The 55,440-nt window shown below is 71.9% G+C and carries 54 protein-coding genes and 1 pseudogene (2 of these 55 cut by a window edge); 29 read left to right on the top strand and 26 right to left on the bottom strand.

The window, feature by feature from the left end; genetic code table 11:
* Positions 1 to 379 carry the end of an MFS transporter gene (locus L1857_RS00835; protein WP_249467341.1) on the top strand. The gene continues 1,898 nt to the left of window position 1, outside the view, so the window shows 379 of its 2,277 coding nt (coding positions 1,899–2,277); the start codon falls outside the window, past its left edge; its stop codon occupies positions 377 to 379.
* A gap of 247 nt (positions 380 to 626) precedes the next feature.
* Here L1857_RS00835 and L1857_RS00840 read toward each other — a convergent pair whose 3' ends face one another.
* Positions 627 to 1,826, bottom strand: a complete 1,200-nt coding sequence (locus tag L1857_RS00840) for an IS110 family RNA-guided transposase (protein WP_249464268.1) — start codon at positions 1,824 to 1,826, stop codon at positions 627 to 629.
* Between the two features lie 444 nt (positions 1,827 to 2,270).
* Here L1857_RS00840 and clpB point away from each other — a divergent pair, with 444 nt between their 5' ends.
* From clpB to L1857_RS00855, 3 genes are read left to right on the top strand one after another with little or no spacing between them, the layout of a single operon-like run.
* Positions 2,271 to 4,874, top strand: a complete 2,604-nt coding sequence (clpB, locus tag L1857_RS00845; RefSeq protein WP_116114708.1) for an ATP-dependent chaperone ClpB — start codon at positions 2,271 to 2,273, stop codon at positions 4,872 to 4,874.
* 60 nt (positions 4,875 to 4,934) lie between these two features.
* A complete protein-coding gene (locus L1857_RS00850) occupies positions 4,935 to 5,663 on the top strand; it encodes a type III secretion system chaperone family protein (RefSeq protein ID WP_094006479.1) in 729 nt (242 codons plus the stop codon).
* Positions 5,660 to 6,424: an SDR family NAD(P)-dependent oxidoreductase gene (locus tag L1857_RS00855; RefSeq protein ID WP_116114710.1), complete on the top strand. Its 765-nt coding sequence runs from the start codon at positions 5,660 to 5,662 to the stop codon at positions 6,422 to 6,424. The genes L1857_RS00850 and L1857_RS00855 overlap by 4 nt, the downstream gene beginning before the upstream one ends.
* 4 nt (positions 6,425 to 6,428) lie before the next feature.
* Here the strand turns inward: L1857_RS00855 and L1857_RS00860 are convergent, their stop codons facing one another.
* Together L1857_RS00860 and L1857_RS00865 are read right to left on the bottom strand one after the other, a co-directional pair.
* Positions 6,429 to 7,091 carry a DUF4097 family beta strand repeat-containing protein gene (locus L1857_RS00860; RefSeq protein WP_094006481.1) on the bottom strand — a complete coding sequence of 221 codons (663 nt, stop codon included), beginning with the start codon at positions 7,089 to 7,091 and terminating at the stop codon, positions 6,429 to 6,431.
* A 99-nt stretch (positions 7,092 to 7,190) separates the two neighbouring features.
* Positions 7,191 to 7,712: a DinB family protein gene (locus L1857_RS00865; protein WP_094006482.1), complete on the bottom strand. Its 522-nt coding sequence runs from the start codon at positions 7,710 to 7,712 to the stop codon at positions 7,191 to 7,193.
* Positions 7,713 to 7,796: 84 nt separating this feature from the next.
* On the opposite strand from L1857_RS00865, the gene L1857_RS00870 reads away from it, so the two are divergent.
* Positions 7,797 to 8,750: a helix-turn-helix transcriptional regulator gene (locus L1857_RS00870; RefSeq protein WP_094006483.1), complete on the top strand. Its 954-nt coding sequence runs from the start codon at positions 7,797 to 7,799 to the stop codon at positions 8,748 to 8,750.
* Between the two features lie 91 nt (positions 8,751 to 8,841).
* Positions 8,842 to 9,050 (top strand): annotated as a pseudogene (locus L1857_RS00875) (TetR/AcrR family transcriptional regulator); the annotation flags it as partial.
* Positions 9,051 to 9,437: 387 nt separating this feature from the next.
* On the opposite strand, the gene L1857_RS00880 reads toward L1857_RS00875, so the two are convergent.
* The gene (locus L1857_RS00880; RefSeq protein ID WP_116114714.1) at positions 9,438 to 10,673 is read right to left on the bottom strand and encodes an FAD-dependent oxidoreductase; all 1,236 of its coding nucleotides are present in this window, start codon (positions 10,671 to 10,673) and stop codon (positions 9,438 to 9,440) included.
* The gene (locus L1857_RS00885) at positions 10,670 to 11,878 is read right to left on the bottom strand and encodes an MFS transporter (protein ID WP_240323433.1); all 1,209 of its coding nucleotides are present in this window, start codon (positions 11,876 to 11,878) and stop codon (positions 10,670 to 10,672) included. The genes L1857_RS00880 and L1857_RS00885 overlap by 4 nt, the downstream gene beginning before the upstream one ends.
* A 126-nt stretch (positions 11,879 to 12,004) precedes the next feature.
* Between L1857_RS00885 and L1857_RS00890 the strand changes: the two genes are divergently transcribed.
* The 5 genes from L1857_RS00890 to L1857_RS00910 all read left to right on the top strand — a co-directional run bounded on the left by L1857_RS00890 (position 12,005) and on the right by L1857_RS00910 (position 15,794).
* Positions 12,005 to 12,874, top strand: coding sequence for a LysR family transcriptional regulator (locus tag L1857_RS00890; RefSeq protein ID WP_094006486.1), 870 nt, complete (start codon positions 12,005 to 12,007; stop codon positions 12,872 to 12,874).
* Between the two features lie 644 nt (positions 12,875 to 13,518).
* On the top strand, positions 13,519 to 14,079 hold the full coding sequence (gene pyrE, locus L1857_RS00895) for an orotate phosphoribosyltransferase (RefSeq protein ID WP_116114718.1): 561 nt from the start codon (positions 13,519 to 13,521) through the stop codon (positions 14,077 to 14,079).
* A 123-nt stretch (positions 14,080 to 14,202) separates the two neighbouring features.
* The gene (locus L1857_RS00900; RefSeq protein ID WP_094006527.1) at positions 14,203 to 14,586 is read left to right on the top strand and encodes a DUF2784 domain-containing protein; all 384 of its coding nucleotides are present in this window, start codon (positions 14,203 to 14,205) and stop codon (positions 14,584 to 14,586) included.
* A gap of 15 nt (positions 14,587 to 14,601) precedes the next feature.
* On the top strand, positions 14,602 to 15,147 hold the full coding sequence (locus tag L1857_RS00905) for a hypothetical protein (protein WP_116114720.1): 546 nt from the start codon (positions 14,602 to 14,604) through the stop codon (positions 15,145 to 15,147).
* Entirely contained in the window at positions 15,144 to 15,794 is a 651-nt protein-coding gene (locus tag L1857_RS00910) for a TrmH family RNA methyltransferase (protein WP_094006490.1), read from the top strand. Before L1857_RS00905 ends, L1857_RS00910 begins: the two co-directional genes overlap by 4 nt.
* Here L1857_RS00910 and L1857_RS00915 read toward each other — a convergent pair.
* On the bottom strand, positions 15,760 to 17,934 hold the full coding sequence (locus L1857_RS00915; RefSeq protein WP_116114722.1) for a molybdopterin-dependent oxidoreductase: 2,175 nt from the start codon (positions 17,932 to 17,934) through the stop codon (positions 15,760 to 15,762). The genes L1857_RS00910 and L1857_RS00915 overlap by 35 nt on opposite strands.
* 56 nt (positions 17,935 to 17,990) lie before the next feature.
* Here L1857_RS00915 and L1857_RS00920 point away from each other — a divergent pair, with 56 nt between their 5' ends.
* A complete protein-coding gene (locus tag L1857_RS00920) occupies positions 17,991 to 18,980 on the top strand; it encodes a glycoside hydrolase family 76 protein (protein WP_249464271.1) in 990 nt (329 codons plus the stop codon).
* 196 nt (positions 18,981 to 19,176) lie between these two features.
* Here the strand turns inward: L1857_RS00920 and L1857_RS00925 are convergent, their stop codons facing one another.
* Entirely contained in the window at positions 19,177 to 20,187 is a 1,011-nt protein-coding gene (locus tag L1857_RS00925) for a LacI family DNA-binding transcriptional regulator (protein ID WP_116114726.1), read from the bottom strand.
* A 118-nt stretch (positions 20,188 to 20,305) separates the two neighbouring features.
* Here L1857_RS00925 and L1857_RS00930 point away from each other — a divergent pair, with 118 nt between their 5' ends.
* The 7 genes from L1857_RS00930 to L1857_RS00960 all read left to right on the top strand — a co-directional run bounded on the left by L1857_RS00930 (position 20,306) and on the right by L1857_RS00960 (position 25,863).
* Positions 20,306 to 21,310 carry a substrate-binding domain-containing protein gene (locus L1857_RS00930; protein ID WP_162831249.1) on the top strand — a complete coding sequence of 335 codons (1,005 nt, stop codon included), beginning with the start codon at positions 20,306 to 20,308 and terminating at the stop codon, positions 21,308 to 21,310.
* Positions 21,307 to 22,290, top strand: a complete 984-nt coding sequence (locus L1857_RS00935; protein WP_094006495.1) for an ABC transporter permease — start codon at positions 21,307 to 21,309, stop codon at positions 22,288 to 22,290. Before L1857_RS00930 ends, L1857_RS00935 begins: the two co-directional genes overlap by 4 nt.
* Entirely contained in the window at positions 22,287 to 23,093 is an 807-nt protein-coding gene (locus tag L1857_RS00940; RefSeq protein ID WP_094006496.1) for an ATP-binding cassette domain-containing protein, read from the top strand. The genes L1857_RS00935 and L1857_RS00940 overlap by 4 nt, the downstream gene beginning before the upstream one ends.
* Positions 23,090 to 23,944, top strand: coding sequence for a PfkB family carbohydrate kinase (locus L1857_RS00945; protein WP_249464274.1), 855 nt, complete (start codon positions 23,090 to 23,092; stop codon positions 23,942 to 23,944). The genes L1857_RS00940 and L1857_RS00945 overlap by 4 nt, the downstream gene beginning before the upstream one ends.
* Positions 23,941 to 24,588, top strand: coding sequence for a nucleoside/nucleotide kinase family protein (locus L1857_RS00950; RefSeq protein ID WP_116114732.1), 648 nt, complete (start codon positions 23,941 to 23,943; stop codon positions 24,586 to 24,588). Before L1857_RS00945 ends, L1857_RS00950 begins: the two co-directional genes overlap by 4 nt.
* On the top strand, positions 24,585 to 25,331 hold the full coding sequence (locus tag L1857_RS00955; protein ID WP_116114734.1) for an SDR family oxidoreductase: 747 nt from the start codon (positions 24,585 to 24,587) through the stop codon (positions 25,329 to 25,331). Before L1857_RS00950 ends, L1857_RS00955 begins: the two co-directional genes overlap by 4 nt.
* A 118-nt stretch (positions 25,332 to 25,449) precedes the next feature.
* Entirely contained in the window at positions 25,450 to 25,863 is a 414-nt protein-coding gene (locus tag L1857_RS00960) for a VOC family protein (protein WP_094006500.1), read from the top strand.
* Between the two features lie 13 nt (positions 25,864 to 25,876).
* Here the strand turns inward: L1857_RS00960 and L1857_RS00965 are convergent, their stop codons facing one another.
* From L1857_RS00965 to L1857_RS00975, 3 genes are all read right to left on the bottom strand, one after another.
* A complete protein-coding gene (locus L1857_RS00965) occupies positions 25,877 to 26,833 on the bottom strand; it encodes an IS481 family transposase (RefSeq protein ID WP_094009241.1) in 957 nt (318 codons plus the stop codon).
* Positions 26,834 to 26,937: 104 nt separating this feature from the next.
* On the bottom strand, positions 26,938 to 27,186 hold the full coding sequence (locus L1857_RS00970; RefSeq protein WP_116114652.1) for a hypothetical protein: 249 nt from the start codon (positions 27,184 to 27,186) through the stop codon (positions 26,938 to 26,940).
* A 195-nt stretch (positions 27,187 to 27,381) separates the two neighbouring features.
* Positions 27,382 to 28,317: a helix-turn-helix transcriptional regulator gene (locus L1857_RS00975; RefSeq protein ID WP_249464277.1), complete on the bottom strand. Its 936-nt coding sequence runs from the start codon at positions 28,315 to 28,317 to the stop codon at positions 27,382 to 27,384.
* A 79-nt stretch (positions 28,318 to 28,396) separates the two neighbouring features.
* Between L1857_RS00975 and L1857_RS00980 the strand changes: the two genes are divergently transcribed.
* Together L1857_RS00980 and L1857_RS00985 are read left to right on the top strand one after the other, a co-directional pair.
* The gene (locus L1857_RS00980; protein ID WP_094006503.1) at positions 28,397 to 28,792 is read left to right on the top strand and encodes a VOC family protein; all 396 of its coding nucleotides are present in this window, start codon (positions 28,397 to 28,399) and stop codon (positions 28,790 to 28,792) included.
* Complete coding sequence (locus L1857_RS00985; protein ID WP_094006504.1) at positions 28,789 to 29,136, top strand: YdeI/OmpD-associated family protein; 348 nt, start codon at positions 28,789 to 28,791, stop codon at positions 29,134 to 29,136. The genes L1857_RS00980 and L1857_RS00985 overlap by 4 nt, the downstream gene beginning before the upstream one ends.
* On the opposite strand, the gene L1857_RS00990 is transcribed toward L1857_RS00985, so the two are convergent.
* The 4 genes from L1857_RS00990 to L1857_RS01005 all read right to left on the bottom strand — a co-directional run bounded on the left by L1857_RS00990 (position 29,133) and on the right by L1857_RS01005 (position 33,896).
* Positions 29,133 to 29,813: a DedA family protein gene (locus L1857_RS00990; protein ID WP_094006528.1), complete on the bottom strand. Its 681-nt coding sequence runs from the start codon at positions 29,811 to 29,813 to the stop codon at positions 29,133 to 29,135. The genes L1857_RS00985 and L1857_RS00990 overlap by 4 nt on opposite strands.
* Before the next feature lie 113 nt (positions 29,814 to 29,926).
* On the bottom strand, positions 29,927 to 30,748 hold the full coding sequence (locus tag L1857_RS00995) for a YceI family protein (protein WP_116114656.1): 822 nt from the start codon (positions 30,746 to 30,748) through the stop codon (positions 29,927 to 29,929).
* Positions 30,745 to 33,375 (bottom strand): MFS transporter, encoded by a 2,631-nt coding sequence (locus L1857_RS01000; protein ID WP_116114658.1) that lies wholly within the window; start codon positions 33,373 to 33,375, stop codon positions 30,745 to 30,747. Before L1857_RS01000 ends, L1857_RS00995 begins: the two co-directional genes overlap by 4 nt.
* Positions 33,372 to 33,896, bottom strand: coding sequence for a MarR family winged helix-turn-helix transcriptional regulator (locus tag L1857_RS01005; RefSeq protein WP_094006507.1), 525 nt, complete (start codon positions 33,894 to 33,896; stop codon positions 33,372 to 33,374). Before L1857_RS01005 ends, L1857_RS01000 begins: the two co-directional genes overlap by 4 nt.
* 214 nt (positions 33,897 to 34,110) lie before the next feature.
* On the opposite strand from L1857_RS01005, the gene L1857_RS01010 reads away from it, so the two are divergent.
* Positions 34,111 to 35,502, top strand: coding sequence for an FAD-binding oxidoreductase (locus L1857_RS01010; protein WP_094006508.1), 1,392 nt, complete (start codon positions 34,111 to 34,113; stop codon positions 35,500 to 35,502).
* A 54-nt stretch (positions 35,503 to 35,556) separates the two neighbouring features.
* Here the strand turns inward: L1857_RS01010 and L1857_RS01015 are convergent, their stop codons facing one another.
* Positions 35,557 to 36,267, bottom strand: a complete 711-nt coding sequence (locus tag L1857_RS01015; protein WP_094006509.1) for a DedA family protein — start codon at positions 36,265 to 36,267, stop codon at positions 35,557 to 35,559.
* 43 nt (positions 36,268 to 36,310) lie between these two features.
* Positions 36,311 to 36,610 carry a hypothetical protein gene (locus L1857_RS01020; protein WP_094006529.1) on the bottom strand — a complete coding sequence of 100 codons (300 nt, stop codon included), beginning with the start codon at positions 36,608 to 36,610 and terminating at the stop codon, positions 36,311 to 36,313.
* A 324-nt stretch (positions 36,611 to 36,934) separates the two neighbouring features.
* Between L1857_RS01020 and L1857_RS01025 the strand changes: the two genes are divergently transcribed.
* Entirely contained in the window at positions 36,935 to 37,639 is a 705-nt protein-coding gene (locus tag L1857_RS01025) for an SAVMC3_10250 family protein (protein WP_116114661.1), read from the top strand.
* Here L1857_RS01025 and nagA read toward each other — a convergent pair whose 3' ends face one another.
* Positions 37,640 to 38,764, bottom strand: a complete 1,125-nt coding sequence (gene nagA, locus L1857_RS01030) for an N-acetylglucosamine-6-phosphate deacetylase (RefSeq protein ID WP_116114673.1) — start codon at positions 38,762 to 38,764, stop codon at positions 37,640 to 37,642.
* 40 nt (positions 38,765 to 38,804) lie between these two features.
* Positions 38,805 to 39,377, bottom strand: coding sequence for a SigE family RNA polymerase sigma factor (locus tag L1857_RS01035; RefSeq protein ID WP_116114675.1), 573 nt, complete (start codon positions 39,375 to 39,377; stop codon positions 38,805 to 38,807).
* 119 nt (positions 39,378 to 39,496) lie between these two features.
* Here L1857_RS01035 and L1857_RS01040 point away from each other — a divergent pair, with 119 nt between their 5' ends.
* Positions 39,497 to 39,772 (top strand): YciI family protein, encoded by a 276-nt coding sequence (locus L1857_RS01040; protein ID WP_094006511.1) that lies wholly within the window; start codon positions 39,497 to 39,499, stop codon positions 39,770 to 39,772.
* Here L1857_RS01040 and L1857_RS01045 read toward each other — a convergent pair.
* The 3 genes from L1857_RS01045 to L1857_RS01055 form a co-directional block, all read right to left on the bottom strand.
* Positions 39,766 to 40,218, bottom strand: coding sequence for a pyridoxamine 5'-phosphate oxidase family protein (locus tag L1857_RS01045; RefSeq protein WP_094006512.1), 453 nt, complete (start codon positions 40,216 to 40,218; stop codon positions 39,766 to 39,768). The two genes, L1857_RS01040 and L1857_RS01045, sit on opposite strands and share 7 nt — an antisense overlap.
* Positions 40,219 to 40,228: 10 nt before the next feature.
* On the bottom strand, positions 40,229 to 41,107 hold the full coding sequence (locus tag L1857_RS01050) for an SDR family oxidoreductase (RefSeq protein WP_116114663.1): 879 nt from the start codon (positions 41,105 to 41,107) through the stop codon (positions 40,229 to 40,231).
* 1,276 nt (positions 41,108 to 42,383) lie between these two features.
* On the bottom strand, positions 42,384 to 43,307 hold the full coding sequence (locus L1857_RS01055; RefSeq protein ID WP_116114665.1) for an aldo/keto reductase: 924 nt from the start codon (positions 43,305 to 43,307) through the stop codon (positions 42,384 to 42,386).
* Between the two features lie 50 nt (positions 43,308 to 43,357).
* Here L1857_RS01055 and L1857_RS01060 point away from each other — a divergent pair, with 50 nt between their 5' ends.
* Both L1857_RS01060 and fbaA read left to right on the top strand, forming a co-directional pair.
* Positions 43,358 to 44,185: an LLM class F420-dependent oxidoreductase gene (locus L1857_RS01060; protein ID WP_094006515.1), complete on the top strand. Its 828-nt coding sequence runs from the start codon at positions 43,358 to 43,360 to the stop codon at positions 44,183 to 44,185.
* 157 nt (positions 44,186 to 44,342) lie between these two features.
* Positions 44,343 to 45,374 carry a class II fructose-bisphosphate aldolase gene (gene fbaA, locus L1857_RS01065; protein ID WP_094006516.1) on the top strand — a complete coding sequence of 344 codons (1,032 nt, stop codon included), beginning with the start codon at positions 44,343 to 44,345 and terminating at the stop codon, positions 45,372 to 45,374.
* Here the strand turns inward: fbaA and L1857_RS01070 are convergent.
* On the bottom strand, positions 45,367 to 46,539 hold the full coding sequence (locus tag L1857_RS01070) for a hypothetical protein (protein ID WP_094006517.1): 1,173 nt from the start codon (positions 46,537 to 46,539) through the stop codon (positions 45,367 to 45,369). The genes fbaA and L1857_RS01070 overlap by 8 nt on opposite strands.
* Positions 46,540 to 46,761: 222 nt before the next feature.
* On the opposite strand from L1857_RS01070, the gene L1857_RS01075 reads away from it, so the two are divergent.
* Entirely contained in the window at positions 46,762 to 47,169 is a 408-nt protein-coding gene (locus tag L1857_RS01075; RefSeq protein WP_094006518.1) for a DUF3151 domain-containing protein, read from the top strand.
* Positions 47,170 to 47,180: 11 nt separating this feature from the next.
* Here the strand turns inward: L1857_RS01075 and L1857_RS01080 are convergent, their stop codons facing one another.
* Complete coding sequence (locus L1857_RS01080) at positions 47,181 to 48,398, bottom strand: lipase family protein (RefSeq protein ID WP_249464281.1); 1,218 nt, start codon at positions 48,396 to 48,398, stop codon at positions 47,181 to 47,183.
* Between the two features lie 72 nt (positions 48,399 to 48,470).
* Here L1857_RS01080 and L1857_RS01085 point away from each other — a divergent pair, with 72 nt between their 5' ends.
* Positions 48,471 to 49,115 carry a TetR/AcrR family transcriptional regulator gene (locus L1857_RS01085; protein ID WP_162831247.1) on the top strand — a complete coding sequence of 215 codons (645 nt, stop codon included), beginning with the start codon at positions 48,471 to 48,473 and terminating at the stop codon, positions 49,113 to 49,115.
* Between the two features lie 57 nt (positions 49,116 to 49,172).
* Positions 49,173 to 51,026, top strand: a complete 1,854-nt coding sequence (locus L1857_RS01090) for an FAD/NAD(P)-binding protein (RefSeq protein ID WP_116114671.1) — start codon at positions 49,173 to 49,175, stop codon at positions 51,024 to 51,026.
* A 1,145-nt stretch (positions 51,027 to 52,171) separates the two neighbouring features.
* Here L1857_RS01090 and L1857_RS01095 read toward each other — a convergent pair.
* The 3 genes in view from L1857_RS01095 to L1857_RS01105 are tightly spaced (each overlapping or abutting the next) and all read right to left on the bottom strand, a layout consistent with a single transcriptional unit that may run on beyond the window.
* Positions 52,172 to 53,749 carry a dipeptide ABC transporter ATP-binding protein gene (locus tag L1857_RS01095; protein ID WP_094006532.1) on the bottom strand — a complete coding sequence of 526 codons (1,578 nt, stop codon included), beginning with the start codon at positions 53,747 to 53,749 and terminating at the stop codon, positions 52,172 to 52,174.
* Positions 53,742 to 54,572, bottom strand: a complete 831-nt coding sequence (locus L1857_RS01100) for an ABC transporter permease (RefSeq protein WP_240323458.1) — start codon at positions 54,570 to 54,572, stop codon at positions 53,742 to 53,744. The genes L1857_RS01095 and L1857_RS01100 overlap by 8 nt, the downstream gene beginning before the upstream one ends.
* A protein-coding gene (locus tag L1857_RS01105; RefSeq protein ID WP_249464284.1) for an ABC transporter permease crosses the window boundary here: on the bottom strand, positions 54,565 to 55,440 show its 3' portion. 72 nt of this gene lie beyond the right edge of the window; 876 of the gene's 948 nt are visible here — the last part of the coding sequence; its start codon lies off the right edge, out of view; the stop codon is at positions 54,565 to 54,567. The genes L1857_RS01100 and L1857_RS01105 overlap by 8 nt, the downstream gene beginning before the upstream one ends.

Consider the following 55,440-nt stretch of genomic DNA (forward strand, 5'->3'; position numbering starts at 1 on the left):
CGACGACGTGCCCGGCGGCGCGTACACGCTGACGGTCACGGCCGCCGGTCACCAGCCGGCCGCGGTGCCGCTGACGACCACCGAGGGCGAGGAGGCCACGCAGGACGTCGAACTCGGGCTCACCGCCCGGCTCGGCGGGGTGGTCCGGGCCGGCCGCTTCGACCGGCCGGTCGCCGAGGCCCAGGTGACGCTGCTCGACGAGCACGGCGAGGTGGTCGCGATGACGCTGACCGACGAGGCGGGCCGGTACACCTTCACCGACCTCCCCGCGGGCGACTACACGATCGTGACCAGCGGTTACGCCCCGGTGGCCACGCCGCTGGAGGTCGTCGCCGGCACCCCGCTGTCCCGTGACGTGGAGCTGACGCACCCGCGCTGAGCCCGCAAGACCCGCGAAGACCGCCTCAATCCCCCGGGAGGCGGTCTTCGTGCTTTTCGGGTCGCGGCGTAGAGCGGGGTGCGCACGTCGTACGTGGTGGCCAGCCAACCGCCGAGGAAGGCCCCGAGCGGGGCGGCGCACATGGCCGGCATCCGGGAGGTGGCGGCGACCCGGCCCGTGAGGTGAGCCAGGCCGGCGCCCCCTTCGGCCGGGCGGCCCGAGGCGGGGGGGTGTCCCTATGTGATTGTCAAGCCGCGGCGGGGGCGGGGTCGGGGTGGCGGTAGTGGGTGCCGTTGCGGAGCATGGCGTAGAGGACGTCGCAGCGGCGTCGGGCGAGGCAGATGAGGGCGGCGTTGTGTTTCTTGCCTTCGTCGCGTTTGCGCTGGTAGTAGGCCCTGCTGGTGGGGTCGTGCAGGGCGGCGAAGGCGGCGAGGAAGAAGGCGCGTTTGAGTTTGCGGTTGCCGTTGCGGGTGGGGTGTTCGCCTTTGATGCTGGTGCCGGAGCTGCGGGTGACGGGGGCGATGCCGGCGTAGGCGGCCAGATGCGCCGAGGACTTGAAGGCGGAGGCGTCGCCGACCTCGAGCAGGATGCGGGCGGCGGTCCTGACCCCGATGCCGGGCATCGAGGTCAGGACCCCGGCAAGAGGGTGAGCATCAAGTATGTCCTCCACCTCGGTGGCGACCTGGTTGCGTTGCTGAAGCACGGTTTTCAGGCTGTCGGCGAGTCGGGGCAGGACGGTGTCGGCTGCGGCCGTTCCCGGGACGGTGACGGTCTGCTCGCCCAACGCGGTCCAGATGTCGGCGACGAGTTTCTCGCCCAGGCGGGGCGCGTGAGTCGCTGCGATGGCGGTGACCTTGCGGCGTCCGGCTTTGCGGATGCCTGTCGGGCCGCCGCAGCGGGACAGGATCTCCAGCACCGCTGGGTGCGTGATGCGGGGACCCAGGACACGTTCCAGCGTGGGATGGATGCCGGTGAGCAGGCCGCGGATCCGGTTGCCCAGCCGGGTGGCCTCACCGGCCAGATCGTCGTCGAACCCGACCAGGACCTCCAGCTCGGCCAGGGCCTCGTCACCGGTGTCGACCGGGCGCAGCGTGTGGGGCAGGCTGCGGGCGGCGTCGGCGATGATGAACGCGTCCCGGGCGTCGGTCTTGGCATTGCCCGGGTAGAGATCGGCAATACGCCGCATCGCCAGACCGGGCAGGTAGGCCACCTGATGCCCGCAGGCGCGGGCGACCGCGACCGGCAGTGCCCCGATCGTGGCTGGTTGATCGACGACGACCAGCAGCGGCCCGTGAACGGCGAGCTTGTCGAACAACGCCCGCAGCTTGGGTTCGGTGTTGGGCAGCGGCCCATCGTGCAGCCGTTTCCCGGTGGGGTCCAGAGCGACGGCGTGATGGTCGCCCTTGCCGACATCCAGGCCGAGGAACACGCCATAACTGATGGTCATGCACAGTGTCTTTCATCCGTCGCGGGTGGTCGCCGGTCAGGGCATCGATGGCCGGCACCCACGTTACGACGAGACCTACCCCAAGGGTGGCCGTGTCCCTATTCAGCGGTCCCCCGATGCCACCAGGCCCGGCGACACCACCCCCCGGATCATGACCTCGACTGGGGGCATCAGTCATACCGAACCTGGCGACCACAGCTCCTTGATCAGGAACCACGAAAAAGGTAACGGGGACAGCGCGAAGACGAGTGACGCGTCCGGCAGCGACGGGTCGGGCAGTTCGCCGAGCTGGGCGCGACCGGCTCGCAAGGACCATCAGGCATGCCTCGACCATTCGGCAAGAGAAAATCCGGGTTGAGCGGAACACGCTCAACTTTGTTGACGTTGTAGATGTCGAGGGACCTGGAGGAAGGTCTCCGGCAGGCATGCGACATGGAGTGTGGGATGGACGCTTTCAACCCGACGACGAAGACCCAGCAGGCGATCTCGTCGGCGGCGCAGGCGGCGACCGTGGCGGGCAACCCCAGCGTCACCGCCGCACACCTGCTCGGCGCGCTGCTGGCGCAGGGCGACGGGCTGGCCGGTCCCCTGCTGACGGCGGTGGGCGCCGATCCGCGGCAGGTGCACAAGGAGCTGGAGCCGATCACGCAGGGGCTGCCCTCGGCGACCGGCGCGACCGTGTCCACACCGCAGTTCGACCCGCCGGCGGTCAAGTCGCTCACGCACGCCCAGAAGCTCGCGACCGAACTCGGCGACGAGTACGTCTCCACCGAGCACCTGATGGTGGGCCTCGCCGCGGAGGGCGGTCAGGTGGCCGACCTGCTGAAGCGGCACGGCGCCACCCCGGACGCGCTGCGTGAGGCGTTCACCAAGGTGCGCGGCTCGGCCCGCGTCACCAGCCCCGACCCCGAGGGCACGTTCAAGGCGCTCGAAAAGTACGGCGTCGACCTGACCGACCGCGCGCGCAAGGGCGAGCTGGACCCGGTGATCGGCCGCGACGCGGAGATCCGCCGGGTGGTCCAGGTGCTGTCCCGGCGCACCAAGAACAACCCCGTCCTCATCGGCGAGCCGGGCGTCGGCAAGACCGCGATCGTCGAGGGCCTGGCCCAGCGGATCGTGGCCGGTGACGTGCCGGAGTCGTTGCGCGGCAAGCGGGTCGTGGCGCTGGACCTGGGTTCGATGGTCGCCGGCGCGAAGTACCGCGGTGAGTTCGAGGAGCGGCTCAAGGCCGTGCTGAAGGAGATCACCGAGTCGGCCGGACAGGTCATCACCTTCATCGACGAGCTGCACACCATCGTCGGCGCGGGCGCGACCGGCGAGAGCGCCATGGACGCCGGCAACATGATCAAGCCGATGCTCGCCCGCGGTGAGCTGCGCATGGTCGGCGCCACCACGCTCGACGAGTACCGCCAGCACATCGAGAAGGACGCCGCCCTGGAGCGGCGCTTCCAGCAGGTGCTGGTCGGCGAGCCGTCGGTGGAGGACACCATCGGCATCCTGCGTGGCCTCAAGGAGCGCTACGAGGTGCACCACGGTGTCCGCATCACCGACGCCGCGCTGGTGTCGGCCGCGACGCTGTCCGACCGCTACATCACCGCGCGGTTCCTCCCGGACAAGGCGATCGACCTGGTGGACGAGGCCGCCTCCCGGCTGCGCATGGAGATCGACTCCCGGCCCGTCGAGATCGACGAGGTCGAGCGCGCCGTGCGGCGCCTGGAGATCGAGGAGATGGCGCTGTCCAAGGAGGAGGACCCGGCCTCGATCGAGCGGCTGGCCGCGCTGCGCGCCGAGCTGGCCGAGAAGCGCGAGGAGCTGTCGGCGCTCACCGCCCGCTGGCAGAACGAGAAGGGCTCGATCGAGAAGGTCCGCGAGCTGAAGGAGCAGCTGGAACAGCTGCGCGGCGAGGCCGACCGGGCCGAGCGCGACGCCGACCTGGGCCGGGCCGCCGAGCTGCGCTACGGCAAGATCCCGGCGCTGGAGAAGGAGCTGGAGGCGGCGCAGCGCAACACCGCGAACAGCTCGTCCGCGGCCGATGTCATGCTCAAGGAAGAGGTCGGCAGCGACGACGTGGCCGACGTGGTGAGCGCGTGGACCGGCATCCCGGCCGGCCGCCTGCTGGAGGGCGAGACCGGCAAGCTGCTCCGGATGGAGGAGGAGCTGGGCAGGCGGGTCGTCGGCCAGCGCGAGGCCGTGACGGCGGTGGCGGACGCGGTGCGCCGCACGCGCGCCGGGGTCGCCGACCCGGACCGGCCGACCGGTTCGTTCCTGTTCCTCGGCCCGACCGGCGTCGGCAAGACCGAGCTGGCCAAGGCGCTGGCGGAGTTCCTGTTCGACGACGAGCGCGCGATGACCCGCATCGACATGAGCGAGTACAGCGAGAAGCACAGCGTCGCGCGGCTGGTCGGCGCTCCCCCGGGGTACGTCGGCTACGACCAGGGCGGCCAGCTGACCGAGGCCGTCCGGCGGCGGCCGTACTCGGTGGTGCTGCTGGACGAGGTCGAGAAGGCGCACCCGGACGTGTTCGACGTGCTGCTGCAGGTGCTCGACGACGGGCGGCTGACCGACGGCCAGGGCCGCACGGTCGACTTCCGCAACGCGATCCTGATCCTGACCTCGAACCTCGGTTCGCAGGCGATCGCGGACGCCGCGCTCGACGAGCGCCAGCGGCGGGACGCGGTGCTGTCCACGGTGCAGCGGCACTTCAAGCCGGAGTTCCTGAACCGGCTGGACGACATCGTGGTGTTCCACTCGCTCGACACCGAGCAGCTGACGTCCATTGTGGACATCCAGGTGGCGAAGCTGGCGGCGCGGCTGGCCCAGCGCCGGCTGACGCTGGAGGTCACCCCGGGCGCCCGCGACTGGCTCGCGCTGAACGGGTTCGACCCGATCTACGGCGCCCGGCCGCTGCGCCGGCTGGTGCAGTCGGCGATCGGCGACCAGCTGGCGAAGAAGCTGCTGGCCGGTGAGGTCCGAGACGGCGACGCGGTGCGGGTGGACGTGCCCGACCTGGACTCCGGGGACACGCTCGTGGTCACCCGGGTGGACTAACGGGTTGCGACACGGGCCGCTGACCTTGGTTCAGCGGCCCGGCGCGCTACCCTCACCCTCGTGGGTATTCCGGCGTGGGTCTGGTTCGTCATCGCCGCCGTCGCACTGGTGGCAGGGCTGCTGCTGCTCGCCGTGGACCGGACCAGGGAAGGCTCCCGCAACCGGGAGCGGATGCGCTGGTCCGACCTGCGCGGATGGCAGTTCGTGGAGGAGGACGAGCGGCTCGTCCGGCAGTGGTCCGGCGGCGCGCTCGGGTACTTCCGCGCCGAGACGGCGGTCAACGTCGTCGTCGGCTCGACCTTCACCGCCGACGGCCGCCGCCCGGTGTTCGTGTTCGACATCGAGGCCGACGGCCAGATCCCGGCGGTCGTGGTCGCCGTGCGCTGCAACCGCGTGCACCCGGTGCTCGTCGAGCTGTGGCTGGCGAGCGTGCCGTTCCAGCGCGCGGACATGCCGGAGCTGCTCGGCCCGGTGGGCCAGCGCTACGCGTTCGCGGACGACCCCGAGGGCGCCCGCGCGGTCATCACCCAGGAACTCGTGGACGCCGCCGACGCGCTCGGCGGGGACGTCGGCGTGGCGTGGCTGGAGAACGAGTGGGTGCTCGCCAGCGTCGCGCCGCAGGCCGGGCCGTCCCGCCTGGAGCGCCTGCTGCGCGACCTCGGCGAGATCGCCGACATCGTGGACCCGTTCGACGAGGAGTACGACGCCGGCGCGACCCGGCACTGGCAGCCCGGCCAGTCCGAGCAGCCGGGCCTGAGCACGCCGCCACCGGCCGGGCCGGCCCAGTGAGCACCGCGCTCGTCACCGGCGCGACCGCCGGGATCGGCGCCGCGTTCGCGCGCCGGCTCGCCGAGGAGGATTACGACCTGGTCCTCGTCGCCCGCAACGCGCAGCGGCTGGAAGCGCTTGCCGGTGAGCTGTCGCAGCGGCACCGGATCAAGGCGGTGGCGTTGCCCGCCGACCTCGCCACGGTGGACGGCCGGGCGGCGGTCGAGGCGCGGCTGGCCGCGGAGCCGGTCGACCTGCTGGTCAACAACGCCGGGTTCGGCCTGGCCGGGGAGTTCTGGACCGCGCCGGTCGACGAGCTGCAGGCGCAGCTGGACGTGAACGTGACCGCCGTGCTGCGCCTGACGCGCGCGGCCCTGCCCGGGATGATCGAGCGGGGCCGCGGCGACATCATCAACGTCTCCAGCGTGGCCGGTTTCTTCTCCGGCCGCGGCTCGACGTACACGGCGAGCAAGAACTGGGTCACGTCCTTCACCGAGGGCATCGCCGCGGCGCTGCCGCCTGGCATCCGGATGACCGCGCTGTGCCCCGGCTTCACCGAAACCGAGTTCCACGAGCGCGCCGGGCTGGAGAAGCCGGGGCCGAAGGCGTTCTGGCTCTCCGCGGACCGGGTGGTCGCCGAGGGCCTGGCGGACCTGCGCCGCGGCAAGGTCATCTCCATCCCGTCCCCGCAGTACAAGGCGGTCGTGGCGATCGGCGGTCTGTTGCCCCGCGGCCTGCTGCGTCGGATCAGCAGCCTGGTCGCGGGGCGCGACCGCACCTGAGGAGTCACAGGCTGCGGGCGCTGATGTCGCCGTAGGCCGTGGTCGCGTGGATGGTGAGCCCGGCGTCGCCGGTGTTCCGCAGCGCGTTGTGGATGCGGCCGTAGTCGGTTCCCGCGTCCAGCGTGGCGGACACCCCGGCGGCGGCACCGATCGACAGGTCGCCGGCCTGGGCGCGGAGCACGATCTCGCCGCGCTCGGCCTCGGCGATGCGGATGTCGCCCTTGCCGGTGCTGATCCGCGCGGAACCGGTGAGGCGGCCGACCGTGACGTCGCCGGCCTGCGTGGTGACGCGGACGCTCGTCGCCTCGTCGAGTTCGACCTCGCCGTGCGCGCCCTCGACGGTGACCGCGCCCAGCTGCCCGACGCCGCGCACCTCCGCGCTGGCCGCCGTCGCCTCGACGGCGGACCCGGCCGGCAGCTGGACCGTCACCTCGACGAAGCCGGAGCTGCCGAGGACCTGGTTCCCGGCCGGGGCCTCGACCCGCAGCACGCCGTCGGCGTAGGCCACCGTGGTCTGCTCCGCGGCCTTCACGTCGCGCCGCTTCGAGGCGTCCGCCGGCCGGACCTCGACCGCGGTGTCGGCCCGGTCGGCGGCCACGAACCGGATGCTCCCGGCGGGGATGTCGACGACGGCGGAGATCGGGGCGGGGGTGTCGAAGTTCTGCATCGTGCTCTCCTGTGCTCGTTGTTCTCGCTGTTGAGGACAACTTTCGCCGGAGGCGCTGACACCGGCCCGCCACCGCGCTGACGCCGCCGCTGACACCCGTCAGCCCATGCTCTTCTGGCCGTCCAGGGACTCGCGGATGATGTCGGCGTGGCCCGCGTGCTGGGCGGTCTCGGCGATGATGTGCATCAGCACCCGGCGCGCGGACCACGCCTCGTCGGTGAACCACGGGGCCTTCGGCAGCTCCTGCACCGCGTCCAGGTCCACGGTCGCGACCAGCTCGTCCGTGCGGCGCGCGACCGCTTCGTACTCGGCGATCACGCCGGCCAGCGTCTCGTCCGGCAGCAGCTTGAACTCGTTCTCCCGCTGCGCGAAGTCCGCCTCGGTCATCTCCTCGAAGTTCGGCATCGCGGAGGCGCCCTCGACGATGAAGGTCGCCCAGTTCCGCTCGACCGAGGTCACGTGCTTGATCAGCCCGCCAAGGCACAGCTCGCTCTTCGTGGTCCGCTGCCGGGCCTGGTCGTCGGTGAGGCCACGGGTGGTGAAGGTCAGGAAGAAGCGGTGCTTGGCCAGCATCGCCAGCAGGTCCGCGCGCTCGCCGGTGACGGTCTCGGTGGAGGTCATTTTCAAGTCCCTTCGTCGTCGTTGAGACCAAGGTAAAAGGCAAAGCGGCCACTTCCTGGCCGCAATTGCGGGAGAATCGGGAACATGGCGAACACGAGCTCGCGGACGCTGCGGTTGCTGTCCCTGCTGCAGACCCACCGGTACTGGCCGGGCGGTGAACTGGCCGACCGGCTGGGCGTCTCGCCGCGGACGCTGCGGCGGGACATCGACCGCCTGCGCGAGCTGGGCTATCCGGTGGAGGCCCAGCGCGGCGTCGACGGCGGGTACCAGCTCGCCGCGGGCGCGTCGCTGCCGCCGCTCGTAGTCGACGACGAAGAGGCGGTCGCGCTGACCGTCGGGCTGCAGACGGCCGCGCAGAGTTCGGTCGAGGGCATCGCGGAGTCGTCGGTGCGGGTGCTGGCGAAGGTGGTGCAGGTGATGCCGGCGCGGCTGCGCCGCCGGGTCGACGCGTTGCGGGCGATGACCGTGCCCGCCGTGTGGTCCGGCGCGGCGGCGCCCCGGATCGACCCGGTCCTGCTCACCACGATCGCCCTGGCCTGCCGGGACAACGAACGGATCCGCTTCGCCTACACGGACGCCGCGGGCCGCGAGTCGGCGCGGGAGGTCGAGCCGCTGCGGCTGGTCCCGCTGGGGCGCCAGTGGTACCTGGTCGCCTACGACCTGACCCGGCACGCGTGGCGCAACTTCCGCATCGACCGGCTCAGCGAGCCGACGGGCACCGGCGCCCGGTTCCGGCCGCGCGAGCTGCCCGCCGCCGACGCCGCCGAGTTCGTCCGCAGCTCACTCGGCGCGCTGCCGCAGCCGTACGAGGTGGAGGTGCTCGTCGACGTTCCGGCGGCCGTGGCGCGGGAGCGGATCGGCCGGTGGGCGACGGTCGAGGAGGTCGACGCCGGCCGGTGCCGGGTGCGGATGACGACGGCGTCCCTGGACTGGCCGGCGCTGGCACTGGGCTCACTGGGCGCCGACTTCCGGGTCGTCGAACCGGCCGAACTGCGTGACCAGCTGCGGGAGTGGGCCGGGCGGTTCAGCCGGGCCTGATTGCCGCGCGTGCCCGAACACCGCCAGCGTGGCGGCCAGGAACACGACCTGCATCACTGCTCCCGCATGCCGACGCGTGACGACGGCCAGGATGACGAGGGGCTCCTACCACCACGGCGACCTCCGGCGCGCGATCCTGGACACGGCGGCCGAAACGATCGGCGAGCCCGGCGCGGCGGCGCTGAGCCTGCGCAACGTGGCACGCCGGCCGGGGCGTCGCACGCGGCGCCGGCCCACCACTTCCGCGACAAGGCGGGCATGGTGACCGCGCTGGCGACGGAGCACGGTTTCGCGACGCTCTGGCTCAGCGGCGCGATGCCGCAAGAGGTGACCGGAGACCTTGACGCGTCCGCCCGAACGGGGGCGCAGATGCTCGCGCCGGGCAGGCCGGTAGGTGGTGCTGCGCGGACGGCATTACCGGGCGAGCGCGACACGCGGGCCGGCGGAACTACCCTCGCCGCACGGCCCCACGGCGAATCCGCGAGCACCCGCGCCCGAGGCGACCGGCGCCGCAGCCCGGCAACCGGGCGCCGCTGCGCGGACTTCCGCGCAGGCTGCACCGGCACAGCAGGGGGCCGGGCCGAGTCGCCCCTGGCGCATCGCCTCGCGCCCACGCGCCCCGCCGCCGCAGCCCGGCAACCGGGGCGCCGCTGCGTGAGGGTGGGCAGCGGTCGCGCCCCGGGCGACTCAGTCCGGTAGCCGCGCGCCCTGCCGCTGCAGCTCCTCGCGTACCGCGGGAGCGCTTACCTCGCCGCGAGCGCTGAGCGCCGCCGCGACGCCCGCCGCGTGGCCGGTTGCGAAGGCGGTCCCCATGGCGCGCAGCGACGCGCCCGCGCCGCGGTCGCCGTCCACCGTGCGGCCGGCGCAGAACAGGTTCGGCGTGTTCCGGCTCCACAGGACGCCGAGCGGGATGCCGTAGTAGCCGGGCTCGCCGATGAACCGCCACTCCGACGGCACTCCCACGCCCGGGTGGTACTCGATCGGCCAGGCGCCGACCGCCACCGCGTCGTCCACCGGGCCCGGCGAGAGCACGTCCTTCTCGGTCAGCTGGGTCCGGCCGACCAGGTGCCGCGACTCGCGCGTGCCCAGTTCCGGGCCGGTGCTGACGATGTAGGCGTCCGCGCAGCCGGGCAGCGTCCGGATCACCCGCAGGTACGCGGCGGCCTGCCGGCGGGCGCTGCGTTCGGCCCGGCTCGTGTCGGCGGCGTCGCGGGCGTCGTAGCCCTCGTCGGCGAGGTAGGTGATCACGTCGCCGGACACCGGCATCCGCGCGATCAACCCGCCTTCCGCGGTCAGGCCGGGCACACCCCGCGCCTTCGCCGCCCGGACCGCCTCGCGCACGGCCTCGCGGGTGACCTGCGCCTCCGCCGGGATGCCGCCGAACCGCACGCCCAGCGTGCCGTTCTGCACCCAGCCGTCGTTGCCGTACCGCACCTCCGCACCGGCGTGCTGCGCCAGGTCGGCCTCCCCGGTGGCGTCCACGAACACCGAAGCCGTGTACTCGTGCACGCCGGAGTGGTCGGCCACCCGCACCGCGTGCACCCGATCGTCCACTCTGGACGCGCCGAGCAGGTGCGAGTGCAGCAGCACGTCCACCCCGGCGGCGTCGCACAGGTCGTCGGCGACCCGTTTCACCGCCTCGGGATCGAACACCACGGCCACCGCGGTGAACCGCGTCGGCTCGCTCACCGCCCCCAGCTCGCGCAGCCCGTCGAGCACTTCCCCGGCGACACCGAACACCACCTGTTCGCGGTCGTCGCGGGTGAACAAACCGCAGTAGGTCACCACGTTCCGCAGCGTCGCCGCCCCGCCGAGACAGGGGCCGCGCTCGATCAGCAGCGTCCGGGCCCCGGCCCGCCGGGCGCCGACCGCCGCAGCGATCCCGGCCGACCCGCCCCCGGCGACGATCACGTCGTACTTCACACGGTCTCCTTCTCGCGATCAGGCGCCGTCCGCTGTTCCCGGACGCCGAGCATCAGCAGCGCTCCCACGAGCGGGCCCGCCGCCAGCGTGGCGAACGCCGCGAAGAACGAATGGGTCGCCTGGAACACCGCGCCCAGCACCACCGGCACCACCGTGCTGCCCAGCTGCCAGAACGCGTTGGTCGCGCCCGCCGCCGAACCGGCCAGGCCCACCCCGGCGATGCGCGGGATCATCGCGACCATCAGCGGGCTGTAGACGTAGGCCGCGACGCCCAGGAACGGCGCCACCCACAGGAACCCGGACAGGCTGTCGCGGGTGCCGAACACCAGCAGCGCCACCACGAACGCGCCCAGCACGACCACGGTGAGCGCCTTCCGCCTGCCACCGAGCAGGTCGGAGACGAACCCGATGCACGGTTTCGCGGCGATCGCGGTGATCCCGAAGATCGCGACCACCCCGCCCGCCTGCACCCCGCTCAGGCCGATGCCCTTGACCATCAGGGCGTTGGACCAGGTGATGAACCCGTAGGTGCCCCACAGCCCGCCGAACCCGGCCACCCCGAGCAGCCACAGGTCGCGCGAGCGGGCCAGCGGGCGCAGGTCCGGCACCGCGCGCTCGGTGGTGTCTTCCTTCCGCGTGCGCACCAGCAGCAGGCACAGCACCGCGATCACCATCGACGCGCCGCCGAAGACGTGGTAGGAGGTCTGCCACCCGGCGGATACGAGCAGGCGCGGCACGACCGCGTTGGCGATCACGGTGCCCAGCGAGGTCGCCGTCATGAACACGCCCATCGCGAACCCGCGGTCCTTCGGCGTGAACCACTGCGCGATCAGCTTCACACCGGCGGAGTAGTCGCAGCCGGCGAAGATCCCGACCGCGGCCTGGAAGGCGATGCCGACCGGGACCGAGTCGGTCTCGCCGAACAGGATCATGAACCCGCCGGCGAGGAACAGCGACGCGCCCATCACGACGCGCGCGCCCAGCCAGTCGGTGAGCACGCCGCCTGCCGCGTTCGAGATGACGTAACCGACGTAGTAACCGGTGGCGAAGACGCCCAGCCCGGCGAGCGAGACCCCCAGGTGCTCGCCCACCGCCACCGACGCCGGTCCCCACGTCGACCGGTCCACCGACGTCATGGTGAACGCGGCCCAGGACAGCACCAGCACCACCCAGCGGTACGGGTCCCGGCCGGGAGTTCGACTCATCGTTGAGCGTCCCTTCTCCTTCGATGTCCTGCCTGAGAGGCAGGAAGTAGTACACGTGCCTTGACACGTGCCTGTCCAATGCCGGTTAATCAGGCCGGTCATGCCTATCAGGCAGGGGAGGGACGCGTGGAGCTGCGGCACCTGCGGTACTTCGTCGCCGTCGCGGCGGAGGGCTCGCTCACCCGGGCGGCGGAACGGCTGCACCTCACCCAGCCGTCGCTGAGCCGTCAGATCCGGCAGCTCGAACGGGACATCGGGGCGCCGCTGCTGGAGCGCGGCGCGACCGGCACGACGCTCACCCCGGCCGGTGTCGCGCTGCACTCGCACGCGGTGCTCCTGCTGCGCCTGGCCGACGCCACCCGGGAAACCACGCACGCGGCCGCGCGCCGGACGCGGGAGGTCGTGGAGATCGGGATCCCGCCCGGGCTGTCCGCGGACTGGCTGCTGGCGACGCTGGCCGCGCTCGATTCGGCGGTGCCGCACGCCGCGGTCACGCTCACCGAGGCGAGCAGCACCGACCAGCTCCGAATGGTCCGCGAGGGCCGGCTCGACCTGGGGCTGGTGCACGAGCAGCCGGTCGGCAGCCTGCGCGGCGCGCGGTTGTTCGACCAGCCGTTCGGGGTCGCCGTCCGGCCCGGCCACCCGCTCGCCGACGGTGCCGCGTGCCGCCTGCGCGACCTGGACGGGATGCGGATCCTCGCCCACGGCAGGCAGCAGGTGCCGGTCGCGCACGACCGCCTGGTGGTCGCGGCCCACGACGCGGGGGTGGTGCCGCTGTGGCAGTTCGCGCAGTTCTCCGAGCACGCGCGGGCCTGCGCCGAGGCGACGAAGTCCGACGCCGTCCTGCTGACCGAGCACTCCGCAACGCGCCTGCTGCCCGGCTGGCCGTGGCGGCCGGTGGTGGAACCGGCGCTGGAGCTGGTGACGTGGCTGGTGTGGCAGCCGTCGACGCGAACGGTGGTGGACGAGGTGGCGCGGACGATCAGCTCCCGCTGAGGGCGAGCACGCCCTGCCCGCTGACACGCGTGACCGCCCCGCTGCGGTTCGGGTGGACGGCCATGCGCTCCGCGATCCGGCCCGCGTCGCAGGTGGGCGGGATCTTCAGGCGGCAGTGAGCCCGCTGCCGGAACCGGCGTTGCCACTCCAGACGTGCACCGCGCCGAACCGGCGGATCAAGGCCGCGCACCGCGCCTTGCGGGCCTCCCGCGTCCAGCGCTGGGCTGACGTAGATGCGCCTGGCCACCGGACGGCTGGTCGTGCTACCAGGCGGACGTGCCCGTGCGCATCGTGACCGGGATCGCGTCCGTGAGGGCGGACTCCGCCAGAACCGCGCCCGTGTCGCCGGTCGGCAGCGCGTACCAGGACTCGCGCGTGGGCATCGGCTGCGGCGGCTCGTTGCGGCTGCATCGGCGCATCGGGCCGAGGCCCGCGTCCGCGAACTCCAGGGGTCGTCGTGGGTGACCAGGTCCTCCGGTGCCGCCCGGCCGTGCCCGGTCACGCGGCCTCCCGCGGGGCGTCGCGGGAGGCGGCACCGGGCGTCGGCTGCCCGCCACCAGGTCGCGCAGCTCGTTGATCTCCGTGGCCGCGCGTTGACCGTCGAGGGCGCGGGGGTGTCGTGGTCGTGTGTAAGACTTCCCGTCGTGGCGAACCCCGGGTTGGATCAGGCAGCGAAGTTCGAACTGGCACGTCTCATCACCGAGCTGTCGGTGGTGCGCGGCAAGGTGACGCTGGCCTCCGGCAAGGAGGCCGACTACTACATCGACCTGCGGCGGGCCACGCTGCACCACGCGGCGGCCCCGCTCATCGGCCGGCTCATGCGGCAGCTCACCGCGGACTGGGACTACGTGGCCGTGGGCGGGCTCACGCTCGGCGCGGACCCGGTCGCGACCGCGATGCTGCACTCGGCGTCGGCGGACGGGAAGGTGCTCGACGCGTTCGTGGTGCGCAAGGCCACCAAGTCGCACGGCATGCAGCGCCGCATCGAGGGCATCGAGGTCGCCGGTCAGCGGGTGCTCGCGGTGGAGGACACCTCGACCACCGGCGGCAGCGTGCTGACCGCCGTCGAGGCGCTCAACGAAGCCGGTGCGACCGTGGTCGGCGTGGCGACGGTCGTCGACCGCGGCACCGGTGCGCGCGAGGCGATCGAGAAGGAAGGCCTCGCCTACCGGTATCTGCTCGACCTCGACGACCTCGGCCTGTAGCCGATTCACGCCGCCCCCTAGGGGTAATCCCCGAAGTGATCTCCGGAATTCGAGTCGACATTCCTGGCGTGATCAGGAGTAATCTCGATACCAGGGGGATCGCGGGAAGGGGGCGGCGTGACGATCGCGGGAGTTCTGGCCGACATAACGGTCGGAGTGCACATTTTGGCCCTGCTTTACATCGGCCTCGGCGGGTTTCTCGCGTGGCGTTGGCCACGCAGTGTTTTCGTGCACGTGTTTTTCGCCATCTGGGGCGTGCTGGTCAACGTCTTCCCGATCCCGTGCCCGCTGACCGCGCTGGAGGACTACTTCCGCGGCCTGCAGGGGCTGGGCCCGCTCCCCGGCGGGTTCAACGCCTACTACCTCTACGACACGGTGTTCCCGCGCTCGATGCTGCCGGCGGTCGCCGTGGTCGCGCTGGCGCTGGTGGCCTTCTCCTACGCGGGCGCCTACCTGCGCTGGAAGCACCGTGAGCACCCGGCCACGCACGCCATGCCGCAGGCCTAGGACACAATCACCGGTGTGGTCATCGTCCTGATCCTGCTCGGCATCGTGCTCTGCGGCCTGGTCGCCGGGCTGGTCGTGCGCCCGCGGGTGCGTGCCGCGCAGGACGCGTTCGCCGAGGGGGTGCAAGCACTTGCCGCGCGCACCGGCTGGCGGCCCGACGACTCACCGGTGCCGCCGCTGCAGGCGACGTTCGTCACCCTCAACGACGTGCTCGGGTCCGGCAACCACCACGGCATCGCGGTGAACCTGCAGCTGGGCGGGAACTGCCGTGGCGCGCCGGTGCGGGTCCTCCAGTTGCGTTACCGCACCGAACACCTCTCGACCACGCGCGCCGCCACCATGATCCTCGTGCCACGGCCGGTGCCCGGGCCGTCGCTCACCGTACGAGCCCAGAACGCCGCCGCCCACCTCCCACCCGACGTCGCACAGCGGCTCACCACGCAGACCCTGTTCTTCACCGCCGAGCACCTCGCGGCGGTGTTCCCCGGCGAGATGACCCAGCAGGACCTCACGATCGCGACCGCGGACCTGCTCGCCGACCTCAGCGAGCACGTCCGATGAGCGACGAGACCGGCCCGACCGAGTGGACCGCCCGGGAACCGGTGGGCGTCGGCCCGTGGGAGGGCGAGTGGCCCGCCGACGAGCGCTACGACCCGGACCTGCTGGCCGAGGGCGACCGCCGCAACGTCGTGGACGCCTACCGGTACTGGCGGCGCGAGGCGATCGTCGCCGACATCGACCGGCGGCGGCACCCGTTCCACGTCGCGATCGAGAACTTCCAGCACGACCACAACATCGGCACCGTGGTGCGCACCGCGAACGCCTTCGCCGCGGCGGCCGTGCACATCGTCGGGCGGCGGCGCTGGAACCGGCGCGGCGCGATGGTCACCGACCGGTACCAGCACCTCGAGCACCACCCGGACGTGCCGTCACTGGTCGCCTACGCGGCCGAGCGCGGCCTGGCGATCGTCGCCGTGGACAACACGCCCGGCTCGCAGCGCGTGGAAACCGCCGAGCTGCCGCGGGACTGCGTGCTGCTGTTCGGACAGGAGGGCCCCGGCCTGTCCGCGGAGGCGCACGACGCGGCGGCGATGGTCGTGTCGATCGCGCAGTTCGGGTCCACCCGCTCGATCAACGCCGGGGTCGCCGCCGGCATCGTGATGCACGCCTGGATCAGACAGCACGCGGACCTGTCGGCGGCCTGGTAGGCGTCACCTCGACCGGGATCCCGTTCAGCACGGCGGTTCCGGACAGCGCGTCCAGCAGCGTCTCGTCGGCCACCAGGTTGCTGTTGACGCCCGCGTGCGCCGCGGCGACCGCGGTCTGCGTGCCCGGCCCGCCGTGACCCCAGCCGTGCGGGATGCTGACCACGCCCGGCCGGATCTCCTCGGTGACCTCCACCGGCACCTCGATCTCGCCGGCTGTCGAACTGACCAGCGCCGGTTCGCCGTCGGCCAGCCCGAGCCGAGCCGCGTCCGCCGGGTGGACCTGCACGGTGCACCGGTTCTTCCCGCGCACCAACGGTTCCAGGTTGTGCATCCACGAGTTGTTCGACGACAGTTGCCGCCGTCCGATGAGCACCAGCTCGCCGTCCGGCACGTGCGCGAGTTCCGCGGCCAGGCGCGGCACGTCGGCGGTGATGGCCTCCGGCGCCAGCTCGATCTTCCCGCTCGCGGTGGACAGGACCTCCGGCACCCGCGGCCGCAGCGGCCCGAGGTCGACGCCGTGCGGGGCGGCTTCCAGGTCGGCCAGGGTCAGGTCGTACGGCCCGGCGCGCAGCATCAGGTCGATCAGGCGCTCCGGGCCGCGGCGGCCGGCGGCCGGTTCGAGACCGGACCGCTGGGCCAGTTGTGCCGCCACGAACGCGTCCAGCGCTTCGATGTCCGGGTTCGGGCCCTGCCCGGTGACGATGGACGTGAGCCGCAGCATGGTCACCCACTCCGGCGGCAGGTCGCCGGGCATCGCGGGCGGCGTCCAGTTCGCCACGTTGCGCACGGCCAGCTGGTACAGCGCGACGTCGTAGTGCGGGCGCTCCAGCGGGGTGGGCCCGGGCAGGATGACGTCGGCGTGCCGGGTCGTCTCGTTGCGGTAGATGTCCAGCGACACCATGAAGTCCAGCCGCGCCAGCGATTCCGCGAGCCGCCCGGCGTTCGGGGTGCTCAGGCACGGGTTGCCGCTGACCGTGATCAGGGCGCGGACCTGACCGTCGCCCGGGGTGAGGATCTCGTCGGCCAGGGTCGCGACCGGGACCTCGCCGAGCACCTCGGGCAGCCCGCGCACCCGGGTGCGCCAGCGGCCGTGCCGGAACGGGCGGCGCTTGCCCGGCGCGCTGTTCGCCTGTCCGGCGGCGGCGAGCGGGAACATCACGCCGCCGGGGCGGTCGAGGTTGCCGGTGAGGACGTTGAGCACGTCGACGAGCCAGCTGGTGAGGGTGCCGAACGCCTGCGTGGTGGTTCCGATACGACCGTAAACCGCCGCGGACTCGGCGGCGGCCAGTTCGCGGGCCATCCGGCGGATGTCGCCGGCGGGGATGCCGGTGACCGGGGCGACCGCCTCGGGCGGGAAGTCGCGGGCCAGCTCGGCGACGTCCGCGACGCCGGTGACGTGCTCGGCGAGGTGGCCAAGGCTCACGCGGTCCTCCGCGAACAGCACGTTGACCAGCGCGAACAGCAGGAGCGCATCGGTGCCGGGGCGGATCGCGTGGTGCTCGTCGGCGACCTGGGCGGTGCGGGTCCGGCGCGGGTCGACCACGACCACCTTGCCACCGCGCTCCCGGATCGCCTTGAGCCGCCCGCGCATGTCGGGCGCGGTCATCAGGCTGCCGTTGGAAACCAGCGGGTTCGCGCCGAGCATCAGCAGGTGCTGGGTGCGGTCGACGTCCGGCACCGGGATCGTCATGCCGTCGCCGAACAGGTAGCCGCTGGAGTAGTGCTTGGGCAGCTGGTCGACGCTGCCCGCGGTGTAGAAGTTCCTGGTGCCCAGCGCCTTGAAGAAGACGCGGCCGTAGAGCGCGGTGGACAGGTTGTGCACGCTCGGGTTGCCCGCGTAGACGGCGACGGCGTCGCGGCCGTACGTTTCGATGATCGGCAGCAGGCGGGTGTCGATCTCGGCGAACGCCTCATCCCAGGAGACCGGGACGTGCTTGCCGTCGCGTTTGACGAGCGGGGTGCGCAGGCGGTCCGGGTCGTGGTGCAGCGCGCCCAGCGACGCGCCCTTGGGGCAGATGAAGCCGTGGGAGAAGACGTCCTCGGCGTCCCCGCGCACCTCGGTGACCTGGCCGCCGTCGAACGTGACGGTCAGACCGCAGGTGGCTTCGCACAGCGGACACGTGACATGCGCCGTCGTCATCCTCTGATCGTCGACGGAACCCTGCGATGTGTCGAGGGCCAATCCATGATGGGTTCATGCACAGCGACTGGGCCGCCGCCGCGGAACGGGCGATCGTCACCCGGCACCTGCGCCGGGTCTGGGGCCTGCCGGGCACGTTGCTCGCCCGGAGCGGCTGGCCGGCGACCCTCGACCAGCGGCTGCACCGGCACTGGAACTACTGGTGGCAGGCGCACTTCCTGGACTGCCTGACCGACGCGCAGCTGCGTGACCCGACGCCGGCGCGCGAGGCGGCGATCGACCGGTTCGTGTCGTCGATGCGGTTGCGGAACCGGGGCAGCTGGCGCAACGACTACTACGACGACCTGGCCTGGCTGGGGCTCGCGTTGCAGCGCACCGGCCGGGACGTGAGCTTCTTCCTCGGCGAGCTGCGGTCCGGGTGGACCACGGAGGGCGGCGGCGGCATCTGGTGGCGGCGCGGCGACCGGTTCAAGAACGCGCCGTCGAACGGCCCGGCGGCGATCCTGTTCGCCAGGGCCGGTGACGTGGCACGGGCCCGCGAACTGCTGGACTGGATGGAGAAGACGCTCGTCGACCCCGATTCCGGCCTGGTGTGGGACGGGTTGCGGGTGGACAGTGCCGACCTGGTCCAGGAGATCTACACGTACTGCCAGGGGGTTTTCCTCGGCGCCTGCCTGGAGATGTCCGAAGTGGACCGTGCGGCGCGGACGATCCGGGCGGTGGCCGCGAACTGCGCGCCGGGCGGGGTGCTGCGCGGCCAGGGCGGCGGCGACGGCGGCCTCTTCGCGGGAATCCTGGCGCGGTACCTGGCGCTCGCCGTGCACCGGATGCCGCCGGGCCCGGAGACGGATGCCGCGCGCGACCTGGTGCTGGCCTCCGCGGAAGCCGCGTGGACCGGAGCCGCCGACGCCTACGGCGGCCCGCTGTTCAGTCCGGAGTGGAGCGAGCCGGCCCCGACCCCGCCGCTGCCGCAACGCCATCCGTCACGCGACCTCTCGGTGCAGCTGGGCGCGTGGATGCTCCTGGAGGCCGCAGCCACGCTCTAGCAACGGCACCGAACGCAGAACTCGCGCGACCGAACGTGGGACTCGCAGGCAGGAACGTGGGACTCGCAGGCAGGAACGTGGGACTCGCGCCCCCGAACGCAGAACTCGCCAACCGCGCGAGTCCCACGCTCCGGCGCGCGAGTCCCACGCTCCGGTGCGTGAGTTCTGCGTTCCCGTGTGTGAGGTCGGCGCCGCGTTACGGGGCGCAGCCGCAGGAGGCGCGGTGCATCAGGCGCGGCGGTAGCCGGATCGTCTCGTGTGGGCGGTCCGGGTCCTTGATCCGCGCCAGCAGCAACCGCACCGCGCGGCGGCCGATCTCCTCGATCGGCTGGGCCATCGTGGTCAGCGGTGGCTCCACCAGGTCCGACCACTCGACGTCGTCGAAGCCGGCCAGCGCCAGGTCCGCCCCGACCCGCAACCCGCGGCGGCGGACCTCGTGCAGCACGCCGACCATCATCGAGTCGTTCGCCACCACCAGCGCCGTCGGCCGGTCCGGCAGGGACAGCAGCTTCGCCGTCGCCGCCGCGCCGCCCTCGCGCGAGGAGTGCCCGGACACCACCAGCTCCGGGTTCCACGACAACCCGCCGCGCCCGAGCCCGAGCCGGTACCCCAGCGTCCGCTCCTCCGACGTGGCCAGCCCGGGCATCCCGCCGACGAACCCGATCCGCCGGTGCCCGAGCGAGGCCAGGTGCTCGGTCAGCGCCGAGGTCGACTGGATGTTCTCCGAGCCCACCTGGTCGACGTCGGTCCGCATGGTCAGCCGGTCGATCAGCACGGTCGGCAGCCCGAGCGACACCAGCTCGCTGATCACGCGGCCGTCCCCGGCGGCCGGGGTCAGCAGCATGCCCTCGACCCGCCGGGACCGCAGCGTCCGGACCGTCTCCTGCTCGGTCTTCACGGTGTCGTGGGTGTCGGCGAGCAGCACCGTGTACCCGGCCGCGGCGGCCTCCCGCTCGATCGCCTGCATCAGGACCGCGAAGTACGGGTTGGCCAGCAGCGAGATCGCGACCCCGATCTGCCGGGTGCCGCCGGTGACCAGCGAGCGGGCGATCGCGTCGCCGGTGTACCCGGTCTCCTCGATGGCGCGCAGCACCGCGGCCTTGGTCTCCGGGGCCACCGCACGCGTCCCGTTCACCACGTGTGAGACGGTGGTGATCGAGACGCCGGCCAGGTCGGCGACGTCCTTCTGGGTGGGCCTGGACGGCATCAGAGTTCTCCAACGAGCACGGGCGATCCGCAAGCGTTTGCGCAAACGCTTGCCGGAGTAGTGTATGCCCTCCTACCGTCCCCGTCGGCAAACGATCAGCCTCGATGGGGAGGGCAGCGTGAGACACCGGAGTCTCCTGTGCCTCGTCACGGCCGGCTTGCTGGCCGTCAGCGGGTGCACCGTCGAACGCCACTGGGGTGGCAGTTCCGCCCCGGCTGGCAGCGGGCAAGCCAAGGTCGGCCTGGTGACGAAGACCGAAACGAACCCGTACTTCGTGGAGCTGCGCAACGCCGCAAGCGCCGCCGCGCGGGCCCAAGGCGCCGAGTTCATGGCGCTGGCCGGCCAGTTCGACGGCGACAACGACGGCCAGGTCCGGGCCATCGAGAACATGGTCCAGCAGGGCGTCACCACCATCCTGATCACCCCGAACTCCTCGACCGGCGTGCTCGCCGCGATCGAGCGGGCGCGTCAGGCCGGCGTCATGGTGATCGCGCTGGACACCGCGACCGAGCCGGCCAGCGCGGTCGACGCCACCTACGCGACGGACAACGTCGCGGCCGGCCGCCAGCAGGGCGCCTACGTCAAGGCCGCGCTCGGCCCCGCCGCGCCGAAGGTGATCATGATCGACGGCACCGCGGGCAGCACCGTGGACACCTACCGGCACAACGGGTTCCTCGAGGGCATCGGTCTCAAGGACGGTGATCCGGCGATCGTGGGACGGGACAACGCCAACGGCGACCAGTCCATCGCCCAGCAGAAGATGGAGAACCTGCTCCAGCGCACCACGGACATCAACGCCGTCTACACGATGAACGAGCCGACCGCGCGCGGTGCGTACGCCGCGCTGCAGGCCCGCGGCCTGCGGATCCTGATGGGGTCGATCGACGGCGGCTGCCAGGGCGTGCAGAACGTGCGCGACGGCCTGTACGCGGCGACGGTCATGCAGTTCCCGCGCAAGATGGCCGAGGAGGGCGTCACCGCCGCCGTGCGGTACGCGCGGACCGGGCAGAAGCCGAGCGGGTTCATCGACACCGGCTCGGTCGTGATCACCGACCGCCCGATGCCCGGTGTGCCCAGTCAGGACACCACGTGGGGCCTGCAGAACTGCTGGGGGACGAAATGACGGCATCCACTGTGGACAGGCGCGAATCGCTCGGCGAGTTCTTCCTGCGCGCCCCGGCGATCGGTCCCGCGCTCGCGCTGGTCGTCGCGGTCGTGGTGTTCTCGGTGTCCACCAGCACGTTCCTGGAACTGGACAACCTGTCGCTGGTGGTCGAGCAGTCGCTCGTGGTCGGCACGCTCGCGCTCGGCCAGACGCTGATCATCCTCACCGCCGGCATCGACCTGTCGAACGCGGCGGCGATGGTCCTGGCGACCCTGCTGATGGCGAAACTACTGGTCGGCGGGGTGCCCGGGATCTTCGCGCTCATCCTCGGCGTGCTGGTCGCCACGGTGCTCGGACTGGTCACCGGCTCGCTGGTGACGCGGGTCAAGCTGCCGCCGTTCATCGTCACCTTGGGCCTGTTCACCATGCTCACCGCGGCGGCCAAGCTGGTCGCCGACGGCCAGGCGGTGCCGATCGCGCCGGACTCGCTGCTCGCGTGGCTGGGCACCCGGCGCTACCTGTTCGGTGGCATCCCGGTCACCTACGGCATGACGCTCGCGCTGGTGATGTACCTCGTGCTCTGGTACGCGCTGACCAGGACCGCGTGGGGCAAGCACGTCTACGCGGTCGGCAACGCGCCGGAAGCCGCGCGGCTGAGCGGCATCAAGGTCAACCGGACGATCGTGTCGGTGTACCTGGTCGCCGGGCTGATCTTCGGCATCGCCGCGTGGCAGGCGCTGGGCCGGGTGCCCAACGCCGACCCGAACGCCTACCAGCTCGGCAACCTCGACTCGATCACCGCGGTCGTGCTCGGCGGCACCAGCCTGTTCGGCGGTCGCGGATCGGTGTTCGGGACGATGATGGGTGCGTTGATCGTGACGGTGCTGCGCTCCGGGCTGACCCAGCTCGGCGTCGACTCGCTCTACCAGGACGTCGCCACCGGTGCGCTGGTGATCGCCGCGGTGGCCGTGGACCGGCTGGCCAGGAGGCAGAAATGACCCCGACCCTGTCAGCGCGTGGCCTGGTCAAGCGGTACGGCCGCGTGACCGCCATCGACGGCGCGGACTTCGACCTCGAACCGGGCGAGGTGCTCGCCGTGGTCGGCGACAACGGCGCCGGCAAGTCGAGCCTGATCAAGGCGTTGTCCGGGGCGCTGGTGCCGGACGCGGGCGAGATCTTCGTGGACGGTGAGCCGGTGCACTTCCGCACGCCGCTGGACGCCCGCCGCTGCGGCATCGAGACCGTCTACCAGGACCTCGCGCTCGCGCCGGCGCAGGACATCGCGACCAACATGTTCCTGGGCCGGGAGATCCGCCGCGGCGGCGTGCTCGGGCTGGTCCGCAAGCTGGACACGGCGAAGATGCGCGCCGAGGCCCAGCGGGTGCTCGACGAGCTGGACATCAAGATCAAGTCGATCACGCAGCCGGTCGAGACGCTCTCCGGTGGTCAGCGGCAGGGCGTGGCGGTGGCGCGGGCGGCGGCGTTCGGCACCAAGGCCGTGATCATGGACGAGCCGACGGCCGCGCTCGGCGTGGCCGAGTCGTCGAAGGTGCTCCAGCTGATCGACCGGATCCGGCAGCGCGGCCTGCCGGTCGTGCTGATCAGCCACAACATGCCGCACGTGTTCGAGATCGCGGACCGCATCCACGTGCACCGGCTGGGCAAGCGGGTCGGGGTGGTGTCGCCGAAGACGACCAGCATGAACCAGGTGGTCGGGCTGATCACGGGCGCGCTGCGGGTCGGGGCGGACGGCCGGGTGGAGGAAGTCGAGTCGGCGGTCCGGACGGGGTTGTCGGCGTGACCGTCCTGCTCGCGGGGCTGTGCACGGTCGATCTCGTGCAGCGGGTGGCGGAGCTGCCGTCGCCCGGCGAGAAGGTGCAGTCGTCGAGCGTCGCGGTGGCCGCGGGCGGACCGGCGACGAACGCCGCCGTGACGGTCGCGGCCCTCGGCGCGGAGGCCGTCCTGGTGACGGCACTGGGCAGGCACCCGCTGGCCGGACTGGCCCGCGCCGACCTGGCCGCGCACGGCGTGCGGGTCGTCGACACCGCCCCCGAGCAGGACGAACCACCTGCGGTGAGCGCCGTCGCGGTCCGCGACCGGGACGGCGAACGGACCGTCGTCTCCCGCAACGCCGGGACGGACCCCGGCGCGATGCCGTCCGAAATACCGGACGGCGTCCGAGCGGTGCTGGTCGACGGGCACCTGCCGCGGCTGGCGGTGGGCGTCGCGCGCTGGGCCCGGTCGCGCGGCATCCCGGTCGTGCTGGACGCGGGCAGCTGGAAACCGGTCATGGACGAGCTGCTGCCGCTGGTCGACATCGCGGCCTGCTCGGCGCACTTCCGCGCGCCCGGGCCGGACCTGCGGGAACGCGGGGTGCCGACGGTGATCGTGACGAACGGACCCCGGCCGGTGCGCTGGGAATCGGGCGGCGAAGCTGGTGAGATCGAGGTGCCCGCGGTGCGCGCGGTGGACACACTGGGCGCGGGGGACGTCTGGCACGGTGCGCTGGTGTACGGGGCGCTGGTGTACGGCGTCGGGAGGTTGCGGCTGCCGGAGCTGATCCGGTTCGCCAACGAGGTGGCCGCGGAAAAGGTGCGGCACGCGGGGCCCCGGGCGTGGGTTTCGGAGGTAGCGAAGTTGGGAGTGCGATGACGGCGACGAGTCCGACGTTCGACGAGCTGCTGACCAGGGCGGAGGGCCTGGTGGCGCGGGGGCGGCGGTCCATCCTGGGGATCGTGGGCGCGCCCGCGGCGGGCAAGACCACCCTGGCCCGCGGGCTGGCCGACGCGCTCGGCAACCGCGCGGTCGTGGTCGGGATGGACGGCTTCCACCTGGCGCAGGTCGAGCTGCAGCGGCTGGGCCGCACCGAGCGCAAGGGCGCGCCGGACACGTTCGACGCCTTCGGGTACGTGAGCCTGCTGCGCCGCATCAAGGAGACCAAGGAGACGGTGTACGCGCCGCTGTTCCGGCGCGAGATCGAGGAGCCGATCGCCGGTGCGGTGTGCGTGCCGCCGGACGTGCCGCTGGTCATCACCGAGGGCAACTACCTGCTGGTCGACGACGAGCCGTGGAGCGACGTGCGCGGCCTGGTCGACGAGGTGTGGTACCTGCGGCCCGACGAGAAGGAGCGGATCGAGCGGCTGGTCACCCGGCACCGGCGGTACGGCCGCACGCTGGTGGAGGCGCGGAGCCGCGCGCTGGGCAGCGACCAGCGCAACGCGGATCTGATCGAGACCACGGCGAGCCGGGCCGACCTGGTGCTGGAGAACCTGCCGCTGCAGAACTTCGTGATATGAGCGGCGTCCTCGTCGTCACCGGGGGCAGCCGGGGTATCGGCGCGGCGGTCGCTGAACTGGGCGCCGCGCGCGGGTACGACGTGGTGGTCAACTACGCCAGCGACTCGGCGGCCGCCGAGGAGGTCGTGTCGCGCGTGCGCGAGTCGGGCCGGAAGGCGCTGGCCGTGCGGGGCGACGTGGCTGCCGAGGACGACGTGATCGCGTTGTTCGACGCGGCGGCCGGGCTGGGGCCGGTCACCGCGGTGGTCAACAACGCGGCGATCACCGGCAACACGCCCGGGCGCCTCGACGAGCAGGACGTGGCGACCGTGCGCCGGGTGCTGGACGTGAACGTGACCGGGGTGTTCCTGTGCTGCCGGGAGGCGGTGCGGCGGATGTCCACCCGCTACGGCGGGGCCGGTGGTGCGGTGGTGAACATTTCGTCCACGGCCGCGCGCACCGGCTCGCCCGGCGAGTGGACGCACTACGCGGCGACGAAGGCGGCGGTCGAGACCCTGACCTGGGGACTGGCGCAGGAGGTCGCCGGCGAGGGGGTGCGGGTGAACGCGGTGGCACCCGGCCTGGTGGACACCGGCCTGCACGCGGCGGCCGGGTTGCCGGATCGGGTGAACCGGATCGCGCCGACGATCCCGCTCGCGCGCCCCGGTCAGCCGGCGGAGATCGCCGAGGCGGTCCTGTGGATGCTTTCGCCCGCGGCGTCCTACGCGGTGGGTGCGGTCCTGCCGGTCGGCGGCGGTCGCTGACTTGCCCACAGCCTGTGGATGAATCTTCGAGTTATCCACAGGTACACCCGTGGAAACCGGGAACCCGAACGGGACGTTGTCATTCCTGAGGGGGCACGATCGGGTGAGAAAGGACTGCATGTCGAAGCTGACCGGAGTGCACCACTTGGCCCTCACGGTGACCGACGTCGACCGGAGTGTGCCCTGGTACGAGCGGGTGCTCGACCTGCGGGAGACCGGACGGCGCGAGGATCCGGAGACCGGCCTGCGGAAGGTCCTGCTCCAGGCCCCGGGCGACGCGTTCTCGGTGGTGCTGCTGCAGCACCCGGACACCGAGCGCGGCCCGTTCGACGAGCGGCGCACCGGGCTGGACCACGTCGCGTTCACCGTGCCCACGTTCGGTGAGCTCAAGCAGTGGGAGCAGCGGCTGGCGGACTACGGGGTGGAGTACAGCCCCGCCAAGCGGTCGCGCACACTCCCCGGCTCGGCGGTGATCGTGTTCCGCGACCCGGACGGCATCCAGCTGGAGGTCTGGGCCGACATCGAGTCCTAGGTGTATCCGGCCGTTAGGTTGGTAGCCGGCTGATGGGCGGTCGTCCTCCGAGTGCGCTGTGGCGGCGTTCAGTGTTGTAGTGCTCGATCCAGGCTGCAAGTGCTGCTGCTCGTGCCTCGTTGCTGGTGAAGGCGTGCCGGTAGGCCCACTCGGCCTGGAGGGTGCGGTTGAGGCGCTCGACTTTCCCGTTCTGCCAGGGGCAGTGGGGCCGGATGAACTTGTGTGTTGCGCCGAGTGCTGCGACCGCGGCGGCCATGTCGCGTGATCGTCGGTAGCTGAGGTGGTTGTCGGTGATCACGCGCTCGATACGGGAGATCCCGTGATCGGCGAAGTAGGCGGCGGCACGCAGTAGGAACGCCGCGCAGGTCGAGCCCTTCTCGTCGGGCAGGATCTCGGAGTAGGCCAGGCGGGAGTGGTCGTCGACGAGTGAGTGGACGTAGTCGTAGCCGATGCCGCGAGCACGGACCTGTTCACTGCGGCCGTGGACACGCCAGCCACCGCCGTCGGGGATCTTGCCGAGCTTCTTGACGTCCATGTGGACCAGCTCGCCCGGTCGTTCGCGTTCGTAACGGACGCCGGTTGCGCGGGAGGCGCGAATGACGTCGCCGGTGATCGGGTCGCACTCGGCCAGGTAGGGCACCTCGTGGCGGCGCAGGATCCGCGACACGGTGCGGGGCGGGAGTCCGAGCTCGAGGCCGATCCAGTCCTGTCCGCGGCGTTCGCGGTGACGTAGGTCTAACACCCGCTGCTCGACCTCGTCGGGCGTGCGGTTGGGGCTCGTGTGTGGGCGTGAGGAGCGGGTGACCAGGCCAGACTCGCCTTCGGCGGCGTAGCGGTCGATCCAGGTCTTCACACACTTGCGGGACACGCCCATCGCTTCGGCGATGTGGGCCTGTTTCCAGCCGGCCTGGTGGCGTTGAACGATCAGTCGCCGACCGTGAACCGTCAGCCGGGCACTACCGTGGAACACGAAAACCTCCGGATCGGAGTGGGCCTTAGACAAGCCACATCCCAACCGGAGGTTCTCCTTTACTCAGCCAGACACGCCGCTACCAACGTCCTGACCGGATACACCTAGGCCGCCAGCCCCGCGCCGCGCACCGCGGACAGCGGGCCCGCCAGTTCCGCCTGGGCGAACCTGGACACGACGCGGAAGGCGACCAGCAGGTCCCGCCCGGACCGGCCGCCGCGGGCGAGCGCCCGCAGCGGCGCTACGGCCGGCGCGAGCGTGGGCAGGCCGACGCCGCGCCGCGTGAGCACCAGCGGGATGGCGTTCGGGCAGGCGCGCACCGCCCGCCAGAGCCCCTCCGCGATCGCCGCCACCTCATCGGCCCAGTCCGCGCCGTCCCCGGCCGGTCACGACACCCCGGCCATCACGGCCTCGCACGACGATCTCCTTCGGCACCGGGTAGCCGGCGATCTTGCCGGCGCAGGTCCGCGGGGTGACGCCTGCCCCGGACCGATTTCGCCCGCGCGGCGACTTGCCGCTCACTCCGGCGGGCAGGATCCAGCACGCGACTACCCGTAGCGAGCGGCCAGCTCTGCGCCGATCCGGGCCAGTTCCGCGCGGACCGGCTCGGGCTCCAGCGCCTCGATCAGCGCGCCCCAGCCCGCCAGGTGACGGGCCACGTCGAGCGGGGTCGGCGCGGCCAGGCGGACCCGGCTCCGGCCCGCCTCCTCGGCGACCACCTCGCAGTGCCGCCCGAACTGGTCCCGCAACACCGGCACGAACCGCGATTCCACGAGCACCGTCGCCCAGGTGCGCGATCGCCGCCGCTCCACCTCGCCGACCACCTCGTCCCACGCGGCGGCCAGCGTGAAGTCGTCCGGGCGGGCGGCCGGCTCGTCCGTCGGCTCGGCGCGCACGATCCGGTCGACCCGGAACGTCCGCCTGCCCCGCTCGGTGCCGGCCACCAGGTACCAGACCTCGTCCTTGTCGACCAGGCCCCACGGGTCGACCAGCCGCTCCGACCGCTCCCGCTTCGCGTTCGAGTACGTCAGCCGCACCTTCCGCCGCGCGATCACGGCGGCCTGCAGGCGGTCCACCAGTTCCGGCCGGACCTTGTCGCGCTCGCCCCAGCGCGGCGGGTCGATCATCGTCGCGCCGGCGGCGGCTTCCGCCTCGGCCCGGAACGGTCCCGGGAGGGCGCGCACCAGCTTGCGCAGCGCCGCCTTCGCCGCCTCCGACTCCGCGACCGGCCCGGCGAGCAGGAACAACGCGCGCGCCTCGGCCGCCGACAGCCCGCTCAGGTCGGTCCGCGCTCCCCCGACGAGCGACCATCCACCGCCGCGGCCGGGTTGTGGATAAACCGGGATCCCGGCTGTGGACAACGCCTCCAGATCCCGCCGCGCCGTCGCGACCGACACCTCCAGCTCGGCCGCCAGCTCCGCGGCCGTCACCCGGCCACGGGACTGCATCAGCAGCACGGCGGAGATCAACCGGTCGGCTCGCACGAATCCTCCCCGGAAAGTGCTCAGTTGGTGAGCACTTTAGGCGCGAGCATGGGTCCTGTCACCGGAGAAAGGACCCGAGATGTTGCGAGGACTCACCACCGTCACCTACTTCGCCGACGACGTCGAAGCCGCCGCGCGCTGGTACACCGAGCTGCTCGGCGTCGCGCCCTACTTCCGCCGCCCGGTCGACGGCCCGCCCGCCTACCTCGAGTTCCGGATCGGCGACTACCAGCACGAACTCGGCCTGCTGGACAGCCGGTTCGCGCCGCAGCGGCCGGCCGCGAACGGCGCGATCGCCTACTGGGCCGTCGACGACGTCGAAGCCGTCTTCCAGCGGCTCCTCGACCTCGGCGCGACCGAACACGACAAGCCCACCGAGCGCGGTCCCGGGTTCGTCACCGCGTCCGTGGTCGACCCGTTCGGCAACGTGCTCGGCGTGATGTTCAACCAGCACTACCTGGACGTGCTGCGATGAACACGGTCAGCGCGCGCACCGCGGCGGACTGGCGGGAGTGGCTGGCCGCGCACAGCGGCACCGAGCAGGAGATCTGGCTGGTCATCCAGCACAAGGACAGCCCGGTGCGCAGCGTCGGCTACGGCGAGGCGATCGAGCAGGCGCTGTGCTTCGGCTGGATCGACAGCCACGCCCGCAAACACGACGCGACGAGCTTCCGGCTGCGGTTCACCCCGCGGCGGCCGCGCAGCAACTGGAGCCGGGTGAACCGGGAACGCGCGACGCGGATGATCGAACAGGGCCGGATGACCGAGCGCGGCCAGGAGCAGATCGACCTGGCCAGGGCCTGCGGCGCCTGGGACTAGGCCGCCGCCGGGTACTCGTTGTCCGGCTCCTCGTCGACCGGGCGGCGCATCTCCTGCCGGTACCGGTAGAAGCCGTACCCGGTGCCGACGACGAAGAACGCGATCGACAGCCAGACCAGCACGGTCTTGACCCACGGGATCGCGTCCAGCAGGCCGGCTCCGTAGTAGCCGATCAGCACCAGCGTCGGCACCCAGAACACGCCGCCGATGGCCGTGGCGAACATGAACCGCCGCGGGTCCATCCGCGCGGCACCCGCGATCAGCGGCGCCAGCGTGCGCACCCACGGGATCCACCGGGCGGCGACGATCGCGAAGAAGCCCTTGCGGTCGAGGAACTCGCGCGCCCGTTCCAGGTTCGCCCGGTTCAGGACCTTGCCCCCGCGCCGGGCGATGAACCTGACCCCGGTCTGCTGGCCGATGTAGTAGCCGACCTGGTTGCCGACCACCGCGACGACCAGCGCGGCCGCCGACAACAGCCAGGCGCTCGCGTGCGCCCCGTGCGAGGCGAGCACGACCCCGGCCGCGAACAGCAGCGAGTCACCGGGCAGGAACAACCCGACGATGAGGGCGCACTCGATGAACACGAAGCTGAGCACGATGACCCAGACCAGCAGCGGGCCGGCTGTGTTCAACCAGCCGACGCCGACGGCTTCGGACGCGGCGAAGTCGAAAGTCACCCGGAAAGCGTACGTGCCGTACGCAACCACCAGTCATCCGATCGGCGGAAAATAGGTGATCGTTACGGAACGCGGTCGCACATCGACTCCGAATGCGCGACCGCGTTTCCCCCTCACATCGGCGGCAGCGACTCGCCCTGAACAGCCTCGATGTCGAGTTCGATCTTGATGTTCGACCCGATCGCGGCGACCCCGGCGCGCACCATCGCGTTGTAATTGATCGCGAAATCGTTGCGGTGCAGCTGGGTTTCGGCGTGGAACGCGACCCGCACGCCGCCCCACGGGTCGGGCCCGTAGCCGCCGTAGGTCAGGTCCAGCTCGACCGCCTTGCGCTCGCCGTGCAACGTCAGCTCCCCGGCCAGCGTCCAGGTGTCCGCGCCGCGCTGCCGCAACCCGGTGCTGACGAACCCGATCACCGGGTAGGACTCGACGTCCAGGAACTCCGGCGACCGCAGGTGGTCGTCGCGCATCTTGATGCCGGTGTCGATGCTCGCGGCCTTGATCTCGGCCTCGACCCGCGACCGCTCGACCGGGCGGCCGACGTCGATGCGGCCGCTGATTTCGGAGAACCGCGCCTTGATGCTGGCGATGCCCAGGTGCCGCGCCGTCGCCACGGCGCTGGAGTGCACCGGGTCGATCGTCCACGGCCCGGCCGGCGGCAGCTCGACGGCACCGGCCATCGGGGTCACCACGAGGTCGCCGAGCGAGCCCGACCCGTCCGAGCCGATCTGCGCGGTCCGCGCCAGCGGGGCGTACCCGGCGGCGGTGAGGACCGCCGTGTAGATGCCCGCGGGCAGCGGTGGGGTGACCACCGCTCCCGTGGCGTCGGCGACCGCGCGGGCGACCTGCTGGCCGCTCATGTCCGTCACGGTCAGCACCGCGTTCTCCACCGCCCAGCCCTCGGCCGTGCGGATCTGTGCGCGCAACCCGCTCATGACTGCTCCACCCCGTTGCTCGCCGGGTCGCCGAGCTGGTCGAGCACCTGCTCGTAGCCCAGGCGGACGTCGTGCTGCACGTCGCCGCCACCCGGCAGGTTCACCTGGCTCGTCGCCGGCGGGTACCCGCTGGCGACCACGGTGTAGTCGCCGTCGGGCAGGTCGCTGACGACGTACTCGCCGTTCTCGTCGGTCCGCGCGACCGCGGCGACGTTGCCCTCGGCGTCGAGGACGGTGATCCGCGCGTCCGGCACCGGGCGGCCGCCGTCGGTGCGGGCGGTGCCTGCCAGCAGCACGGCCGGCGCGACCTCGATGTCCTGCCGCAGCACACCGCTGTCCGGCACGGTGATCAGCGACGCGACCGGGCGCATCTTCTCGGCGCTCGCGACCAGCGTGTAGGTGCCGGAGCTGACGCCGTGGAACACGTAGCCGCCCTCGGCGTCGCTGATCGCGGCCCCGGTGACCTCGCCCCGCGAGTCGGTCAGCGTCACGGTGGCGCCGGCCAGCGGGGACCCGTTGCCCGCCACCCGGACCACACCGCTCAGCTCACCCGATCCGACGAGCGTGAGGTCCAGCCGCGCGGGACCGTCCGTGACGACCACGCTGGCCGCCTGCGGCTGGTGCCCGGCCGCCGACACGATCAGCACGTACGTGCCGTTGCCCGGCGCGCCGATGCGGTAGCCGCCGTCGCCGCCGCCGGTCGCCCGCGCGACCTGACGGCCCCGCTGGTCGATCAGGGTCAGCGCGGCGCCGCCGACCGACGTGCCGTCCTGGCGCCGGACGGTGCCGGTGATCGGCTGCCCGCCGGTGCCCAGCGCGTGGTCCGTCCCGGCGCTGGCGACCGCGTTCGTGATCGGGGCGGTCTGGGCGGCGAGCTGGTACTCGCCGTGTCCGTTGTCGCTCAACGCATGCCTCCCACCAACCAGTACGGGTTCGCGGTCCTGCTCGAACGCGGCGTCCGCGTCCGCCCAGGTGTCCGTCTCCGCTTCCGCCTTCGCCGTCTCGTCCGGCAGCAGCGCCTCGCCGCCCTCGACCGGCGGCGCGGGCACCGCCGGGCCACCGGCCAGCGGGATCTCCCGCATGAACGCCAGCACGATCGCGGCGAGCAGGGCGACCCCGGCGGCGACGTAGAAGACGCCGTGCATCGAGTTGGTGAACCCGGTCAGGATCGGGACCTTCACCGCGTCCGGCAGGTTGTGCAGGCCGCTGGTGTCCGCCTGCAGCGCGCTCAGCTGGTTCTGGTCGAAGCCCGCGGGCAGGTTGCCGCCGAAGGCGTCGGCGATCTTGCCCGGCAGCAGGTTGAACAGGATGGTCAGGAAGACCGCGACCCCCAGGGTGCCGCCCATCTGCCGGAAGAACGTCGCCGAGGCGGTCGACACGCCCATGTCGCGGCGCGGGCCGGCGTTCTGCGCGGCGATGATCAGCGTCTGCATGCAGCCGCCCAGGCCGAGGCCGATGAGCAGGGCGACGACCAGCGGCTGCCACAGCGGGCTGTCGTAGTGCACCTGCGCGTACAGCACCGCACCGGCGGCGATCAGCACCGTGCCGACCACCGGCAGGATCTTGTAGCGCCCGGTCTTGGCGGTGATCCGGCCGGAGATCTGCGAGCCGGTCATGATGCCCAGCACCAGCGGCAGCATCAGCAGACCCGCCTCGGTCGGCGTGTAGCCCCGCACGACCTGGAAGTACAGCGGGATCATGCTCAGCGCGCCGAACATGCCGAGACCGACGAGCGTGCCGCCGCCGATCGCGACGCTGAACGTCGAGTTGCGGAACAGCCGCAGCGGGATCAGCGCCTCGTCCTTCATCACGTACTCGACGAAGAGGAACAGCACGATGCCGAACGCCGCGACGGCGTAGCAGATCACCGACGTGGTCGAGCCCCAGCCCCAGGTGCGGCCCTGCTCGGCGACCAGCAGCAGCGGCACCACGGCGATGGCCAGCGAGATCGCGCCGAACCAGTCGATGCGGTGGTCCTGCCGCTGGTGCGGCACGTTCAGCACCTTGGCGACGACCACCAGCGCGACGACACCGATCGGGACGTTGATCAGGAAGATCCAGCGCCACCCCTCGATCGTGGCCAGGCTCTCGAAACCGGAGAACAGGCCGCCCAGCACCGGGCCGAGCACGGTCGCGCTGCCGAAGACCATCATGAAGTAGCCCTGGTACTTGACCCGTTCCCGGGCGGGCACCACGTCCCCGATGATCGTCATGGCCAGCGACATCAGGCCACCGGCGCCCAGGCCCTGGAACGCGCGGAACGCGGCCAGCTCGTACATCGAGGTGGCGAACGTGCAGGCGGCCGAGCCGATCACGAACAACGCGATCGCGGTCAGGTAGAACGGCTTGCGCCCGTAGATGTCGGACAGCTTGCCGTACAGCGGTGTCGCGATGGTCGCGGTGATCAGGTACGCCGTGGTCGCCCACGCCTGCTCGTCGAAGCCGTGCAGGTCGTTGGCGATCTTGACGATCGCGACGCTGACGATGTTCTGGTCCAGCGCCGCCAGGAACATCCCCAGCAGGAGTCCACTGAGGATGGTCAGGATCTGTTTGTGCGTCAGGCGCGGACCCTCGTCCGCGACGGCGCCCGCGGCGGGCACCGGTTGTTCTCGTGTGGAGCGTGTCATGCGCTTTCCCCCTTGCTGCGCGCCGAGATCTGGTCGGCGAGTTGTGGAGCGTGAGCTTCGATCCCCGTGTTGAGCCGGTCGAGGAGCCGGTTCAGGAGGCGGCGCTCCTCCTCCGGCCACTCGGCGAGCACCTCGGCCAGCCACCGGTTGCGTTGCCTGCGGTTCTCCTCGAACACGCGCAGCCCCTCGCTGGTCGGCGCGAGCAGGCAGGCCCGTCCGTCCTCGGGGTCGGCGAGGCGTTCGACCAGGCCGTGCTGCACCAGTGAGCTGCTCTGCCTGCTGATCGTGGAGATCTCGGCGTGCAGCGCCTCGGCGAGCTTGCTGGTGCGCTGCGGCCCGTCGTGGACGAGCTGGAACAGGATCGCGTAGGCGGCGCGTTCGATCCCGTCCGGTCCGAGCTTCGCGACCTGCGACTTGGCCTTGGTGAGCAGCCGCATGAACCGGACGAGCTGCACGCCGAGCTCGTCGGCGATGTCGAGCTCGGTGTCCGTGAAGGCCGCTTCCTCGACGGGAGATGGCATGGCCGGATCACTCTCTTCGTACGGGATGTCTTATTTGACCGAAGCAACTAGTTGCTCGTGTCAAGGATGCACCCGGGATAGTTGGTTGCGCCACTCAAATAACCCGTCTGTGGTCGACAACACTTTAGTTGCCACAGACAACTGGTTTGCCCGGGGTGATCGTTGCGGAAAATTTTTTCCGCAGAGCGGACGTGATCGGCACTACCATAGATGCATGAGCACCGACGCTTTGCTGACGAAACTGCGCGCCGAGCTGGGCAAGGACGCTGTTCTGACCGACGCGGACGTCACCGGGAGCTACTCCCGCGACATGATGCCGCTGGCCCCCTCCGGCCGGCCGTTGGCGGTGGTGCTGCCCTCGGACGTCGAAGGGGTGCAGGCGGTGGTCCGCGCGTGCGCCGAGGCGAAGGTGCCGATCGTGCCGCGCGGTGCGGGCAGCGGGCTGTCCGGCGCCGCGAACGCCATCGACGGCTGTGTCGTGCTCGTGATGACCAAGCTGGACCAGATCGTCGAGATCGACGCGGGCAACCGGCTCGCCGTCGTGCAGCCCGGCGTGGTCAACCTGGACTTCCGCAACGCGGTCGAGAAGCACGGGCTGTTCTACCCGCCGGACCCGTCCAGCTACGACTGGTGCACGATCGGCGGCAACCTGTCCACCAACGCGGGCGGGCTGTGCTGCGTGAAGTACGGCGTGACCACCGACTCGGTGCTCGGCCTGGAGGTCGTGCTGGCCGACGGGTCGCTGCTGAAGACCGGACGCCGGACCGTGAAGGGCGTGGCCGGTTACGACCTGGCGCGGCTGTTCGTCGGGAGCGAGGGCACGCTCGGGGTGATCACGCAGGCCACCGTGGCGCTGAAGCCGCTGCCGCAGGCGCCGGGCACGCTGGTCGCCGGGTTCGACAGCACCGAGGCCGCCGGGACCGCGGTGGCGCGGACCGTGCGCGAGGGCCTGGTGCCGTCGCTGATGGAGATCATGGACGCCAGCTCGATCAAGGCGGCCGAGACGTACCTGAAGACCGACCTCGGCGCCGGTTCCGACTGCCAGGCGCTGCTGCTGTGCCAGTCCGACTCCGGCGGCGAGGTGGCGCGGCGCGAGCTCGCCGCGCTGGAGCAGATCTGCAACGACTGCGGCGCGACGATGACCTACGCGACGGACGACCTCGAAGAGGGCCGGATGCTGATGCAGGCGCGCCGGGTCGTGCTGACCGCGCTGGAGCAGTACGGCGTGTGGCTGACCGACGACGTGTCCGTGCCGCGGACGCGGATCGCCGAGCTGATCGCCGGGTGCCAGCGGATCAGCGAGGAGGTCGGGCTCCGCATCGCGGTGGTCGGGCACGCCGGCGACGGCAACATGCACCCGACGATCGTCTACCAGCCGGACAGCGCGGACGAGTTCGCCCGGGCGCGGCGCGCGTTCGACGAGATCCTCGACGTGGGGTTGACGCTGGGCGGCACGGTGACCGGCGAGCACGGCGTCGGGAAGATCAAGAAGGAGTGGCTGGAGCGCGAGATCGGGCCGGTGGGCATGCGCGTGCACCGGCAGATCAAGCAGGCGCTGGACCCGGAGAACCTGTTCAACCCGGGTTCGATGTTCTCGATGGCCTGAGACGCACGAAGGCCGCCGCACCCGGGCAGGTGCGGCGGCCTTCTTGTGTCTGCGTCAGCGCTCGATGCGCGGGATCCGCTGCGTGACCTCGGCGTCGGACTCGGCGCGCGCGGCGGCCGCCAGCTTCTTCTCGCGGCGGCCCTTCGCCCACTCGATGACGATCGGCACCACCGAGACCAGCACGATCAGGATGAAGATGGCCTCGATGTTGTTCTTGATGAACGAGATGTTGCCGAGCAGGTGCCCCAGCGCGGTGATGCCGGCGGCCCACAGGATGCCGCCGATCACCGTGTAGGTGAAGTACTTCTTGGGGTCCATGCGGCCGATGCCGGCGATCCAGGTGATGAACGTCCGGACGAACGGCACGAACCGCGCCAGCACGACCGCCTTCGGGCCGTGCTTCTCCAGGAAGGCGTGCGTCTTGTCGACGTACTCCTGCTTGAAGAAGCGCGAGTCCGGGCGCTTGAACAGCGCCGGCCCCGCCTTCCAGCCGATGGCGTAGCCGACCACGTTGCCCACCAGCGCCGCGACGGTCACCAGGGTGCACACCAGCCACAGCGGCGCCTGGATCGAGCCCTGCGCGACGAACAGGCCGGCGGTGAACAGCAGCGAGTCACCGGGGAGCACCGGGAAGATGCTGCTCTCGGCGAAGATGATCAGGCACAGCCCGAGGATCACGTATGCGCCGAACTCGGTCAGCAGGTACTCCGGGTTGAACCACTTCGGCATGAGAGCGAGCGTGGTCGCGGTCTCGGCGAGAATCACAGCACAAAACGGTACAGGGTGACCCTGTGTGCAGTATGTGGGCTCACAGGAGAGTGATGAGACCGATGACCGCGCCGGTCGCGAGACCGAGGAGAGCGGCCAGGCCGAGGACCCAGTAGGCGGGCAGGTCGCGCACGGCGTGCCGGCGGGGCGGCTGCGGTCGCGACGGCTTCGCCGGCTGCTCCAGGGCGGCGCGCTCGCGTTCCAGCGAGCTGGCGTCCGCGCCGGACAGCAGGCCGAACCGCGGCCACCCACCGGAGGGCGGGCCGGGGTGCGGCGCGCTGCGGGCCTGCGCCTGCAGCGCCTCGGCCAACAGCCGTTCCGGATCCTTCGGCTCGCTCACCCTGCACAGCGTAATCAACCGCGGATGACCGCTGAAGCCGGAACACAAGGCCGTCCCGGCCGGCAGGCTCGCCGCGCCTGCCGGCGCGCCGAACCACACCGCCCGCGAGTCCCACCTTCCCGCCCGCGAGTCCCACGCTCCCGCCCGCGAGTTCCGCGTTCGAGCGGGCAGCCCGCGTCGGAGCGGGCAAGTTCCGCCTCGGAGCGGGCGAGTCCCCCGCTCCCGCCCCTGAGTCCCACCTTCCCGCCCGCGAGTCCCGCGTTCGAGCGGGCAGCCCGCGTCGGAGCGGGCGACTTCATGCGTCCAGTCGGGCAGGATGGCCGGGTGCGTGAGCTGATCTACGTTTCCCAGGCGAAGCTCCAGCAGCTCGCCCCCGGCCTGCCGAAGCGCGCCGGCGGCCTGCGGGACGTGGAGGCCGAGGTGAACACGCCGGTCGGCGGCTTCAAGGTCGGCAAGGCGGCGCGCGAAGCCGAGCCCGGGCTGGCGGCGGCGGTCGCCGCGCTGGAGGCGTCGTCCCGGGCGCCCAGGTGGCTCGCCGAGCCCGACGTGCGGCCCGGGCAGTGGGTGCACTTCGAGGCGCCGATGAGCTACGGGCAGGTGGAGGACGCGGTGCTGTTCATCGACACCGACCGCGCGGACGACGACTACCCCACCGGCGGCCGCCTGCGCCTGCTCCTGCACGGTTCGGTCGGCCACCTGGTCGGCGCGCCCCCGCCCGGCCCGGATGCGCGGTCGCTGCGCCAAGCCCTCGGCCCGTCGCGGTCGTGGTTCCACGTCTGCCAGGCTCTGCGCGCCCTCAACCGGGAGGATCCGCAGCCCACCGGGAACGACGACCACGGCCACCCGGCGGATCAGGTGGCCGGCATCGTCCGAGGCATGGATCGGCTGACGAACCGGCTCCAGCCGGAGCACACCGCGGCCTGGGTGGCCGGCTACGCGCGCGTCACCGCGGTGATTCCCGCGTTCCGGCAGACCATCCTGGCCGCCACGCCGCTCTACGTGGAGCACGTCGCGCCGCCCGGCGGCTGATCACCCGATCCAGGTGCCCTGCCGCAGCACGCGCTGGGGCCGGAGGTCGGCGTCCAGCACCACCAGGTCGGCGGCCAGCCCGGTGCGCAGCGATCCGAGCCGGTCGGCCAGGCCCAGGAGCTCGGCCGGGCGTCCCGAGGTCGCGCGCACCGCGTCGGGGATGGACAGGCCGGCGCCCTTGACCAGGTTGCGGAACGCCACGTCCATGGTCAGCGTGCTGCCGGCGAGCGAGCCGGTGTCGGCCAGCGTCGCCACCCCGTCCCGGACGTCGACCTCCAGCCGGCCCAGGTGGTAGCGGCCGTCGGCGGCGTCGGTGGCCGACATGGCGTCCGTGATGAGCGTGGTGCGGCCGCGGCCGGCGTACCGGGCCGCCATCCGCAGCACCGTGGGGTGGACGTGGACCAGGTCGCAGATCAGCTCGATCGTGACGCGCTCGTCGTCGAGCAGGACGCCGATCGGGCCGGGTTCGCGGTGGTGCAGCGGGCGCATGCCGTTGAACAGGTGCGTCGCGACGGTGGCGCCGGCGTCGATGGCCGGGCGGATCTGCTCCTCGGTGCCGTCGGTGTGCCCGATCGCGGCGATCACCCCGGACTCGGCCAGCTGCCGCACCGCCCGGACGCCGCCGTTCAGTTCCGGCGCCAGCGTCACCATGCGGACGGCGCCGCGCCCGGCCCGCAGCAGGGCGTCGACGGTCGCCGCGTCGGGCTCGCGCAGCACCGCGGGGTCGTGGGCGCCGCAGCGGGCGGAGGCGATGAACGGGCCCTCCAGGTGGATGCCGGCCAGCTCGCCGTCGTCGACGAGCTCGCGCAGCACGGCCATCTGGTCCACCAGCGTGCGCACCGGGTCCGACACCAGGCTGGCCAGCATGGTCGTCGTGCCGTGCCTGCGGTGGGCCTTGATCGCGGTGACGATCTCCTTCGCGTCGCCGCTGGAGAACGACCCGCCCCCGCCGCCGTGGCAGTGCGCGTCGACGAACCCGGGCACCACGTAGCAACCGGCGACGTCCACCCGGTCACCCGGTGGCGGCGTCCCCGTTCCGATGCCCGCGATCGCCCCGCCGGACACCGCGAGCCACCCGTCGTCCACGACACCCTCGGGGAGGGCGAGCCTGCCACCCGTCAGCACGAAACCCGTCACAGGCTCCAGCATATTGGTCTAAACCAACTTAAGCACTCATGGCCTTCTGGAGAGCCTCCAGAGCCCGGCTCGCCGTGGACTTCACGGTGCCCTTCGAGATGCCCGCGACCTCGGAGATCTCCGCTTCGGAGAGGCCGCCGTAGTAGCGCAGGACGAGCACCTCGCGTTGCCGCGGCGGCAGCTTCGACAGCGCGTTGACCACCGACTGGTGCTCGCTGGAGAGCATCGCCAGGCTCTCCGCGGAGCGGGCGTTCACCGCGTGCGGCGGGACGTACTCGCGCGCGGTCTTGCGCCGGCGCAGCACGCTGCGCGAGCCGTTGACCACCGCGGTGCGCAGGTAGGCGACCGCGGCCGTGGCGTCCCGCAGCTTGCCCCAGTTCCGGTAGAGCCCGGTGAACGCCTCCTGCACGACGTCCTCGGCCGTCGCCGGTTCGTCGACCAGCAGGATCGCGAGCCGGACCAGGCGCATCCGGTGGATCTTGTACAGATCCTCCAGGGTCAGCGGGCCGGCCGGCTGGGCCGACACGGGAGCGACCCCGTCCATGGTGCGCAAATGCCCGAGCGTGCGTTCGACGCTGCGCTCCGCGCTGCCGTCCGGCATGTACTCCCGCCTGTCCTCGGCCTGACCGTTGTCCACGTGCTGTACACGCGCGGACCAGCGTATCGGTTGATTCACTTCACCCGGTAGCGTGCGGAGCAGGTACGCAAACGGAGGTGCGCATGGCCTGGTTCCTGGTGCAGACGGTCTACGACCAGGGGAAGTACGGGGAGGTCCGGCCCCGTCACCGGGAGTACCTCGCCAAGCTCGCCGCCGAGGGCACGGTCGCGGTGGCCGGGCCGTTCGCCGACGACTCGGGCGGGGCGTTCCTGATCCAGGCCGCGGACGCCGACGCCCTCCAGGCGATCCTCGACGCCGATCCGTACGTCGTCGAGGGCGCACTGGAGAGCTTCACGGTGCGGGAGTTCAAGCCGACGCTGGGCGCCTGGGTTCAGTAGACGCCGCCGAGCTTGGTGTGGTCCCAGCTGACGACCTTCGTCGGCGTGAACACCAGCCCGACGCGCTTGGCGGCCTGCGCGGCGACCACGTCGGCGGCCAGTGAGCCGCCGCCGTAGCGCTCCGCCATGGCCGCGCCGATCTCCGCGACGGCGGGGGTGTCCTCGACGATCTCCACGTCGGCCTCGAACTGGACGCCACGCAGCTTGTCGTAGGTGTCGCCGGTCTCGACGAGCACGGTCGCCTGCGGCAGGCGCCGCAGGTTGGCGACCTTCTGCGACTTGCGGTAGGTCCAGGTCGCGACGCCGTCGTTCCGGGGCACGTACCAGAGCGGGGCGAGGTGCGGGCGGCCGTTGGGGTTGATGGTGGCCACGTTGATGACCTTCTGTTCGGCGAGGAACGCGAGGACCTCGTCGGGGGTCATCCGGATCAGGTCGCGGCGGGACATGCGGGCCTCCTCAGCGGGTTGCGGCCCGTCCACCATGCCCGGTGATGGCGGCCTCGCGCGCGCCGCGTGCCTTGATGTCCTCGAGCGCGGCGTTGTCGGCGGCGGGCACCCGGGTCCGCGCCCCGAGTTCGACGATCGGCGGCAGGAACGCGCGGATGGCCTTGAGCACGCCGACCCACTTCGGCACGTGGATGACGCGGGCGCGCTTGAGGATGCCGGCCTCGAGCAGGTCGAGGGCCACGTTGAGCGGGTAGGTCTTGCCGATCAGGCCGGGCATGCCGGCGCGGAGCTTGCCGAAGACCGGGTGCGCGTCGGCGCTCTCGACGAGGTCCGTGCGGATCCAGGTCGGGTGGGCGACGCCGACCTTGACGCCCAGGTGGGCGACCTCGGCGCGGAGGCTGTTGGAGAAGGCTTCGACGCCGGCCTTCGCGGCGGCGTAGTTGGCCATGCCGGGGGCGTGGGTGATCGCGGCGAGGGAGGAGATCGCCAGCAGGTAGCCGCGCCGTTCGATGACGTGCGGCAGGGTGACGCGGAAGGTGCGCCACACGCCGAGCAGGTCGACCTCGATGACCTTTTCGAACGCGGCGGGGTCGACGGAGCGGACGAAGCCGGTGGTGGCGATCCCCGCGTTGGCGATGACGATGTCGATACCGCCGAAGTGCTCGACGACGCCCGCGGTGGCTTTTTCGAGGGCGTCCCAGTCGGTCACGTCGGCTTCCCAGGCCTTCGCGGAGGCCCCGATGCGTTCGGCGACCTTGCGCTGCTCGTCGGCCTCGAGCCCGACGAGGGCAACCTTGGCACCACGAGCCGCGAGCCGCTCGGCGAGCCCGGCGCCAATGCCGCGCGCAGCTCCGGTGATGAGCACGACCTTGCCTTTTACGTTGGCCATGGTCGGACCATATACCAACCTACCGGGAGTAAGCTACTACGCAGTAGGTGGAATTTTCGGGGTTGTGGTGGGTGGCTGGGCCTGTCGCCAGTGGGTGAGGGGGCTGGTCGCCGACGGGCGAGGGGACTTGTCGTCGGCCGCGCGAGTGGGTGTGTCATCGGCGGGCGTGTCATCGGCGGGCGAGTGGGCATCTCGGTGGCGCGCGAGGGGCCCTCTCGTTGGCGCACGAGAGGGCCGTTCGTCGGCGCACGAGTGGGCATCTCATCGGTGCGCGAGCGGCCCGTTCGTCGGCGCACGAGAGGGCCGTTCGTCGGGGCGCGAGGGGACCTCTCGTTGGCGCACGAGAGGGCCGCTCGTCGGCGCACGAGTGGGCATCTCATCGGTGCGCGAGCGGCCCGTTCGTCGGCGCACGAGAGGGCCGTTCGTCGGCGCGCGAGGGGACCTCTCGTTGGCGCACGAGAGGGCCGCTCGTTAGCGCGCGAGAGGGCATCTCATCGGTGCGCGAGCGGCCCGTTCGTCGGCGCACGAGAGGGCCAATCGCCCGCCGCGCGAAGGACCCCTGCGGCTGGCGCGCGAGTGGGCCACTCATCGGTGCACGAGAGGACAGCTCGCTGGCGCGCGAAAGGGCCAATCGCCGCCACGCGGAGGACCCTGCGGCCGGCACACCCGTGGGCCACTCACCGGCACACGAGCGGACCTCTCGCCGACGCATGAAAGGGCACCTCGCTGGCGCGCGAAAGGGCCAATCACCCGCCACCGCGCGAAAGGCCCCGCGGCCGGCACACGAGCGGACCTCTCGTCGGTGCGCGAGCGGACCTCTCGCCGGCACACGAGAGGGCACCTCGCTGGCGCGCGAAAGGGCCAATCACCAACACCCGAGAGAACCCTCTCGCCGACACGCGAGTGGGCCTCTCGTGAGCACACGGGAGACCGCTTCGCGGCACGTGAGCGGGCCTTTCGTGCGCGCACCGGCTCGGCGCGCGAGTGGACACTCGTCAAGACGGCGCGCGAGAGGACCTTTCGTGGCAACGCGAGAGGAACGGCCACGCCCCAGCGAAGAGACCGCTCGCGTCACAGCGAGAGGGCCAGCCACCGCATGCCGTAGCCAGCCACGACACTGCGAGAAGGCCATCCGTAACTAGGCGAGAGAGCCACCCGCGCCACTGTCAGTAGGGCCATCACCACGGCGAGAAGACCAGCCATCACCACGGCGAGAGGGCCACTCACAGAACAGCGAGAAAGCCGGCCCAGGCCCCGCCCCCGTCCAACCACCGGGCTACTGCGAAGCGTCATCCAAGGCAGCCAGCTCCGCCTCGCTCAAGCGGAGCTCCACCGAAGCCAGCAGGTCCGCCAACTGCTCCACGTTCCGGGCGCTCGCGATGGGCGCCACAACAGTCGGCTGCGCGGCCAGCCACGCCAGCGCCACCGCGGCCTGCGAAGTCCCGCGCGCGGCCGAGATCTCGTCCAGCGCCTCCAGCACCCGCTCGCCCCGGTGGTCCAGGTACGCCACCGCCCCCTCGGCCCGCGGGCTGCCGCCGGCCTCGCGCGAGCGGTACTTGCCCGTCAGGAAACCCCTGGCCAGCCCGAAGTAGGGCAGCGACGCCAACCCCTCCTTCGCCACCAGCGGGGCCAGCTCCTGCTCGTACCCGCGCTCGACCAGGTTGTAGTGCGGCTGCACCGCCACGTACCGGGCGAACCCCTCGCGGTCCGAAATGGACAGCGCCTCCGCCAACCGGTCCGCGCTGTAGTTCGACGCGCCCAGGTACCGCACCTTCCCGGCCCGCACCAGCGCGTCGAACGCACCGAGCGTCTCCTCCAGCGGCACATCCGCCACATCCCGGTGGGCGTAGTACAGGTCCAGATAATCAGTCTGCAACCGGCGCAGCGAGTCCTCCGCCGCCTCGCGGATGTTCTTCGCGCTCACCCCCGGCCGCGCCGCCCAGCTGCCCACCTTCGTCGCGATGACGACATCATCGCGACGGCCGCGGCGCTTCAGCCACTTGCCGATGATCGTCTCCGACTCGCCGCCCGAATTGCCCGGAACGCGAGCCATGTAGGCGTCCGCGGTGTCGATGAAGTTGCCGCCGGCGGCCGCGTACGCGTCCAGCACGGCGAAGGACTGCTCCTCGTCGGCGGTCCAGCCGAACACGTTGCCCCCGAGGTTGAGCGGGAACACCTCGAGATCACCGATTTTCGCCATGATCCCAACATAGAGGAATGCACCGGCCGCCCACCGGAGTTGGGACAGGCATGGCTATCGAACTCGGCAAGATCGGTATCTGGCGGGGCTGGCACCAGCTGAACGCGGACCTGGCACGCGAAGCCGAACGCCTCGGCTTCGGCGCGATCTGGATCGGCGGCTCCCCCGACGGGCAGCTGACCATCGTCGACGAGCTGCTGGACGCGACGGAGAACATCAAGGTCGCCACCGGCATCGTCAACATGTGGAAGGACGACGCGGCCACCGTCGGCGCGTCCTGGCAGCGCATCGAGGCCAAGCACCCCGGCCGCTTCCTGCTCGGCGTCGGCATCGGCCACCCGGAGGCCCACCAGGAATACCAGAAGCCCTACGACAAGATCGTCGACTACCTCGACGGCCTGGACGAAGCCGGTGTGCCGGTCGCCGCCCGCGCGCTGGCCGCGCTCGGCCCGAAGGTGCTCCAGCTCTCCGCCGAGCGCACCGCGGGCGCGCACCCGTACCTGACCACGCCGGAGCACACCAAGGAGGCCCGCCGCGTCCTCGGCGACGGCGTGCTGCTCGCCCCGGAGCAGAAGATCGTGTTGGAGACCGACCCGGAGAAGGCTCGCGCCATCGCCCGCCCGACGATCGAGCACCCGTACCTCAACCTCGTCAACTACCGGAGCAACCTGCTCCGGCACGGCTGGACCGAAGCCGATCTGGACAACGGCGGCAGCGACGCGCTGATCGACGCCCTCGCCCTGCACGGCGACATCGACTCGATCGCCGCGGGCATCACCGCCCACCTCGACGCCGGCGCGGACCACGTCTGCGTCCAGGTCCTCGGCGACGACCCGCTGCCCGGCTACCGCGCCATCAGCGAGGCCCTGCTGTCCTGACCGGCCGAAGCCGCTCCGCCCCCGCACCAGGGCGGAGCGGCTTTTGTCACTTGATCGTTCCCGACCTGCGCCGCAGAGAGCCAGCACACTGTCCTCCCACCGCCGACCTCGTACGATTCCGGGCAACGAAGGCGAACCACAGCTAGGAGGACCAACGATGCCCATCGCCACCCCCGAGGTCTACGCGGAGATGCTGGACCGGGCCAAGGCGGGCGAGTTCGCGTACCCGGCGATCAACGTGACCTCGTCGGAGACCCTCAACGCCGCCCTGCGCGGGTTCGCCGACGCGGAGAGCGACGGAATCATCCAGATCTCGACCGGTGGCGCCGAGTTCGCGTCCGGCACCCGGGTCAAGGACATGGTGACCGGTGCGACCGCGCTCGCCGAGTTCGCGCACGTCGTCGCCGAGAAGTACCCGGTCAACATCGCCCTGCACACCGACCACTGCCCCAAGGACAAGCTGGACGGCTTCGTCCGCCCGCTGATCGCCCTGTCCCAGGAGCGCGTCAACAAGGGCCAGAACCCGCTGTTCCAGTCGCACATGTGGGACGGCTCGGCGATCGACCTGGACGAGAACCTGGAGATCGCCACCGAGCTGCTCGCGAAGGCGGCCGCCGCGAAGATCATCCTCGAGGTGGAGATCGGCGTCGTCGGCGGTGAGGAGGACGGCGTCTCGAACGACATCAACGAGAAGCTGTACACCGCCGAGGGCGACTTCGTGAAGACCGTCGACGCGCTGGGCACCGGCGAGAAGGGCCGCTACCTGCTCGCCGCGACCTTCGGCAACGTGCACGGCGCCTACAAGCCGGGCGCGGTCAAGCTGCGCCCGGAGGTGCTCAAGCGCGGCCAGCAGGTCGCCGCCGAGAAGCTGGGCCTCGCCGAGGGCAGCAAGCCGTTCGAGCTGGTCTTCCACGGCGGCTCCGGCTCGCTGCTGGAGGAGATCCACGAGGCGGTGTCCTACGGCGTGGTGAAGATGAACATCGACACCGACACCCAGTACGCCTTCTCCCGCCCGATCGCCGACCACTTCTTCAAGAACTACGACGGCGTCCTGAAGATCGACGGCGAGGTCGGCAACAAGAAGACCTACGACCCGCGCAGCTACCTCAAGCAGGCCGAGCAGTCGATGGCCAAGCGCATCGTCGAGGCCGCCGAGCACCTCAAGTCGGCGGGCACGAAGATCAGCTGACCGTCTGGTGGGCCCTCATCCGCGTGAGGGCCCACCACAGCACGGGCAGCCCCACGAGCACCACCAGCGCGGGCCAGTAGGCGAACGGCGGCGCGGATTCGGTGTGCGCGCTGCCGAGCAGCCACGGCCGCAGCTGCGACTGCAGCCACAGCGCGCCGTACCCGAACGCGGTCACCAGCAGACCGCCGGCCAGCGGCGTGAGCACCCGGTGCGCCCGCCCCACGCGGAACGCCACGTCCACCGCGAGCCCGACCGCGAGCAGGTAGAACGGGATCGCCGAGGCCGGGAACGTGCCGACGACCAGCAGCGGCCAGATGATCGCGCGGTAGGCCACGTACGCGCCGGCCACCGCCGTCGCCGCCCAGGTGCGGCCGATCGTGTGCCGCGCCAGCGCCAGGACCAGCGCCGACACCCCCACCCCCCACAGCGGGTACACCCAGTCCGCGATCGGCATCGCGAAGTGCAGCACCGCGACCCGGTCGACCGGGTGCCCGATCTGCTCGGCGGCGAAGCTCAGCAGCGACGGCTCGGCCTCCGGCGCGCCGCGCTCCCACGCCCGCAGGCTGAGGATCCCGTACTCCTGCTGGCCGTTCGGGAAGAACGTGTTCTCCAGGAAGAACACCCACAGCCCGGTCAGCACCAGCGTGCGGAACCGGCCCGGCGGCGCGGTCTTCATCCAGCCGTCGATGACCCCGGCCAGCATCACGCCGGTGCCGACGTAGAGCAGCATGTGCGTGGGGCTCCACGCGGTCAGGTCGAGACCGCTGACCCGGTGGTTGATGACGTCCAGCGGCGCGGCGATCAGGAACATCACCAGCCCGGCCTGCATCAGCCGCAGCGAGCGGCGGTCGCAGCCGAGCCCGGTGTAGCTGTGGATCGCGACCAGCACGATGACGATCCCGGTGCCGACCGTGTTGATCAGGTGCGGCGGGGCGAAGTCGTCGCGGATGAACTTGAAGTGCCACGACATGTCCCACGACGAGCCGATCACCTTGAAGGTGAACGCGACCAGCCACATGCCGTAGGCGAACCGCAGCACCCAGGCGGGCGCCGGCTGCCCCGGTACCCCGCGCACCCAGTGGGTGGCGAAGAAAAGCTTGGTCTTGCCGATGGGGCCGCGCGGCACGGCGACACCCTCGGCGGCCCCCTCGAGCGCCTTCGTCATGCGGACATCATCCATGGTCGGCGCCGCCGGGCGGAGCGAGATGCCCGAATATCCGGGTTCACCCTGAGGCGTGACTCGCTTGCATCAGGGGCGGACGACGGGCATCGTGTCCGCCCGTGATGCCGAAACGTCTCGTCGCCGCGGTCCTGATCGCCGCTCTCGTCCTGCTCGGCAGCGGGGTCCTCGCGAGCCTGTTCGTGTAGGCCGCCGATACTGGGCACCATGACGAACCTGCTGGAACCCGACCCCACCCGCCTGCCCGAGCGCGTGGACGCGCAGGCCGCGATGGACGCCGGCACCGACCCGTCCGACGTGGCCGCCGAGCACCCCGACTTCAGCGAGGCGTGGGCGGCGCTGGCGGAGCGGGCGCTGGAGGCGAACGAGTTCGTCCCGGCCTACGCCTTCGCCCGCACCGGCTACCACCGCGGGCTGGATCAGCTGCGCCGCGCCGGCTGGAAGGGCTTCGGCCCGATCCCCTGGGACCACCGCCCGAACCAGGGCTTCCTGCGGGCGCTGGCGGCCCTGGCGAAGGCCGCCCAGCGCCTCGGGGAGACCGAGGAGTACGAGCGGTGCCGGAAGTTCATCGCCGACTCCGACCCGGCGGCCGCCGCGGCGACCGGGCTCCAGTAGATCCTGACCATTTAGAACTCTCCGCAGTTGTCGGGTGCTGCCTCGCCCGCGAACCGGCCTTCCAGCCACGCGAAGGCAGCCGGGTAGCCGGCGACGGCGCCACCGACGTGGGTCGGCACCGCGAGGGTGTCGAACCGCACGGTGGCGCCCTCGTCGCACCAGGTCCGGGCCATCGTCCGGCCCTGCTGGTAGGGGACGATGTCGTCCAGCGCGCTGTGCACGACGTACATCGGGACCGCCGGTGCGAGCCGGCCGATCCGCTGCTCCTCGACCACCGACGCGTAGGGCTCCTCGGCCAGGTATTCGCTGATCGAGCGGCCGTCGACGGTCAGGTCCGCGGTGCGGGTGAACGCGTGGTCCACGATCGATTCGACCGTGCACTCGCGCTCGACCCGGGCCACGAGCGCCTTGCCCCGGTCGTTGAGGACGTCGGTGATGCGCAGCTCGGGGTAGGCGTAGTTGACGCTCGCGACGGCGAACATCAGGAAACCGACGGCGTAGGCGCCGTCCAGGCTGCGGCCGACCGCGGCCAGGTCGGCCGGGACCGCGCCCGCGTAGGCGCCCTCGAGGTCCAGCTCCGGGGCGTAGGACGGCTGCAGCTCGGCGGCCGCGGCGGAGGCGCCACCGCCCTGGGAGTAGCCCGCGATCGCGACCGGCCCGTCGGCGGGCAGGCCCGGGAGCCGCTGCGCGGCGCGGATCGAGTCGAGGACCGCGTGGGCCTCGGCCTTCCGGTTGACGTAGGTGTGCACGCCGGGCGTGCCCAGGCCCTGGTAGTCGGTGACGACCACCGCGTAGCCGCGGGCCAGCAGGCCGGCGATGAACGGGCCCTCGTACTCCCCGCCCGCGGCCAGCGCCTTGGACGGCGCGCACTGGTCGCCCAGGCCCTGCGTGCCGGGGGCGTAGGCGATGAGCGGCCGCTCGCCCGCGCCGCGCCACGGCGTCTTGGGCGTGAGCACGGTTCCGGTGACCGCGACGGCGTCACCGTGCGTGTCCGTGCTGCGGTACATGATCCGCTGGACGTCGGCGGGAGCGCGGAGCAGCTTCACCGGGTCGAGGAAGAACTGGCTCGGCTCGTGACGGATGATGGCGCCGTTGTCACTCGGCAGCGTGGCCGGCGGATCGTAGAAGTCGCCGGAGGAGGTTGCGGCGCCGGCCGGCGCGGTCGTCACCGACAGCGCGGCGACCGCCGCGGTCACGATCGCCGCGAGCCGGCGAGTCGAAAGGCGCATGAACGCTCCCCGGTGAGCTATTTTCCGACAGTTATGTCGGAAAAGGATTGTGGTGAGGTGGCAGGCGTGTCAATGCCCCGAAAGCGTGGCCCCGGCAGGCCCCGGAAGCTGCCGGTCGCCGATCAACGCGCCCTCGTGCTCGCCGCGGCCGGGCACGTCTTCGCCACGAGCGGCCTGCAGGGGTCCACCATCGAACACATCGCGCGGGAGGCCGGCCTGACCCGGCAGGCGGTGTACGAGCTGTACGGCGACAAGAACGCGTTGTTCGCGGCCGTGGTCGAGCAGGCGGAGGAGCAGGCCTACGCGGCGATCGCGGCGGCCGGCGCGAGCGACGCCGATCTGGACCTGAAGAGCTGGGCGCGCAAGAACTACGCGAACCTGTTCGACTTCGCCGCCGCGCATCCGGACGCGCTGCCGCTGTTCCAGGAGGCTGAGCGCACCGGCAATCCGGCGCTGTCCCGACTGCGGAAGCGGCTGGCCCGCGTCTACACCGAGGCGAGCGGCCAGCGGTGGGCGGAGTTCGGCGTCGAACCGGGCCGCGCGGACACCGCACTGGTCACGATGTACTTCGCGATGGTCGAATCGCTGGTCGGGCTCAACTGGAACGGGGACGCGCCGGACCGCGACGCGCTGATCGACCTGCTGACCGAGTTCACGATCGGCGGCGTGCTGCGGCTGTACAACCAGACGCCCGAGGTCATCGCGCGCGTGCGGTAGGGGTCCAGGATGCGGGAACCGGGTCGGGGGCCGGGATCCTTCCGTAGCGTCGAAGGCATGGCGCCGTCTCAGCTCGCGATCGTGGGGGCGGGTCCGCGTGGGGTCGGCGTGCTGGAGCGGTTGTCGGCGAACGCGGCCGCGTTGCTGGGGCCGGCGGGGCTGGTGGTGCACCTGATCGACCCGTTCCCGCCGGGCGCCGGCCGGATCTGGCGGTACGAGCAGTCGCCGTTGCTGCGGATGAACTCGATGGCCGAGGACGTCACGATGTTCACCGACGACACGGTGACGATGGACGGCCCGGTGCGGACGGGGCCGTCGCTGTGGCAGTGGGCGCGGGAGGTGCGCGCGGGGCGGATCCGGTACGACGTGCCGGAGGATCTGCGGGACGAGCTCTTCGCGTTGCGCGGGACGTCCTTTCCGACGCGACGGCTGGCGAGCGCGTACCTGGACTGGGTGTACCGGCACGTGCTGGCCGGGCTGGCGCCGGGCATCGAGGTGGTCGAGCACCGCACGCGGGCGACGCGGATCGACGAGACGCGGGTGTGGCTGGCGGGGGTGGACGAGCCGCTCGACGTGGACGTGATCGTGCTGGCGGTGGGACACCTGGACGCCGAACCGGGTTCGGGTGAGCGGGAACTGGCGGAGTTCGCGGCCGCGCACGGGCTGGCGTACTACCCGGCGGGGTACCCGGCGGACGTCGACTACCAGCACGTCGCGCCGGGTGAGCCGGTGCTGGTGCGCGGGTTCGGGCTGGCGTTCGTGGACCTGATGCTGTTGCTGACCGAGGGGCGCGGCGGGCGGTTCACCGAGCACGTGGGCGGGCTGGTGTACCACCCGAGCGGCGCGGAACCGGTGCTGCACATCGGTTCCCGGCGCGGAGTGCCCTACCACGCGAAGCCCGGTTACCGGTTGCAGGGCGCGCCGCTGGGGTTGCCGCGGTTCTTCGGTCCCGAACGGGTTTCGGAGCTTCTGGAGCGGGGCCGGCAGCTCGATTTCCGCGCCGACGTGTGGCCGCACGTGGCGAAGGAGCTGGCGTGGGGGTACTACAGCGAGCTGTTCACCGCGCATCCGTCGCGGGTGCGGATGTCGTTCGCGGATTTTTCCCGCTGTTTCGCGGAGTTCTCGTGGGACAGCGCGGAGATGCGCGCGCTGGTGCGCCGGGCGGTGCCGGCCGAGGAGGACCGGCTCGACCTGGAGCGGCTGGACCGGCCGCTGGCGGGGCTGCGGTTCGGGACGGCGGAGGAGTTCGGGAAGTACCTGCGGTCGTACGTGGAGGCGGACCTGGCGCGGCGGGCGGATCCGGCGTATTCGGCGGATCTGGGCGCGTTCATGGCGTTGTTGTCGGCGTACCAGCAGATGCCCCCGCTGATGGCGTCCGGTTCGCTGGACGTGTCCGATGTGGATGGTTGGTGGCACGGGTTCTTCTCGTACTACGCGAGCGGTCCCCCGCCGCGGCGGTTGCAGGAGCTGCTGGCGCTGCACGAGGCCGGGGTGGTGTCGTTCCTCGGGGCGGACGTGCGGATTTCCGTTGGTTCGTCGGGTTTCGTCGCTTCTTCGGGGAGTTTCCCGGGTTCGGTGACGGCCCGGACGCTGATCGAGGCGCGCCTGCCGGAGCCGAGCGTGCGGCGGGCTTCGGACGGGTTGCTGGCGCAGTTGCGGGGTGCGGGCGAGCTGGCGGAGGAGCACGTGCGGGACCTGCCGTCGGGCCGGATCGCGACGCGGGTGTCGGACGGGCGGCTGCTGGACGCCACGGGCCGCCCCCACTCCCGGCGGTTCGCCCTGGGCCCGCACACGAGCGCCCGCTCAGCGGCGGCGTTCACCCGCCCGAGAACGAACGGCCTGTCCTTCCGCCAGAACGACGCCACGGCGCGGGAGATACTGCGCTTGCTGCGCGACGAGCGGCCGGGGTAGAGGACGCCGATCCTGGCGGCGGGCTCAGGCCGGGGGCAGGTGCTGCCGACCGGAACAGGGCGAAGGCGTGCGGCGGGCCGCCGACCGGGTACCTCTGCGGTCGACGGCCCACCTACCGGCCCCGGGTGTGAACGTCCCGGTTGCAGTCCGGGGGCCGGTGCGTCCAGCATCCACCCGCGCGAAAACCGTGGGAATGTGGGACGCTGCCCACCGCGGCACGACCCACCCCCACGGCAAGGCCGCGGCGGGCCGCCAACCGGGTACCTGCGGTCGACGGCCCACCTACCGGCCCCGGGTGTGAACGTCCCGGTTGCAGTCCGGGGGCCGGTGCGTCCAGCATCCACCCGCGCGAAAACCGCGGGAATGTGGGACGCTGCCCACCGCGGCACGACCCACCCCCACGGCAAGGCCGCGGCGGGCCGCCAACCGGGTACCTGCGGTCGACGGCCCACCTACCGGCCCCGGGTGTGAACGTCCCGGTTGCAGTCCGGGGGCCGGTGCGTCCAGCATCCACCCGCGCGAAAACCGCGGGAATGTGGGACGCTGCCCACCGCGGTACTGCTCGACCCCACCGCGGCCGGCCGCACCCCCGCCGTCGGCGCCCGGCGCCACCTGAGGTGGCAGGAGCCAACCGGGGCGGCACAGGCCCAGCGAGGAGGCAGGGGCCCGCCTGGGCAGCACAGGGCGGGCTAGCAGCCGAGCGGCGGAGCGGCCGGGGGAGGCACGGGCCGACCGAGCGGCGCCAGGGCGGCCGCGGCGGCATGCGGGGCCGGGGCGGCCGGGCCAGCCGAACAGCGGGGCGGCATGGGCGGCGGGGCGGCCGGGGCAGCACGGGGCCAGCCGAGGAGGCATGGGCCGCCTGGGCAGCACAGGGCGGCCGAGCAGCCGAACGGCGGAGCGGCACGCGGCGCCGGGCGGGCTGGGAAGGCACAGGCCAGCCGAGGAGGCATGGGCCGCCTGGGCAGCACAGGGCGGCCTAGCAGCCGAACGGCGGAGCGGCCGGGGCCGCATGCGGCGCCGGGCGGCATGCGGCGCCGGGCGGCATGCGGCGCCGGGCGGCATGCGGCGCCGGGGCGGCAAGGGCCGGCCGGGGCTGCACGGGCCAGCCGAGCGGCGGCGGTGCCGCACAACCCAACTCCCGCGGCTCAAACCACCCGGCGCAGCTCAGCTCCGGTTCGTTCCGCCACTCGGCCTGGGATTGATGCCAGTAGGTCCTTCGTGTAGGCGTGTTGGGGCCTCTGCAGCACCTCGTCCACCGGGCCGCTCTCCACCACCTCTCCCGCGCGCATCACCGCCACCCGGTCGGCCACCTGTCGCACCACGGCCAGGTCGTGGGAGATGAACAGGTACGTCAGGCCCAGCTCGTCCTGCAACCCGGCCAGCAGCGAGAGGATCTGCGCCTGCACCGAAACATCCAACGCGGACACCGGCTCGTCGAGCACCACCAGGTCCGGGCGCAGCGCCAGGGCCCGCGCGATCGCCACCCGCTGGCGTTGCCCGCCGGACAGCTCGGCCGGCTTGCGCCGCAGCATCGACGCCGGGAGCGCGACCTGCTCCAACAGCTCAGCCGGACTCCCGGGAGCCCGGAAGGCCCGCAGCGGCTCGGACACGATCTGGCCCACCGTCAGCTTCGGGTTCAGCGACGCGTACGGGTTCTGGTACACCAGCTGCATCCGCCTCCGCAACCGCCGCAGCTCGGCACCTCGCACGGCCGTCACGTCGACGCCATCGAACACCACCGAACCCGCGGACGGCTCCGCCAAGCGCAACACCAACCGCGCCGTCGTCGACTTGCCCGAACCCGATTCGCCGACCAGGGCCAGCGTCTGGCCCCGCGGGATGTCGAACGACACGTCGTCCACCGCGCGAACCTCGCCGAAGTCCTTGCGCAGCCCGGAAACCGACACCAACGCGGGCCCCGACGGCCGCCGGGATCGCAGCGGCGCAGTAGCCAGGCTCGGCGCCGCCGCCAGCAATCGGCGCGTGTACGCCTGGGACGGCGCCGCCAGCAGCTCCGCACTCGGCGCCCGTTCGACCAGCCGCCCCTCCGACATCACCGCGATCTCGTCCGCCCGGTCCGCCGCCACCCCGAGGTCGTGCGTGATCAGCAACAACGCCAGGTTCTCCGCCGCCGCCAGCTCCGCCAGGTGATCGAGGATCCGCCGCTGCACCGTCACGTCCAGCGCGCTCGTCGGCTCGTCCGCGATGATCAACCGCGGCTTCCCGGCCAGCGCCGCCGCGATGAGCGCCCGCTGCCGCAACCCGCCGGACAGCTCGTGCGGGTACTGCCGCGCCCGCAGATCCGGCCGCGAAACCCCCGCCCGCGCCAGCAACTCCACCGCCTCCGCGGCCGCGGTCCGCCGGGTCGCCAGGCCGTGGATCACCAGCGCCTCCCCGACCTGCTCCCCGATCCGCTTGACCGGGTTCAGCGACACCGTCGGATCCTGCGGGACCAACGCGATCTCCCGGCCGCGAACGCCCCGCCACGCCCGGGAGGACAACGAGGTCAGCTCACGCCCGTCGAACGTGATCGACCCGCCGACGATCCGCCCACCCCTCGGCAGCAACCCGATCACCGCGTGCGCGGTCGTCGACTTGCCCGAACCGGATTCGCCGACCACGGCGACCGTCTGTCCACTTCGTACGGTCAGGTCCACCGATCGCACCGCGGGCACGCCCCGGTACGACACGGCGAGATCCCGCACCACCAGCAGCTCACTCATCCCGTTCTCCGTCCAGCGCCCGCGACAACCGGTTCGCCGCCAGCACCACCGCGGCGATCACCAGCCCGGGCAACGTCGTCATCCACCAGGCGCTCGCCAGGTACGCGCGCCCCGCCGACACCAGCGACCCCCACTCCGGCGACGGCGGCGTCGCGCCGTAACCGAGGAAGCTCAGCGCGGAGATCTCCAGCACCGCGGTGCCGAAGCTGAGCACCGCCAGCACCACCACCGGCCCGAGCGCGTTCGGCAGGATGTGCCGGGTCAGCACCCCGAACCACCGAACGCCGCTCGCCCGCGCGGCCTCGACGTACACGCCCGTCCGCACCCGGATGACCTCCGCCCGCATCAGCCGGGCGAAGTTCGCCACGTTCGCCACCCCGACCGCGATCGCCACCTTCGTCGTGCCGAACCCGAGCGCGGTGACCAGCGCCAGCGACAGCAGGATCGACGGGATCGCGAGCAGCACGTCCATCACCCGCATCAGCACCGAGTCGAGCCATCCGCCCCGAGCCCCGGCGACCAGGCCGAGCACCGAGCCCGCCACCAGCGCGATCAGCACCGCCAGCAGAGTCGCCCGCAACGACGCCCCGGCGCCGTGCACGACGCGGGCGAACACGTCCCGCCCGGTCTCGTCGGTGCCGAACAGGTGCGCCGCCGACGGTCCCTGCAACTTCTCCCGCGGCACCCCGGCGAGCGGGTCGTAGCTGGTGAACGCCGACGGCACCAGCGCCCACAGCACGACCACCGCGAACACCACCACGGACAGCACCAGCCCGGGTCGCCGCACCCAGAAACCCGCCCGCACGGCGAGGACCTCAGTCACCGGCCGCCTCCTTGCGGACCCGCGGGTCCAGCAGCGGGTACAGCAGGTCGACCGCGAGGTTGATCACCACGAAGACGAACGCGGCCAGCACGATCACCGCCTGCACCACCGGGATGTCCTGCCCGTTGACCGCCGCCGTGGTGACGCGGCCGACGCCGTCGCGGGAGAACACCGTCTCCGTCACCACCGACCCGGCCAGCAGCTGCCCGGTCACCACACCCAGCATGGTCAGCGCCGGGATCGCCGCGTTGCGCAACGCGTGTCCGAAGTGGACCCGCGCGCGCCCGGCGCCGCGGGCCCGGACGATCTCCACGTACGGCTCGGCGAGCTGCGTGCGCAGGCTCTTGGCGAGCACCTGACCGATGACCGCGCCGGTGGGCAGCGCGAGCGTGATCGCGGGCAGGATCAGCGACTGCATGCCCTGGTTGCCCAGCGCGGGCAGCACCCGCAGCTGGAACGAGAAGATCTGGATCAGCACCAGGCCCACCCAGAACACCGGCAGCGAGATCCCCAGCGGCGGCAGCGACAGCAGCAGGTTGCCCAGCCACCGGTGCCGCGTGTAGGTGCCGGCCAGCGCCGCGCCGCCGCCGAACAGGATCGCCAGCAGCAAGCCCAGGCCGGCCACCGCGAGCGTCGGTGGCAACGCGGACAGCACCACGTGCGTGGCGCTGTCGCCGGTGGTGATGGACGTGCCGAAGTCGCCGTGCAGCGCGGCGAGCAAGCGCTTTCCGTACTGCACCGGCCACGGCTCGTCCAGCCCGTACTCGGCCTGCGCCTGGGCCAGCTGCTCGGCGGTCACCGTGGCGCCGGCGTCCCCGCCGCCGAGCTTGGCCAGCACCGCGTCGCCCGGCAGCAGGTAGAGGATCAC

The organism is Amycolatopsis thermalba (assembly GCF_023376025.1).
Classification (GTDB): Bacteria; Actinomycetota; Actinomycetes; order Mycobacteriales; family Pseudonocardiaceae; genus Amycolatopsis_E; species Amycolatopsis_E thermalba.

What these genes read in the sequence shown, in the direction of transcription:
- L1857_RS00840 (WP_249464268.1), bottom strand. Translation starts at nt 1,826, where the DNA reads ATGACCATCAGTTATGGCGTGTTCCTCGGCCTGGATGTCGGCAAGGGC.
- clpB (WP_116114708.1), top strand. Translation starts at nt 2,271, where the DNA reads ATGGACGCTTTCAACCCGACGACGAAGACCCAGCAGGCGATCTCGTCG.
- L1857_RS00860 (WP_094006481.1), bottom strand. Translation starts at nt 7,091, where the DNA reads ATGCAGAACTTCGACACCCCCGCCCCGATCTCCGCCGTCGTCGACATC.
- L1857_RS00865 (WP_094006482.1), bottom strand. Translation starts at nt 7,712, where the DNA reads ATGACCTCCACCGAGACCGTCACCGGCGAGCGCGCGGACCTGCTGGCG.
- L1857_RS00870 (WP_094006483.1), top strand. Translation starts at nt 7,797, where the DNA reads ATGGCGAACACGAGCTCGCGGACGCTGCGGTTGCTGTCCCTGCTGCAG.
- L1857_RS00885 (WP_240323433.1), bottom strand. Translation starts at nt 11,878, where the DNA reads ATGAGTCGAACTCCCGGCCGGGACCCGTACCGCTGGGTGGTGCTGGTG.
- L1857_RS00910 (WP_094006490.1), top strand. Translation starts at nt 15,144, where the DNA reads ATGAGCGACGAGACCGGCCCGACCGAGTGGACCGCCCGGGAACCGGTG.
- L1857_RS00915 (WP_116114722.1), bottom strand. Translation starts at nt 17,934, where the DNA reads ATGACGACGGCGCATGTCACGTGTCCGCTGTGCGAAGCCACCTGCGGT.
- L1857_RS00920 (WP_249464271.1), top strand. Translation starts at nt 17,991, where the DNA reads ATGCACAGCGACTGGGCCGCCGCCGCGGAACGGGCGATCGTCACCCGG.
- L1857_RS00925 (WP_116114726.1), bottom strand. Translation starts at nt 20,187, where the DNA reads ATGCCGTCCAGGCCCACCCAGAAGGACGTCGCCGACCTGGCCGGCGTC.
- L1857_RS00935 (WP_094006495.1), top strand. Translation starts at nt 21,307, where the DNA reads ATGACGGCATCCACTGTGGACAGGCGCGAATCGCTCGGCGAGTTCTTC.
- L1857_RS00940 (WP_094006496.1), top strand. Translation starts at nt 22,287, where the DNA reads ATGACCCCGACCCTGTCAGCGCGTGGCCTGGTCAAGCGGTACGGCCGC.
- L1857_RS00950 (WP_116114732.1), top strand. Translation starts at nt 23,941, where the DNA reads ATGACGGCGACGAGTCCGACGTTCGACGAGCTGCTGACCAGGGCGGAG.
- L1857_RS00955 (WP_116114734.1), top strand. Translation starts at nt 24,585, where the DNA reads ATGAGCGGCGTCCTCGTCGTCACCGGGGGCAGCCGGGGTATCGGCGCG.
- L1857_RS00960 (WP_094006500.1), top strand. Translation starts at nt 25,450, where the DNA reads ATGTCGAAGCTGACCGGAGTGCACCACTTGGCCCTCACGGTGACCGAC.
- L1857_RS00980 (WP_094006503.1), top strand. Translation starts at nt 28,397, where the DNA reads ATGTTGCGAGGACTCACCACCGTCACCTACTTCGCCGACGACGTCGAA.
- L1857_RS00985 (WP_094006504.1), top strand. Translation starts at nt 28,789, where the DNA reads ATGAACACGGTCAGCGCGCGCACCGCGGCGGACTGGCGGGAGTGGCTG.
- L1857_RS00995 (WP_116114656.1), bottom strand. Translation starts at nt 30,748, where the DNA reads ATGAGCGGGTTGCGCGCACAGATCCGCACGGCCGAGGGCTGGGCGGTG.
- L1857_RS01000 (WP_116114658.1), bottom strand. Translation starts at nt 33,375, where the DNA reads ATGACACGCTCCACACGAGAACAACCGGTGCCCGCCGCGGGCGCCGTC.
- L1857_RS01005 (WP_094006507.1), bottom strand. Translation starts at nt 33,896, where the DNA reads ATGCCATCTCCCGTCGAGGAAGCGGCCTTCACGGACACCGAGCTCGAC.
- L1857_RS01010 (WP_094006508.1), top strand. Translation starts at nt 34,111, where the DNA reads ATGAGCACCGACGCTTTGCTGACGAAACTGCGCGCCGAGCTGGGCAAG.
- L1857_RS01035 (WP_116114675.1), bottom strand. Translation starts at nt 39,377, where the DNA reads ATGCCGGACGGCAGCGCGGAGCGCAGCGTCGAACGCACGCTCGGGCAT.
- L1857_RS01040 (WP_094006511.1), top strand. Translation starts at nt 39,497, where the DNA reads ATGGCCTGGTTCCTGGTGCAGACGGTCTACGACCAGGGGAAGTACGGG.
- L1857_RS01045 (WP_094006512.1), bottom strand. Translation starts at nt 40,218, where the DNA reads ATGTCCCGCCGCGACCTGATCCGGATGACCCCCGACGAGGTCCTCGCG.
- L1857_RS01050 (WP_116114663.1), bottom strand. Translation starts at nt 41,107, where the DNA reads ATGGCCAACGTAAAAGGCAAGGTCGTGCTCATCACCGGAGCTGCGCGC.
- L1857_RS01055 (WP_116114665.1), bottom strand. Translation starts at nt 43,307, where the DNA reads ATGGCGAAAATCGGTGATCTCGAGGTGTTCCCGCTCAACCTCGGGGGC.
- L1857_RS01060 (WP_094006515.1), top strand. Translation starts at nt 43,358, where the DNA reads ATGGCTATCGAACTCGGCAAGATCGGTATCTGGCGGGGCTGGCACCAG.
- fbaA (WP_094006516.1), top strand. Translation starts at nt 44,343, where the DNA reads ATGCCCATCGCCACCCCCGAGGTCTACGCGGAGATGCTGGACCGGGCC.
- L1857_RS01070 (WP_094006517.1), bottom strand. Translation starts at nt 46,539, where the DNA reads ATGACGAAGGCGCTCGAGGGGGCCGCCGAGGGTGTCGCCGTGCCGCGC.
- L1857_RS01075 (WP_094006518.1), top strand. Translation starts at nt 46,762, where the DNA reads ATGACGAACCTGCTGGAACCCGACCCCACCCGCCTGCCCGAGCGCGTG.
- L1857_RS01080 (WP_249464281.1), bottom strand. Translation starts at nt 48,398, where the DNA reads ATGCGCCTTTCGACTCGCCGGCTCGCGGCGATCGTGACCGCGGCGGTC.
- L1857_RS01085 (WP_162831247.1), top strand. Translation starts at nt 48,471, where the DNA reads ATGCCCCGAAAGCGTGGCCCCGGCAGGCCCCGGAAGCTGCCGGTCGCC.
- L1857_RS01090 (WP_116114671.1), top strand. Translation starts at nt 49,173, where the DNA reads ATGGCGCCGTCTCAGCTCGCGATCGTGGGGGCGGGTCCGCGTGGGGTC.
- L1857_RS01095 (WP_094006532.1), bottom strand. Translation starts at nt 53,749, where the DNA reads ATGAGTGAGCTGCTGGTGGTGCGGGATCTCGCCGTGTCGTACCGGGGC.